Genomic DNA, 56161 nt, shown 5'->3' with positions numbered 1-56161 from the left:
CGATCCACACCATCGCGGTCGGGATCGCCATCGAGGCGCCGAGCGCGAGATAGTTCGGATGCACCGTGAGCGCGGAGGATCGGGTTCCGCTCGACAGCGCGTACGGCGACAGGTGGACGATGCCGAGCGTGTCGGTGACCCCGACGAAGGCGTTGACGACGGCGCCGGCCGTCCAAAGGTCCATGAGGCGACGGCAGCGGCGCGCTGTGGAACCCGCCGCGATGAGCACGAGTGGCACCACGATGAACGACAGCTCGAAGGTGATGAGCGCGAGCACGTCCGAGCGGTGCGTGAGGTACACGGGCGCGGTCAGCCGCGAGGAGAGCTGGATGTTCGCCTGGTCGTTCAGCCCCGAGCCGGCGGGAAAGATCATCGCGAGGAGCGCCGCGAGGAGAAACGCCAGGCCCGCGAGCATGAGCGCCGGCGGAGCCGACACGGGGCGCCGGGCCAGGACGGCGTGGGTGACCATGCCGCCGAACGCGAGCACCAGGAAGACGTTGCCGAACGCCCCACCGGCCACGCGGATCCCGTTCCACTGGATCGTGACGACGAGCAGGCACGCGGCCAGCCACGCGAGCCGCTCGGTCGACATCCCGAGCGCCGCCACGGCGCCGACGAGCACGATCCCCATCACCAGGACGACGCTGGGACCGAGGTCACCACCCGCGATCGCGGCGCCGGAGACGACGACGCTGAGCCCCAGCCCCAGTGCGAAGAGTGCCTTGCGCATCCGCCGGGAGGCTACAGGCCGGGCCGGGTCCCACGGGACGGTCGGGCGTCCGTCGGCCGCGCACGCGGCGCGGCTCGGATGGCTATCGTTCCCGCGGTCCGATGAGCACGCGCTTCTGGATCTGGGAACTCAACGCCGACGACCCGCGGGGGTTCCGTCCCGGGGCACCCGACGCGGACGGCGGCGACGCGGATCTGCGCTACTTCTTGGGCGTCGCCGAAGCGCTCGAGCCGCTGCTCGACGAGGACGTGCCCTGCGTCCTCATCACGTGGCACCTGGACCGCTTCGACGAGCGCTTCCGCGACGCGGTGGTCCTGCTCATCAACGACGAGCAGTACCAGCTCCCGTCGTTCGCGGGGCAGGTGCGCGCTGTGTTCAAGACCGGCGGCACCGCGCGCAACCCCTGGCGCGAGACCCTGGGGCTCCACCCCGCGATCGCCTCCCGGACCGTGCTGCGTGAGCTGCGGAACATCGGCCGCTCCGTGCGCCGCCGGGTGCAGACGACACAGACGCGCGGCGCACCCGTCTACGCGATACCCCTCGGGTTCTTCCGCCTCACCGATGTCCCGCTCGTTCCGTTCGCGGCGCGTGAGCACGACGTCTTCTTCGCGGGCTCGATCGAGAGCACCCGCGGGCTCACGCTCCGCCCGCGGCTCATCGCCCGCCGGCAGATGGCCGAGGCCCTGGCCCGGGCCCGCACCCAGCTGCCCGCGATGACCGTCGACTACAGCAACGGGGGCCCCATGGCGAACCCCGACGCCATGGTCGACGGCGATGTGTATTCGCAGCGCCTTTCGCAGGCGCGGATCGTCCTCTGCCCGCGGGGGAACTTCGACGAGACCTACCGCCTGATGGAGGCGGCCCGCAGCGGCTGCGTGGCGGTCACCGAGCGCCTGCCCTCCCGCTGGTACCACCGGGACGCCCCGGTCGTCGAGCTCGACCGCTGGGCCGCCCTGACGCCCGTCCTCGAGGAGCTGCTGGCGGACCCCGCGGCCCTCGCCGAGCGCGGTGACGCGATGCGGCGATGGTGGACCGAGACCCTGTCGGAAGAGGCCATCGCGCGGTACATCGCCGTGCGGTTGGGGTGCGCTACGGTGCCGGTCCCATGAGCCCCACGATCGAGCGCGACATCCCGGCCGACGAGCTCGACGACGTCCGCTCGGGCCGCCTTCCGGCCCGCTACGACCACCGGCTGCAGGACGTGTTCCTCGAGCAGGTCGACCGTCGCATGCGGCCCGGTGTGCGCATCCTCGACATCGGGTCAGGCCGCGCCCCGACGATCCCGCCGCACGACCGGCCGGCCGCGTGCCGGTACGTCGGCACGGACATCGACGCGGACGAGCTCGCTGCGGCACCGCCCGGGTCGTACGACCTCGAGCTCGCCGCCGACGCGACGCGTCCCCTCCCCGTCGACGAGCGGTTCGACCTCATCCTCTCGTGGCAGGTCCTCGAGCACGTCGAGTCGATGGCCGACACGCTGAACGCGTTCCGGGGCGCGCTGGACGAGGGCGGGACCCTGATCGCCCAGCTCTCCGGGTCGCGGGCCGCGTTCGCGCTGCTGGCCCGTGCCCTCCCCCATCGCCTGCGGGTCCTCGCCATGACGCGCCTGCTCGGCCACGTCGAGGAGGAGAAGTTCCCCACCCGCTACGACGCGTGCACCGACAAGGACCTGCGCGGGCTGCTGGTCGGGTGGTCGGAGGTCGAGATCATCCCGTTCTACCGCGGCGGCTCGTACTTCCTCTTCTCCGACCCGGTGCTCAAGGCCTACCTCGCCTACGAGAACCGCGTCGCCGCCCGGGACCTGCGCGGGCTCGCGACGCACTACCTCGTCGTCGCGACGCGCTGAGCGCCCGGCACGCGGGCGATCTGGCGCGGCGCGACGCTCGCGCCGGATAGGTTGGACGCCGATGAGGGGATTCCGAGCAGGGGGCTTGGGACTCGCGTGCGTGCTCGCGCTCGTGTCGTCCGCGATCGCGTCCGACGCCGCGACCGCCGCTCAGCCGAGCCGGCGCGCCGTGCAGCGGACGGCCGTCCGGCGCGCAACGTCCTTCCTGCAGCACGCCGGCTACACCCGCGTCGCGGTCGCGTGCGCGCCGCACCGCGGCCACTCGACGCGGTGCCCCTACACGGCGGTCAGGGGGATCGCGACGTGCTCCGGTGAGCTGGCGGCGCGGCGGCGACGCCGTGTCGGCAGCTTCGTGCGCAGTCTCCGCGAGACGTGCACCCCGGTCGGCGTCGGCTTCAACACGTACGCCAACGACATCACGATCCCCCTCGAGGTGCCGACCGGTGTCACGCTCCAGCGCGTCATCGTGCCCTGGTCCTCCGTCGAGCCGGCCCCGGGCGTCTGGAACTGGCAGGGGTACGACGACGAGTACAAGGCCGCGGTGAAGGCGGGGTTGCGGCCGATCATGATCGCCGTGTCGGCGCCCTGCTGGGCACGGGTGAAGGCGGGCTGCGTCGACTCGGTCGTGAGCGGGCCGCCCGACCGCGACTTCGAGCCAAGGTGGGCCGAGTACGTGCGGCGGATGGCGGTCCGCTTCCCGGACGCGGCCGCAATCGAGGTGTGGAACGAGCCGAACCTCACGCAGCTCTTCGAGCCGCGGCCCGACCCCATCCACTACACGCGGCTGCTCCACGAGGCCTACGACGCCGTGAAGGGCGCCGTCCCCGGCCTGCCGGTCATCAGCGGTGGCCTGCTCGCCAACGGCGTCTCGGGGTCGGGACCCGGCGGCATCGGCGACGTGACGTTCCTCACCGGGATGCTGCGGGCCGGCGCGGCCGCGTGGATGGACGGCATCGGCGTGCACCCGTACCCCCAGACGCCGGCGCAGGGCGGCCCCGGCTCGCACTGGGATCCGGCCGCGGCGGTCCGTACGCTCGACGGTCAGCGTGCCGTCGAGGCGGCGGCAGGCGTGACGGGGAAGCCGTTCTGGATCACGGAGGTCGGTGAGTCGACCTCGACGCAGGCGGGGTTCCCCGCGGCGGTGACGGCGGTGCAGCAGGCGACCGACCTGACCCGGTTGGTCCAGGGCAGCGTCGATGCTGGTGACGTCCGTGTCGTCATCGTCCACACCCTGGCCGACGAGCGGGCCGACGCGGGGCAGACCGCGGTGGCCAACATCCTCCAGCCGATCAGCGGGATCTCGCTCTTCTACAACGGCGTCGCGAGCGGGTTCGGCGTGTACGACTCCGACCTGCACCCGAAGCCGGCGGCGTGCGCGCTGAGCCGCCTCCTCGGCGGCATGCTCACCTGTTGAGCGAACCGCCGGCTCAACGGTCGCGGCGCGCGCCCCACGGCAGCGCGGGCCCGATGCCCTCGATCTGCCAGCCGCGCGGCCGCATCCGCGCGAGGGCGCGCTCCGGGTCACGAGTGGCAAGGTAGCTCGGCCCCGGCCACGCGGACATCTCGCCGCGCTCGGTCGGACCCTCGACCGTCACGCCGAACAGGTCGTTGCTGAGCGCGAAGAGCTGGTAGCCGGCCTCTTCGACAAGCCGGGTCGAGGCGTCCGGGTACGGGTCGTGGTCCTCGAAGACGAGGTCGCGGACGCGGCCGCTCTGCAGAAGTCCGACGGCGCCGCGCAGGACCTCCGGCTCGTGTCCCTCGACGTCGATCTTCAACAGTCCCACGGAGCGGTCCCCGATGACGTCGTCAAGGCGCTGCACCGTGACCGGGACGAGCTCGTCGTCGGCGCCGGCGGCTCCCGGCGCCGCCGAGAGGCTCGCGAGCCCCATGTTCTCGTGGAAGCGCGCCCCGGCGTTGAGCTCGGCCGTGCCCTCGTGATCGGAGAGCGCCACCTGGTGCGTCGTGACGCCGGCGACGCCCGCCGAGCCCCAGCGCGCGACGTTGGCCTGCAGGAGCGCGTAGACCCCCGGATGGGGCTCGAACGCGTGAACCTCCCCGGCAGAGCCGGCGCGGGCTGCCGCCAGGCTCGTGAGATAGCCGACGTTCGCGCCGACGTCGACGACCACGTCGCCGGGGTCGATCAGCCGGTGCAGCGTTTCGCTGACGCAGGGATCGAAGACTCCGGTGGTGAGGATCGTGTACCCGATCGCCTCGGTCGCGTGGACCTCGAGGTCGAGGCCCCAGGCGAGTGACGCCACTGCGTGCCGGCCGTCGTCGGACGGGCCGCCGTAACGCGCGCGCCGCAGGGCGCGGACCGGGTGGAACACGTAGTGCGGCTTGTCGTTCAGGCGGGCTGGCAGCAGCTTCATGGGCGCGCAGGCTACCGGTCCTGCAGGCGATGTCGGGGGACGCCGCCGGCGGCCGCCGTCAACCCCACATCCCGCCGTCCTCGACGACCTTCGCGCGCAGCGCCCGCGCCGCGCCCGGGAAGCGGCGCTTGAGCGCGTCGTATTCGTCGGGAAGCGCGCAACGGACGCCCTTGGCGATGTCGGACAGGACGAGCCGGGCGGCGAGCGGGCGTGCGCCGCGGCGCCAGGCGGCGTACGCGGCGGCCTCGGCGGCCCGGAACGGTGAGGGCAGGCTCCCGGGAGCCTCGAGCACCGTCGACCTGTACGCGTGCCGCATCCGCCGGCTGATGGGACGGCCCGTCGTGTCGGCGTTGTAGATGTAAGCGGGCTGCGGCCCGAGCCGGCTCTGCTTCTCGATCAGCGCCGCCGCATAGCGTCGCGCGATCTGGGCCACAGCCCCGTCGGCGGCGGGCTGCGAGCCTGCGGCCGGCGTGATCGTGCGGGCACGGCCATAGAGGTCGTCGGGACGCTGCGGGTCGAAGGCGTGGAAGTGCATGAGCCGCAACCGGTCGCCGCTCGTGGCGATGCGGTAGCCGTCGGCGCCGGCGACGATCGGCCGCTCGTGGAGGTTCGCCACGCTGACGTTGTACCCGTGGTGGCGGAGCGCGGAGGCGTCGAAGAGGACCGCGCCGACGTCGACCCACTTCTGGTCGGTGAAGAGCCCGTCGAGCGGGCCGTGCAGGCACTCGGACTGCAGATGGCCCCACCACCACTGCAGAAACGGCCCTGCGCGCCGGTCGACCGCGATGAAGCCGAGGTTGTAGACGCCGACGTGCAGGAGGTGGCCCTCGGAGAACCGCTGCTCGCCGGCGATCGGCTCGAGGTAGTGCGGGGTCAGCACGATGCCCGCGCTCGCATCGAGCGCGGGCCCGAGCTCGATCATCGGCGCCATGACGTACGTGTCGGGGTCCAGATAGGCGACCTGCTCGATTTCCTCCAGCAGCGCCTGCAGCACGAGCGGCTTCAAGGCGGTCGCGAACTCGACGAGGTCGTAGGACGCGGCGAGGTCCAGCAGCGCGGGCTCGGGGAGGTCGAGATCGGCGGGCCGCATCCAGCGGACGCCGTCGATCGACGGGAGCTCGGTGTCGCGCTCCGCGTCGATCAGGAAGACGATGAGCGGATGCTCGCTACCGTGCTCCCGCAGGCTGTCGGCCAGGAGGAGCGCCCGCGGAAGGTAGTTGCGGGCGAGAATCGTGCACGAGGCGAGTGACATCGCGCGGCACCCTACCTCGGGGCGCCCTGCGCCTGGCCTCCGGGCCCGACAGGAGCCGCGAGGTCAGGCACCCGGACCGGTCGCACCGACCGACGATGCCGTGTTCTCCCCGCGGCGGAAGAACTGCAGCCGCGCAGGGAGCTCGCGCACCGGTTCAGCGGGGTTGCCCCGATAGAAGGTCAGCTCCCTCGTCAGCTTCGTGTTGACCACCGAGCCGGCCGAGACGATGCAGCGGGCGGGCACACACGTCCCGCTGGCGATGATGCAGCCGGTCATGATCGCCGAGTGCTCGCCGATCACCACCGGTCCTGTCTCCTGCCGATCGCGGACGAGGTTGAGGCTGTGGGTAAGGACCTGGGACCGGACACCTGCAATGACGGCGTGCCGATGTAGGTGCACGCGATCGCAGCAATCGATCTCGTGCCCGACGGTGATCTCGGCGTGGTCGTCCAGTACGAGCGAGGGATCGCGGTTCGGCGAGTGGCGGAACACCGAGGTCCCGGGCGGCAGACCGGCGATCCGGTTCCGCGATGCGATCTGTGCCCCGGCGCCCAGACGCAATTCCTCGAGGTCGCGGATGAGGTTCCACGGACCGATGATCGCTCCCGGACCGAGCGTCACGCGCTGCGCGACGATGATGCTCCGGCCGATGTACGCCGTCGGGTGAACATCCCAGCCGAGCAGGCGCCGCGCGAAGGCGGGTCGCCACGCTGCAGGCAGCAGGATCATCAGTACGGCCCGCGCGTAGCGCATCGTTCCCCTCGGGTCGGCGGTCGAAGAGGCGCGATTCTAGACCGCGCACCCGACCATGCGCAGGCCTCCGGTCCAGCCGCTACCATGCGGCACTCGCGGCGCCCGACGGACCGGATCGACGGCTAGGGGAAGGGGACCATCATGGCGACGGAAAGTCCGGGCACCTACGTGCCCGCAGCGCACTACGACCGTGTGCACGGCGCTTGGCGCCTCATCATGGGCGAGGAATTTCACTACGGGTCCTTCGCCACGCCGCACACCTCTCTGCCCGAGGCGACGGCTGCCCTCACCTCTCGGATGCGGGAGGGCGCCGTCGTGGAGCCGGGAGATCGCGTGCTCGACGTCGGGTGCGGGACCGGGCACCAGGCGTGCGAGCTGGCCCAGCAGCTCGGCGCCCAGGTGCTCGGCATCACCACCAGCGGCCGCGGGGTGGCCGCGGCGACAGCGCTGGCCGCCGAGCGTGAAGTGCCGGGCGCACGGTTCGAACCGCGCGACGGCACCGACAACGGGCTCCCGGACGGGACCTTCGACGTCGGGTGGGTCCTCGAGTCATCGCACCTCATGCGCGATCGCCGGGCGCTCCTGCGTGAGACGCTTCGGGTCCTCAGGCCTGGCGGCCGGCTCGTGCTCTGTGACATCGTGCGTAAGCGTGCCATCCCGTTTTCGGAGGTGCGTGCGCGGCGAGGGGACTTCGCGACGCTGCGCGCGGCGTTCGGCGACGCCCACATGGAGCCGCTCGACCAGTACGCGGACATCCTCCGCTCGCTCGGTGCTGCGGTCACCACGTGCGAGGACCTCACGGCAGCCACCCTCCCCACCTTCGCGGCGTGGCGGGGAAACGTCGCCTCGCACCGCGAGGAGCTCGATTCGCTCATCGGCTCCGTCGCGGTCGACCAGTTCGTGGCCGCGTGCGACATCCTCGAGGCCTTCTGGATGGACGGGACGCTCGGATACGGGCTGCTCGCTGCCACGAAGACCGGCTGATCCAGCCCCGATCGGCTGCAACACCATCGAAAGGACCAGCGTGGCCCAAGATAAAAACACGACGCTCGCCGTCATCGAACAGTTCCTGAAGCTCGTGCAGAAGGAACCGGAGGCGCTCACCGACGACCTTCCGCTCTACGGCGAAGGGCTCGGTCTCGACTCCCTCGAGGCGGCCGAGCTGTCGGCCGTGCTCGAGGACAAGTTCGGCTCAGACCCATTCTCCGCCGGGGGCGACCTCCCGCAGACGGTCGGGGACATCCTCGGCTTCTACGAGGCTCCCGCCACCGCATGATCGGGCTGCTCGAACGCGCAGCCGCTGCGGAACCCGATCGGATCGCCGTCGTCACGCCGGAGGGAGCGGCAACGTACCCGGCCCTACTCGACGACGCCCGCCGCGTGGCCGGGACGCTCGTCGATCGGCGGACCACGAGCGCGGTGCTCGTGGAGCCGGACGTCTCCTGGGTGATCCGCGTGCTCGCCGGTGCCGCTCTCGTCGGCGTCGACATCTGTCAGTTCCAGGCGGACATCGACGGTTCCGCGTTCGCCGTGCAGTCCGAGGCGCTCGGGTACTTCCCGGTCCTGACGCGCCGGCCGGATCTCGCCCGAGCGGTGGACACCATCCCGACCTCCGCGCTGCGCGACGGCACGCCCGTCACGGACCGGCGCTCAGGGCCGCAGCCCGTCACGATCCGCACCACCGGGACGACCGGGACCCCGAAGGCAGCGCGTCACGACTGGTCCGTCCTCGCCCGCACAGTGGCCGCGGTCGAGCCGCGGCCACACCAGCGGTGGCTGATGGCCTACGGCCCGCACCAGTTCGCCGGGATCCAGGTGCTCCAGCACGTGATCGCGAGCCACGCGACCCTCATCGCGCCGTTTCCGCGGCAGCCGGCCGACGGTCTCGCCGCCCTCCTCGAGCACGAGGTGACGTGCGTGAGCGCGACTCCGACCTACTGGCGCTTTCTTCTAGCAGAGGCTAGAAGCCGAGGTGTCGCGCTCCCGCCGCTCGAGCAGGTGACGCTCGGGGGCGAGGCGGCTCCGGCGGAGCTACTCGCCTCGCTGCGATCGGCCTTTCCGGCTGCCCGCATCTCGCACATCTACGCGTCGACCGAGTTCGGATCGGTCGCGTCCGTCGCGGACGGGCGGCCCGGACTCCCGGTGAGCTCGCTGGCACGAGACGAGAACCCGACGGCCAACCTCCGGATCGTCGACGGCGAGCTTCAAGTCCGAGCCGCCGCCGGGATGCTCGGCTACGTCGGCAGCGCCGCGCCGGACGATGCGGAGCCGTCGTGGCGCCCCACCGGCGACCTTGTCACGGTCGTAGGCGACCGTGTCGTCTTCACCGGCCGGACGTCCGAAGTCATCAACGTCGGCGGCGTCAAGGTGCACCCGCTCCCGATCGAGGAGCGCATCGGGGCGCTGCCGCGGGTCGAGATGGCTCGGGTCTTCGGCCGTTCCAACCGGCTGACCGGCGCCATCGTCGCGGCTGAGGTCGTGCCCGTGCCGGGGCTCGACGACGGCGGACTCGATGATCTGCGACACGAGATCCGGAGCGCTGTCGCCGACCTGCCGCGAGCGTGGCACCCGCGGAGCGTCAACTTCGTCAACAGCATCGCCACGCGCGGTGCGAAGACCGTGAGAAGGATGGAACCATGAGCGCACCCGACGAGTCCCGCGTCGCCCTGGTGACGGGCGGCAGCAAAGGACTCGGTGCCGGTCTCGTGATCGCGTTCCTCGAAGCGGGCTACCGGGTCGCGACGTGTTCGCGGACGGCGACCGATGCAGTGCGAGGGTGGGAGGCCGACCCCCGGTGGGCGGACCGGTTCGCCTTCACCGCAGCCGACGTGTCCGATCGGAGCGACGCCGAACGATTCGTGAAGGACGCGGCAGGCCGATGGGGCCGCATCGACGTGCTCGTGAACAACGCCGGTGTCGCTCGCGAAGGGATGATCGGGCTGTTCGGTGACGACGCCCTGGACCAGGTCGTCGACCTCAACATCAAGGGCAGCGTGTACGTGACGCGCGCGGCCAGTCGTTCGATGCTCGCGCGGCGGTCCGGGGCCATCGTGAATATCTCCTCCATCGTCGGCCTCTCCGGATACCGCGGTCTGTCGGTGTACGCCGCGACGAAAGCGGCTCTCGATGGGTTCACGAGGAGTCTCGCGCGTGAGCTCGGGTCGCGAGGGATCACGGTCAACAGCGTGGCGCCGGGATATTTGCGGACCGAGATGAGCCACGGCCTCGACGGAGGCCAACTCGAGCAGATCACGCGGCGGACGCCGATGGGGCGTCTCGGCGAGCCGGACGACATCGCTCGGGCGATCCTGTTCCTCGTGGATCCGGCGAATCGATACATCACGGGCCACGTGCTCGTCGTCGACGGGGGCCTGACCTGCTGATCGAGGGCGGACCCAACGCGGCGCACACGTCCTCGAAGGCCTCGGCGGCGTCGTGAGATCGGGCATAATCACGTGCCCGTGAGGGAGCGGAAGCACGCAGCCGGGCGGCGCCTGGGCTTGATCACCGTCGACCAGGCCATCGCGGGCGCGTCCAACGTCCTCATCGCCGTGCTTGCAGCTCGGGTCCTCGGGGTCCGGTCGTTCGGGCTCTTCGGGATCCTGTTCCTCACGTACGTCCTCGCCCAGGGAATCAACCGAGCGCTTGTCTGTGACCCGCTGCTCGTCCATCCGCACGAGGCCGAGGGGCGGAAGGGCGAGGTCATCGGCACCAGTTGCGTCCTCGGGCTCGTCGTCGGGACGGTCGTGCTGGTCACGAGCGCCGTGGTTCAGCGCTGGAACCACGACCTCGGCAACGCGCTCCTCGTGTTCGGCGTGTGTCTGCCGCTCCTCGTCGTCCAGGATCTCGGTCGCTACATCGCGTTCGCAGATCAGGTGCCAGGAGCTGCGGTGCTCCTCGACGTCGCCTGGCTCGGGCTCCTCGTGGGCGCGGTCGGCGCGCTGGCCGTGACCGACACGCGGACGCTTCCCTGGTTCATCGGGGCCTGGGCCGGCAGCGGCGCAGCCGCGGGGCTGCTGGTCTTCTGGCAGAACGGGATCCGCGACCTCCGCCTCGACTTCGGCTGGCTTCGGTTCACGTGGCCGTTCTCGTGGCGCTACCTCATCTCGTACACCTCGTCGCAGGGGGCTGCGCTCTGCGCGGCGGCCGGCGTGGGGGCAATCGCCGGCGCGGACGCTTTGGGGGGCGTCCAAGGCGCCGCGTTGCTCGTCCGCCCGTTCGTCACCTTCCAGGTGGCGATCCTCGCCGCCGGCATCTCGGACGTCGCCCGCGGTCCTCGTGATGCGGCGTCGGTCGACCGCCGTGCGCTCGTCACCTCGGGCGCCACCACGCTCGTCGCCGTCGCCAACACCGTCGTCATGCTCGTCCTCCCGACGCGCCTCGGGGAGGCCGTCCTCGGCGACTCCTGGCACGCCGCGAAGCCGTTGCTGCTTGCCACCGGCATGCAGATCGTCGTCACGGCCACCGTCGCGGGTGCGCGCGCGGGGCTCCTCGGTCGCCGCGCGATCGCGACGGTGATGCGCATCGACCTCGCAACCGCCGGCGCGGTGCTCGCCGCGACGGTCGCGGGTGCGGCCGTCGGCGGCGTGGAGGGTGCGCTCTGGGCGGTCGCCTGCGCGCAGGCCGGACTCGCGGTCGTGTGGTGGGACGTGATCCGTCGCGTCGCTCCCCACTCCCCCGCTCCGGCCTCGGTCGCGGCCCCCGCCCCGGTCTCCGGGGCGAGTTCCGGGCCCCCCCCAGCCGCCGTGATCCCCCTCCCGCCCACGTGAACAGCAGGAGCCGTTCGATGATCAAGTACCTCCGCCTTATTCGTTACACCCTCCGGACCACGTCGCGCAGCCTCCGGGGCGCCGTGCTTGGCGCTGACAACGCCGAGATGATCCGCCTGCGCCGCAAAGGCCTCGTCATCACGGGACACGAGACCTACGGCATCCCGACGATCCTGACCTACGACGGCGGGACAGAGCGGCTTCTGACCGGGTCGTACTGCTCCCTGGGTGGGACCTTTCTCCTAGGCGGCAAACATGCGGTGGATGCCGTGACGACCTATCCGCACCGCATCAACTGGAAGCTGCCGGGCGCCTATCACGACGGCTTCCCGACTCCGACCGGCGACACCGTCCTTGGCTCGGACGTCTGGACCTGCGCCGGTTCGCTCATTCTCAGCGGCGTCCGGATCGGGGATGGCGCGATTGTCGGTGCGGGGGCGCTCGTCACGAAGGACGTACCGCCCTACGCGATCGTCGGCGGGAACCCGGCCAGGGTGCTCCGCTACCGTTACGACGAGGCGCAGCGCGAGGCACTCCTCGCCATCCGGTGGTGGGACTGGCCCATCGACGCGGTCCGCGAGGCGGTCCCACTCCTCGCCGGGAAGGACGTCGACGCCTTCATCGCATACGCACACGAGCGCATGCCGCAGCCCAACTTCGCGCGGTGATCCCCCGCCGGCGACTCCCCGGGTGGACAGTGGCCGCTGTCGCCGGGCTCCTCTCGTCCGGTTGCGGCGGCGGCCAAGCGCATCGGCCACCCACCCGCGCGCTCGCGGGCGGCCCGTCGCTCGGATCTCTCGCGCAGAGCGGCGCCGGTCGCCGCTTCTACGAGATCTACGAGCCGACCGGCCGGCCGCGAGGCACGGTGCTCGTCCTCCACGGTGGCGGCTGGCGCGCCGCACGTGCCGACGCGAGACGTCAGATGGCGGCGGTATCACTGTCGTTCCGTGACCTGGGATGGCGCGTCGTCGACGCGAACTACGCGGGCGGCCCGAGGCCCGACGGGAGCGTCGACCCTCGTCCGATGCTGCGGGACGTGGTCGCTTACTACGACGAGATCCACCGGGCGTTTCCGGGCCCGGTCTGCACGTACGGCGAATCGGCGGGGGGCCATCTCGCGGCGCTCCTCGCGATCGAGCGGCCGACGTTGACGTGTGCCGTGCTGGCGGCCGCACCGCTCGACCTGCCTTCTCTGCTGCCGACATCGACCCCCGCTGGGAGCGCCGCCATCCGCGCGGCGTTCGGGACGAGCCCGGCCACGCTCCGGGCCTGGTCTCCGACTCGCCTGTGGGGATCGGGCCGGCGGGTTCGAGTCTTCGCGACGGCTGCCTCGAACGATCCCGTCGTCGGGGCGGGCCAGCTGCGATCGTTCGCCCAGCGGGTACCGACCGCCGACGTGGCAGTCCTGCCCGGGGCACGCGCAGGTACGGCCGATGCCGTCCCGTGGATACACAGCCCAGTGCGTCGAGGGGCTCTTGACCGGCGCGTTGCCGATCTCCGTGCTTGGCTGACCCAGAGCGGCTCGGACCCGGCTGTCCCCGGGTCCGCCACCGACCCCGGGACGGACTGCGGTCCCGGCTCGACCGATGTGGGCGCGGCGCGCTGGCGCCTGCTCCGGGCGGGGGACGGTTGGAGCCCGACCTCGACGGCGACAGCGCCGATCGTGGCCACTCGTGGCTGCTCCGGGAGCGCCGTCTGGCAGGACGACGGGCTTTCGCTCTGGGCGTATCCAGGGCTGGCCGTGCTGCGTTCGGGCAGCGAGGCGGCGCTCACTCTGCGGCTGCCCCGAGGGACCAGATCCTTGACGGCGATGTTCCGCGGCTTCCTCGCCCGTCCGCGTGACTGGGCCGTCGGCCTCTATGGCTCGTCACGGACCCACGGCACGGTCACGGCTCCGATCGCCGATTGCATGGCGAGCAGCTGCCACGGTCTCAGGCTCGTGCGACGTCGCGGTGGCTCGCTCGTGGCCGCGCTCGCATCCACCGGCAACCCTGACGCGCGGTCGACGCCAACGCCCGAACGGTTCAGACTCCCGCCGGACACGCGGCGGGTCGCGTGGCGATTGCGATGCATCGCACCGGGCGGATGCTCGCTGCAGGGCGCCGTCGATGCCCGCGGGTTCTCGCTGCGGAGGCGCGACCCGCTCGGGCACCCTGCGATTCTCTCCATCTACCGGGTCGAGCTCATCGGCTGACCCGGATACCGCACCGGACCGTTGGCATCTCGGGCCGCAGCTGACCCGAACCCACCGGAGGCCTCTGCTAGCTTGCCCACCGCAGAGCGAGGTCAACAGGGCCGACGGGGGGTTGGATGTGCTGCGTACCGTGTTTGAGCGGCTGCCCGGAGTCGACGCGCAAGGGCATCACCCGCCAGCGCGCGATCGTCCGCGGGCTGGGCCAGATGAAGGCCAACCAGGCCCTGCTGGCCAAGCGAGTCGCCGACCTCGAGCTCGCGCTCGAGCCGGGGCCGTCCAGCCTCCCGGAAGTGGCTGCCGACGACCGGTTCCCTCCGGACGTGCGGTCACGGATCTGCACCCAGGCGCAGTTGCGGGAGCCCTGGTTCGCGGCGTGGTGCGCGCGCCTGGGCGAACCGCCCCTCGCGCACCGCAAGACCTGGGAGTTCGCCTACGTCGGGACGGTGCTCGAGGCACTCGGCATGCTGGAGCCCGGCCGCCGGGCGCTCGGCTTCGGGGTGGGGCGCGAGCCGCTCGTGTCCGGCTTCGCGGGCGCGGGGGTGGAGGTCGTCGCTACGGACCTCGCACCCGACGCCCGCGAGGCCCGGGGCTGGGTCCGCTCCGACCAGCACGCCGCCGGCGTCGAGGGCCTTCTGCGGCCTGCGGTGTGCGAGCGCACCACCTTCCGCGAGCTCGTCTCGTGGCGCCCTGTCGACATGCGGGCGATCCCCGGCGACCTCGAGGGCTTCGACTTCTGCTGGTCGATCTGCTCGCTCGAGCATCTGGGGTCTCTCGACGCGGGCATCGAGTTCATCGAGGCGTCGGTCGCGACGCTGAAGCCGGGCGGATACGCGGTCCACACGACCGAGTTCAACCTGCACTCCGACGGGGACACGGTCGAGTCGGGTCCCACGGTCATCTACCGCAGGCGCGACCTCCATGCCCTGAAGGATCGTCTCGAGCGGGCCGGGCACGAAGTCGCCGCGTTCGAGCTCGATCCCGGTGCGGGCCTGCTCGACCACTACGTCGACGTCCCTCCCTACGCCGACGAGCCGGTGCTGCGGTTCCTCTTCGCCTCCTACACCCTCACGTCGGTCGCGATCGTCGTGCGGGCCGCACCCGCCTGACCGCCTCGGCGAGCGTCTCGCGCGTCGCCTCGGCCGTACGCCGCCACGTGAAGTGCGCTGCTCGCTCACGCGCGGCGGCGAGGGCGGCATCGTCCGTTGCGCCCGCGGCAACGACCGCGTCTGCCAGCGCTCGGGTCGTCCAGTCGGCCGTCACGACCGCGTGGCCGTCCGTGACCTCGAGGAGCGCCGGCTCCGGCGTGATGACGAGCGGGATCCCGAGCCGCATCGCCTCCGCCGCCGGAAGGCCGAACCCCTCGAAGTCCGACGGAAAGACGATGAGGCCGGCCGAGGCGAAGCACGCGCGGAACTCCTGATCGGTGAGCCACGGCTGCAACCGGACGACGTCGTCGAGGCCGCGACGGGCGATGTCCGCGGCCAGCGCCTCGCGAGCCGTCGTGCCGAGCCCGACGACCGACAGCGGGCGCAACGGACCTCGCTCGCGCAACAGCTCCCAGGCGTCCACGACGAGTCCCACGTTCTTGTTGCTCCACTGGCCGAAGGTCAGCGCGTAGGGCGTCTCCGGCACCGTCCTCGGCCAGCTGTCGGCGTGGTCGCTGCCGAGCTGCGCCGCCCGCACGATGCGCCTGGCGAGCCATGGCCGGGAGCGCAGCAGGTCGTCACGCGTCCGCTCGGAGATCGTGATGATCGCGTCGGCCTGGCGGAACCCGATGTCGTAGCTCACCTTCCGCAGCCGCCTCGCCGCCGTCGAGAACTGGTCCGGGCGGAGCTCGTGCCGGAGGTCCCAGGCGATGACGGCGCGCGGACACGGCAGGCGGGTCACGGTGGTGCTCGGGATCGTGCCGAGCATGACGTCCGCGCCCACCGTGCGGCAGAGCCGGGGGACGACGGTGGCCTGCGCACGGAGGCGGCCGAGGTAGCGACGCCGGCCGAGGTCGATCGTCCGCGTCCCCACCCCGTCCGGGACCGTGAGGCCGGCGTCGGGGCCGATGAGCAGGTGCAGCTCATCGCCGGGATGAGCGTCCACCCAGGCACGGAGCAGATGCTCGATGACGATCTGGTTGCTGCCGGGGAGGATGGACAGCCCGTCGATGACGACGCGCACGTCAGCCGCTCCCCGTGGATGGCGACGCGGGCACACAAGCCGGCAGCGACGTCCGGCAGCGCCCGATGCGCGCCGCGATCTGCCCGAGCAGGCGGGTGACCCCTGCGCGTGAGCGCGCGTTCGCCACCTGCGCCCTGCCAATACCCGCCCCGTCACCCGCCGCCGTCGCCCGCAGTCCGCCCTTCACGCTGCGAAGCTCGTCGCGCAGCGCCCGGAGGATCCGGCGGTGCAGCGTGCGCAGGAAAGTCGGCGGGTGCAGCGCGGCGTAGCGCTTGACGGTCGCGGCGAGCCGGTCGCGCGTGTCCTGCGCCGAGACGGCGGGGACGGCCGCCGCGGTGTTGATCTGCCCGATCTGCTGCTCGTACTGCAGCGCGTCCTGCTGGGCCTGCTGCTCGCGCCCGATACCGCCACTGCCGCACCCCGCGGCCGCGAGCGCGGCGGCGAGGAGGACGAGGACCGCGACGAGACGCCGCGGCCGGGGTGCGCGGGCGGTCATCGGGCACTCGCCGCGAAGCCCGGGAGCGCCATCGCCTGCGCGGCGTGACGACCGAGCGGTTGCGGCGGGTCCGACGGTTGGTGCCAGGCCGCCTCGGACAGCTCGGCGCGGCTCAGCCGCAGCGGCGTCCCGTCGTACCGCGTCGCCAGGCATGTGAGGTGCGCCGTGGCATGCTGCCGGTCCTCGATGACGCCGATGCCCGCCCAACGTTCGAGCACGAGGCCCAGCTCCTCACGGGCCTCCCGGGTGGCAGCGGCCTCGGGGCTCTCCCCGCGATGGCGCCCGCCCCCCGGGAGCTCCCAGGTGCGCCGATTGCCGTAGGTGTGGCGGACGAAGAGGACCTCGTCGCCCGCCCAGACCACGAGCTTCACGCCGTGCGTGTGGGGCCGGACGACGAACCACCACACCCGCATGACCTGGAAGGCGGCGCGGTAGGCGAGGCGCTGCAGGCGGGTGATCACCGGACCGCCCCTGCCCCCACGCCGGACCGGCGGCGCCGGCGGCGCCGCCGGCCCGATGACGTGGCGTGCATGCGGTCCGGCGCCATCAGCAGGGCCCCCGCCGTGAGCGCGGGCAGCGTGACCGCCGCCTGCTGCCAGTCCCAGTCGAGTGCGGAATGCACGAGCCACACGACGACGATGCCGCCGGCCGCGGCTCCCTGGGACCGCGTGACCGTGCCGCGCCGCCGGAGGAGCGCCCGCATCCCGCTGAGGAGGCAGCCGATGAGCGTCAGCAGGATGCCGGCTCCGACGATGCCGAGCTCGGACAGCGTCTCGAGCTCGAGCGAATGCGCGTTGCGCAGGTCCTCGTAGCCGCGCCGTTCACGGAACCAGCGCACGCGGAAGCCGGCGGCGCCGTCCCCGGCGAGCGGATGGGCCCGGAACCCGTCGAGCGCGACGCGATAGGCGTCCGAGCGGCTGGACTGCACGCTGTCCAGGCGCGCCTGCCCGGCCGCCGGCGCCGCGATGGGGTTCATGAAGGACTCGTACTGCCGGTTCACGAACGACCGCACCCCGCCCGTGCTGTCGTTGGCGCGGCCCTCGACGCGGTCGCCGACGGCCGCGTAGGTCCCGACGAGGGTGAGCAGCACCGCGACCGCGACCGCGCCGCCGACCAGTGCGTGGGGGCCGACGCGCGGGGGCGCGTCGGCCGAGGTCGCGGGCCGGCGGAGTCGCAGGCGCCCGAGCGCGAGCTGGGTCGCGCCGGCCGCCGCCGCGATGAGGCAGATCCACAACAGGACCGTTCCGCCCTCGTGCCGGCGCGCCGCCGCCGTGCCGGGGGCGTCCACGAGGATCGGGTGGTGGCGCAGGATGAGGATGCCGGCCAGACCGCCGCCGAGGATGAGCACCGTCGCCAGGCCGAGGCGGCCGCGACGAGGCGACAGGCCCAGGACGACGAGGACGCCCGCAGCCAGGGCGAGGCCGGTGCCGCGCGAGAGCGTCAGGTAGAGCGTGCAGGTGGCGATCACGCCGCCGGCGGCGGCGAGGACACGGACCGCGGCCGCCTCCCGCGCGTCGCCGGCCAGGCCGATGGCCCCCATCACCGCCATCGCCGCGACGGCGCCGAGGCCGTTCCAGTAGGTGATGACGGAGCCGAGCCGCCCGGGCGCGGGTGAGGAGACGGCCGAGTCGGTGGCGAAGAGGTCGGCGCGCAGGCGCCCGAGCAGCGCGACGACCGCGATGCCGACGAGCGCGGCCACGAGCAGGCGGAGCACGAGTCTCGCGTGCCGCCCGTCGCCGACCGCCAGCACCGCGAGGCCGAAGGCGGCGACGTAGCCGAGGGTCCGGGCCATCGCCAGCCGCGCGCCCTCCGGGTCCGGCGACCAGCCCGCCGACAGCCCCGTCCACGCGGCGAGGGCCACGAGGGCCGCGAGGGTGACGAGGGCGAGCTGCGTCGGGCGCCATTGCGGGTCCGCGAGCGAGATCGCGACCGCGGACGCGCCGAAGGCCAGCGCCCCGACGAGGAGGTAGTCCTCGGCGAAGTACCCGCCCGAGCGTGAAGCCGCGAGCACGATGAGGGCAGCGGGCAGGACCGACAGGACCGGACCGCCGAGCTTTGCGCCGCGCGCGAGCCACGGCGTGAGCGCGGGGAGGCGGGTCCGCGCCAGCGTGGTCTCGGTCGTGCTCGGCACGGCAGGCAGCGTAAAGGAGGCGGGACCCGGAAGCCCCCGTTCCATTAGGCTGCGGGCCATCGCGGCTCTCGGCGTGACCCGTCTCCGGATTCCCCTGGCCCTGGCGTGCCTCGTGGCCGCCGTCTGGCTCGCGGGGAACTGGCGCGAGGCCCGTCACCTGCATCAGGCCCAGGACGCGGTCGCGAGCGGCCGCCTCGTCGATGCCGCGCGCCTCGCGGCGTCGGCCTCCGGGCCGATGGTGGACGTCGACGCCCGGCGCACGCAGGCCATCGTGGCGCTGCGCTCGGGCGACCTTGCGGGTGCGCAGCGCGACATCGAGACCGCGCTGCGGACGGCGCCGAACGACTGGGCGCTCCGTCGCGACGACGCGGTGCTGCTGCTCCGGCTCGGGGCCCGCAGCGCCGCGCGGGCGCAGATGCGGCGGGCCCTCGCCCTGAACCCGCGTATGCCGCTGCCCGGCGGATTCGTGACGCAGCGACCCTGACGGCGACGCGCGCGGGTCGTTCGCGCGCTCGCACCAAACCTGCAGACTTTGGCCCGCGTTTGTTCGACGCCCGGCGCCATAGGTACACTCCCGCCCGGGAACACACTCAGGGGGTACGTATGCGTAGGGTGAAGGTGCTGGTTGCGCTGGGCTTCAGTGGTCTGCTCGGAGGTGGCGTCGCGTTCGCGGCATCGACCCCGCGCGACGCGGCGAGCGACCAATACACGACGACCACCGTCGCGACGACGCCGACCGCCACCGTGACGGGCCAGGCGACGGTCACGACCCCGGTCGTGACGGTCCAGGGCACGGTCGGCGGGGCAGGGTCGCCGCCGACTCCGGCGACGACCGGTACCACCACGAAGACGACGAGTCCGTCCGCGGTGTCCCCCTCCTCGGGCTCGGGCTCGGGACTCCCCGGCGACAAGACCGGCTCGGGCTCCACGCCCACGGGCGGCGCCACCGGCACGTCGGGCGGCTCCGGGGCAGGCGGCGCGTCCGGCCCCCCGGCCAACCGCGTCGCGTTCCTGTCGTTCGGCAAGCCCGGCACGAAGCTCCACGCCGACGTGCAGTCGGCGATCGGGCAGGCGGGTCTCCTCGCGACGATCGATGAGGTCGTCACGAAGGCGCGCTTCGCGAGCTTTGTCGCGTCCCCGGTTCTCAAGCTCCTGTCCGCCGACGGGCTCGGCAAGCCCGCCGGGCAGAGCTTCGGCGCCCAGCTCGTCAACCCGACGAGCGCCGTCCAGCGGGCGTTCCCCGCGCTCCTCGGACCGGGCGTCACGCTCGTGCCGGTCCTGCGCGTGGTGCTCACCCGCACGGCCGGGCTCCCCAAGAGCGAGGTCACCTTCCTCAAGGGCCTCGCCTCGGGTCTGCAGTCGACGGGCATCCCGCTCGCCTACGTCGAGCGCAGCGACGTCAAGAAGTCCTTCGTCGACGCCTTCAAGAAGCTGCACGTCCTGACCGTCGGTGACGTGAACTCCCCGTCCGGGAAGCTGCGCCTCGAGCGCATCCTCCTCGGGCAGACGAAGACGCAGTCCGCCGTCGACGCCGTCACGTTCAAACCGGCCGCGTCGATCACGACGGACGGCGGCGGCTCGTCGGGTGCAACGCCGTGGGTCCTTCTCGCCGTCCTCCTCGGCGGGGTCGGGTTCATGGCCAGCGGCGTCGTCCGGCGCCGGACGGGACGCACCGCCCGCTAGCGAGTGCGGCCCGCGGGCCGAAGACGACAGATCTGGCCGAGAGCCCCGCGACCGCGGGGCTCTCGTCGTTTCGGGGCCGACGGACGTGGCGGGCGCGGGCTTGGCGCCTGCGGCGGCTGAAGACGGCGGACGCGAGTCGCCGCGGACCGACGGGCAGGAGCGCCCGACGAAGGGGTCGCTGAGCGACCCGTTCGTAAGGCCCCGCGAGGTGCATCCGCAAACGCGTGCTCAGCCCACCTCAGCGGTCACACCTCGCGCCCAGCCCGCGGGCGGCCTCGGGCCGGGTCCCGCCCCGACCCGGCGAACCCGGGGCGCTCAGCGCCTGAGCGTGCCCTTCACCTTCGCCGTCGAGACGCCGCCCTGGGGGCTGCTGGCGACGGCGTAGGCGACGACCTTGATGGTCCTGGCGGTGCGCAGCCAGCCCTTGGCCTTCTTCGACAACCTCACGCTCGCGGTCAGCGTGCCCGCCGCGGTGATCGAGAACCGCTTGGAGGCGAGTTGTTGCTCCTTGCGCAGCGCCTTCACCTTCGACCTGCGGTTCGGAACGGTGAAGACCGTCACCGTGCCCTTGCACGCCCCGCCCGCTTCGGGGCAGCGGACGTCGAAGCGCAGCGTCCGCCGCCTGCGGTTGAAGGTGAGCCTGCTGAGCGTGATCGGGGCGTCGACGGCCGGCGCGGTCGTCGGGAGCGGGGTGCCGGTCCCGGGCTTCGCACCCGCCAGGATGCCGCCGGGGAGCGGGGTCGTCGTCAGGGCCACGTCGTCGTTGCGGATCGTGATCGTCGCCGTGTCGCCGCCGGGGGCGATCGCGGCGTTCACGGGGTCCTTGATTCTCACCGTGATCGTCTCGCCCGGCTCGACATCGGCGTCGCCGGTGATCGTCACCGGGATCGCGACCGTGCGGGAGCCGGCGGGCACGGTCGCGGTGCCAACGGCGGCGGTGTAGTCCGAGCCGGCTGTCGCGGTCCCATCCGCGGTCGTGTAGGAGACGGACACGGGCTTCGCGCTCGTTGTGGAGAGGTTGACGATCGCATTCGTCGTCGTGGTGGTGCCCGCGCCACCCTCGAGGATCGCGGCGCCGCTGAGCGTGATCGTGGCGGTGTCGTCGTCGGTGATCGCGCCCTTCGCGGTCGTGGTGCCGGCAGTCGCGTTCGTGGGCGTGCCGAGCGTGAGGTTGACGTCCTCGTCGTCCTCGTCGACCGCGTCGGCCGCGACCGGGACGGTGATCGTGCCGGTCATGCGGCCGGCGGGGATGGTGAGCGTGCCCGAGGTGGCCGTGTAGTCCACGCCCGCCGCCGCCGAGCCGTCGGAGGTCGCGTACGGGACCGAGATCGCCTTACCTGAGGGACCGCTGAGGGTGACCGGGAACACGAGCCCCGGCCCGGCGGTGCCCGTGCCCTCGATGACGGCGGGGGCGTCCCCCACCGAGATCGCCGGCGGAGCGTCGTCGTCGGTGATCGTGATGGTGCGGCTGTCGAACACGGTCGCCGGGTTGGCCGAGTCGACGAGCTTCACCGTGAAGGTCTCGTCGGGCTCGTCGAGCGTGTCGCCCGTGATCTTCGTTGTCGCCGACGCCGAGCCACCCCCGAGCCCGGCCACGCACGAGAACGCGCTCGTCTGCGCGCCGTCGGACGTGTAGTCGGTGTTCGGCGTCGCCGTTCCGGCCGTCAGCACCACGTCGACCGAGGGGTTGCTGAACTCGGCCAGACCGCAGGCCACCGTGTAGGGGAGGCTCACGGCGACCTGACCCGAGTTGCCCTCGCCGTAAGTGGTGGTGACGGTCCCGCCGCCGAAGGCCACCGTCGCCGCCGAAGCAGCCGCGGGCACCGCGAGCATCGCCACACAGGCGACCACGGCCCCCAGCACGCCCCGCATCCCCCGGCCCCCGCCGCGTCGGGCCATCCCGGCCCGGTCCTGACTCTGCATCCGCATGACGGTATCGATGAACGCTCCGCCGCGCCCAGCCGGAGCGACACCCGTCCGGTCCGCCCGTGAACGACCGACGCCGCCCCGTGGGGCGGCGTCGTGTGCATCAGGCTCCGGGGGTGGGATTCGAACCCACAACCGCTCGATTAACAGTCGAGAGCTCTGCCGTTGAGCTACCCCGGATCGGCTTCGGCGCCACAAACCGTCAGGCGCCGGTGAAGGGTACCTCACGGGCACCCGCTTCGACCTCCGCGTGGCAGTTCGCGCAAAGGAGGATGCACTTGGCCGCCTCGGCGCGGGACGCGGCGAGCGAGCGGGTGATGCCGGCGCCGGCCACGGCGAACAACTTCGTCGCGGGATCGAGGTGGTGGAAGTGAAGGGCGGCGATGCAGCGGTCGTAGCCACAGGCGACGCAGCGGCCGCCGGCCTCCTCGACGAGTCGGCGCTTCAGGTCACGGCGGCGCTTCGTCACCGCTTCGGAGCGGCATTGCTCGCACCGGAACCCTGTGTCCCGCCGGACGAAGCGGACCTCGCCGTGACGCGGGCAGACGCCACGGCGCGTGGAGGCGACCTCTTGGCGCGCCGCGTGGCTGGCCCGCCAGAGGGAGCCGCGCGGCGTCACGAGCCCGTGTTTCGCCATCCAGTACCGGACCGAGGCGTGGGTGCGACCGAGGCGGTCGCCGATCTCGCGGACGCTCAGCCCCTCGGCGATCAGATCTTCGAGCACCCGACGCTCCATTCATACGAACACTAGTTCGTATACCGGACGGAATCACCCGCCCACCTCGTCCTACGCGTCGCTCTCCATGTGCTTCGCCATCGCCGCGTGGTAGGCCTGCTGGAGGGTCTGTCGCTCGCGAGCGAGGGCCGGCACCTCGGAGGAGCCGTTCGCCCGGGCCTGCTTCATCTGGCGCTCGACCATCGCGAGGCGCAGCTTGAGGACCTCGGCCTCGAGGGTAACGGCGTCGGACACCTGCTCGCCGGCGCGGACGACGAGGCCGGCCATGAGCGAGGCGAGCTCCGGGTCGTCGGCGGGCAGATGCGCCGACGGCGGGCCGTCGTGGGACAGCAGGAGCGTGACGACCCGGCGGTGCAGGTCCGATGTGAACGCGTCCGCACCGCCGATCTCACGCAGCGCCGCGCGTCCGATGTCCGGCCGGGCGACAACCTGGATGAGGAGCGCGCGCTCGGTGCGGGCATGCGGACCCGACGGCGCGGGGGCCGGCGGAGGAGGCGCGGGCGGCGCAGCGGCCGGCGGTGCCGGACTCGCGGGGCCCCCCGGAGCCCCCGCGCCCGTCGACCCGGACGACGAGGGCAGCACGGCCGGCGCTGCCGGCCCGAACGGCCCCTCCCCCGTCCCCGGGTCGAGCGTGTCGGGGTCGGGCTCGAGCAGGTCCATCCCCTCCCAGCCCTCCCCGTCGGCCGGCGGCGGCGTGGTGCGCGCCGGTGCGACCGTCCGAGCGGGGGCGGCCGGCGCCTGGGCGGCCGGGGCGGCCCGCGGAGGGGCCGGGGCGGCGCCCGGCGGCGCCACCACGGGCGTGGCCCGCCGCTGCGGCAGCACGGGCGCCGCCCGTCGCTCCCCGCCGCCCGGCGCGGGCGCCCGCCGCGCCGGCCCCGCGAGCCACGAGGCGACGAGCGTCGGCTGCAGGTCGGTCCGGTCGGCCACGAGGCGCGCCAGCTCCTCGCGCAGCGCGCTCGGCGGGATGTCCGCGAAGACCGGCCGCAGCTCGTCGATGGCCGCGTCCTTGCCCTCGGCGGTCGTCAGGTCGGCCGTGTCGAGCACCCGGCGCACGCGGAAGCTCACGAACGGGAGGCTCGCGGCGGCGAGCTCGCGCATCTTCTCCGGCCCCTGTGCCTGGACGAGGTCGGCCGGGTCCATCCCCGTCGGCAACGGGATCACGCGGAGCGACAGCTTGCGCCCCGCCGCCACGCGCGCCGCGCGGAGCATCGCCTCCTGACCGGCGCTGTCCGCGTCGAGCGCGAGCAGGACGGTCGGCGCGAGCCGCGCGAGCTCCATGACCTGGTCGGTCGTCAGCGACGTGCCCATCAGGCCGACGGTGTTCCGTAGCCCGGCCTGGTGCAGGGCGATGACGTCGGTGTAGCCCTCGGCGAGGATGACCGTGCCCGCCTTCGTCGCGTGCACGCGGGCGATGTCCGAGGCGTAGACGTTCTTCCCCTTCGAGAAGACCGGCCCGTCGTTCGAGTTGAGGTACTTCGGGCCCTTGTCGTCGTCGGCCAGCCGCCGCGCGCCGAAGCCCATGACGTGCCCGCGGCGGTCGCAGAGCGGGAAGGTGATGCGTGCGCGGAAGCGGTCGTAGGGCCGCCCGCCCTGCTGCGAGCGGATGACGAGGCCGGCGTCGAGCAGCTCCTGCTCGGAGTAGCCCGCCTTGCGCGACGGGATGAGGACGGCGTCCCACTTGCGCGGCGCGTAGCCGACGCGGAACTCGCGCAGCAGTTGCTCGTCGAGCCCCCGCTCGGCGAGGTAGGCCCGCGCATGTGCTGCCTCGCGCGACTCCCACAGGTTGCGGACGTAGAAGTCGGCGGTCCGGCGCAGCAGCTCGGTCAGGCGCGCCTGCTGCATGCGCCGGCGGGCCGCGACGGGGTCCTCGTCCTCGAGCTCGAGCTCGACGCCGAAGCGCTCGGCGAGGTACTCGAGCGCCCCGATGAAGTCCAGGCCCTCCTTCTTCTGGACGAAGCTCAGCGCGTCCCCGCCCTCGCCACAGCCGAAGCACTTGAAGAACCTCTCGTCGACGTTGACGTTGAACGACGGCGTGCGCTCGTCGTGGAACGGGCACAGGCCCTTGTAGTTCACCGGGCCGGCCTTGCGCAGGTCCGAGTACTGCCCGACGAGCGCGAGCATGTCGACGGCGTCCTTGACCTTCTCCTTGCTGTCGGCGGTGTAGCGGGCCATCGGCGGTCCAGAGTACCCCGCGGTCAGCCGACGAACCCGTCGGGTACGGCGAGTGACTCGAACGTCCGGATGCAGTAGCGGTCGGTCATCCCGGCGAGGTAGTCGGTGATGCGCTGGGCGTCGTCCGCGCCGGGCGCCCCGCCGCCGTCCGGCGGCCCGTCCGGCAGCGACGCGTAGTGGTCGAAGAGGGTGCGGATGACCGCGCGGATCTTCTCGTGCTCGCGCACGGCCGTGTTCCCCAGGTAGACCCGGTCGAACATGAACGTCCGCAGGGCGTCCATCGCGCCGCCGGCCTCGGCGCCTTGGAGGATGTCGCCCGCCACCGACGAGGCCTCCACGAGGTCGTGGACGAGCCGGTCGATCCGGGTCGACCCGGTCTCGCCGAGGATCCGCAGCGGTTCGGCCGGGAGGTCGGACTCGGCGAGGACGCCGGCGCGGATCGCGTCGTCGATGTCGTGGTTGATGTACGCGACGCGGTCGACGATGCGCACGATCCGGCCCTCGAGCGTCCGCGGCTGGGGAGCGCGCCCCGAGTGGCAGAGGATGCCGTCACGGACGTCGTCGGTGAGGTTGAGTCCCTGCCCCTCGCGCTCGAGGACGTCCACGACCCGCAGGGAGTGCTCGTAGTGGCGGAAGGACCGCCCGAAGCGCTCCCGCAGCGCCTCGTCGAGGAACTCCTCGCCGATGTGGCCGAACGGCGCGTGCCCGAGGTCGTGACCGAGCCCGATCGCCTCGACGAGGTCCTCGTTGAGGTCCAGCGCCCGCGCGACGGTCCGCGAGATCTGCGTCACCTCGATCGTGTGGGTCAGGCGCGTGCGGTAGTGGTCCCCCTCGGGCGCCACGAAGACCTGCGTCTTGTGCTTCAGCCGCCGGAACGCCTTGCTGTGGACGATCCGGTCGCGGTCACGCTGCAGCGGCGTGCGCAGGCCGCAGTCGTCCTCGGGGAGCGCGCGGCGCGCCGGATAGGACCGGGCCGCGAGCGTCGAGAGGTGCGTCTCCTCCCACGCCTGGCGCCGCGCCGCGTAGGCGACGGCCACGGGGCCGGGGTGGGCGTGCGGGTCCATGCCTCCATCATGCCTCAAGGGCGGCAGGTGTCTCATGCCGCGGCGCTACGGTGACCCGATGCGCGCCCTGACCGTCACCGCCGACGCCCCGCACATCGCCCTCACCGAGGTGCCGGACCCGCGGCCCCTCCCGTCCCAGGCGCTCGTCCGGACGACCGCCTTCTCCCTCAACCGCGGCGAGATCAAGCGCCTGCCCACGATGGCGCCGGGCAGCCAGAACGGCTGGGACGTCGTCGGAGTGGTCGAGACGGCCGCCGCGGACGGCAGCGGGCCTCCGGAGGGCACGCGCGTCGTCGGGCTCGTCTCGAACACCGCCTGGGCCGAGCGTGTCGCCGTGCCGACCGAGATCCTCGCCCCGATCCCCGACGGCGTCACCGACGCCCAGGCCGCCGCGCTCCCCGTCGCCGGCCTCACGGCCCTCCACGCCCTCAAGGTCTCCGGGCTCGTCCTCGGCCGGCGCGTCCTCGTCACCGCGGCGACCGGCGGCGTCGGGCGGATCGCGATCCAGCTCGCGCACCGGTCCGGCGCCCACGTGACCGCCCTCGTGCGCGACATCGCGGTCGCCGGCGAGCTCGAGGCCCTCGGCGCCGACGACGTCGTCACCGCGATCGAGCGCGAGTACGACGTCATCACCGACGGCGTCGGCGGCCCGACGCTCGGCGCCGCCCTCGAGCACGTCGCGCCGTACGGGACGGTCGTCTCCTTCGCCAACACCGTGGCCGAGCCGGTGCAGTACGAGACGCGCGCGCTCTTCGGCCGCGCCCCCGGCGCCCGCCTCTACGGCTTCATGGTCTTCAACGAGCTCGCGCGGGAGCGTTCGGGGACGCGCGATCTCGGCGTCCTCCTCGACCTCGTCGCGGCGGGGCACCTGGATCCGCAGATCACCCACGAGGGATCCTGGAGCGACGCGGGGGCCGCGCTCACCGGCATCATGGACCGCACGATCACGGGCAAGGCCGTCCTGCACGTCGACTGACCCGCGTGCGGGGCGGACGCGCCCGTGACGGGTGGCTCCGTTCCGCGCGTCGCGCCGCGACGGCGCCCCGGACGGATCTCGTATCCAGAAGGCACATGACCGGGCGATCACCGGGACACCCCTGCGGAGCACGTGCGCTCGCCGCGGTGTCCTCCCATGCTCCGCTCCGTCGCCCTGCTGCTCACCACCCTCTCCGTCACCGGCCTGCTCGCGCCGCCCGCGGATGCGAAGCGGCCGCGGACGGCTCGACACCACACCCGGACACACCATGCGGTCAGGTCGCGCGTGAGGCCGCACACCCACGGCGTGAGGCCGCACTCCCCCATCACGCTCGCCCGCCCCAAGGGGGCGACGCCCACGACGGCACGGCCCGCGCCGTCCACCCTGTCCACAGCCACCGCCCCCACCTCGGACCTCGCCCGGACGCCCGCCGCCGAGCCGAGCGGGGTCCGCCAGCCGCCCGCCCCGCAGTGCACGGACCTCGCCAAGGGCGACGGGACGAGCTGGCGCTGCTCGTTCGACGAGGAGTTCGACGGCACGACGCTCGACCCGTCCCGCTGGATCGCGCAGCAGACCGCGACCAGCGGATACACGAGCGGGCTCACGGCGTGCTTCGTCGACAGCCCGGACAACGTCGCGGTCGGCGGAGGGGTCCTGAGCCTGACCGCCCGCCGGGAACCGGCCCCCTTCACCTGCCAGGACCCGAACGGCGCGTTCACGACGTCCTACACGAGCGGCATGGTCTCGACCTGGGACCGGTTCGCGCAGGCCTACGGGCGCTTCGAGGTCCGCGCCCGCGTCAGCGCCGCCACGGCAGCCGGGCTGCAGAGCGCGCTCTGGCTCTACCCGTCCGATCCGGCCCGCTACGGGGCGTGGCCGCTCTCCGGCGAGATCGACATCGCCGAGATGTTCAGCCGCTACCCCGACCGCGCCGTGCCGTACATCCACTACGCACCCGCGTCGCCGGATCCGAACGTCACGAACACCGCCTGCCTGATCACCGACCTCGCGGCCTTCCACACCTACGCGGTCGAGTGGACGCCGACGTCGATCCGGATCGTCTACGACGGCACGACGTGCCTCGTCGACTCCTGGCACCCGGCGGCGCCGCTCACCGGCGCCCAGCCGTTCGATCAGCCGTTCATGATCGTGCTGACGCAGGCCCTCGGCATCGGAGGCAACGCGTTCGACCCGGCGACCACGCCGCTCCCGGCGACCACCCAGGTCGACTACGTGCGCGCCTGGCGCTGACCCGCCCGCCTCACTGACACGCGGCGCGGAAGGTGTCCAGCCGGCCGCGGTGGTCGAGCAGGGCCGAGCGGTCGATCGCGTAGAACTTCCCGACCGCGGCGCCGAGCTTCCTGGGGTCCCCGCCGATGAGCTTCACGACGGCGGCGGCCTGTCGCTGCAGCCGCGCGGCCGTCAGCAGGACCGCCTGGCGTAGCCGCAGCGCACGCCGGCAGTCGGGGTCCGTCACCGTCGTCTTGAGGACGCGGTTGAAGCGGCGCGAGGCGTTCATCTGGAGGCCGAGATCGGCCGCGTACCGGGTCAGGCGGGCGCGGCAGCGGTCGGCGCTGCGGCACGTCGGCAGCACGAGGCCGGCGGTGTAGGCGTCGCCCTCGGTCCGGCAGAGCGCGCGGTACGCCGTGATGAAGGTGTCCCCGACCGGCAGCCTGCGGCAGGCGCCGGCGTAGCGGGCGAGCTTCGCGCGGAGGGGCTTCGTGGCGTCGAGGACCTGGGCGTAGTCGATGACCGGGCCCACCGCCGCGGCGCGCGCCGCAGACAGCGGCAGGGCCGGGGCCGGGGCCGTGGTCTGGGCGGCGGCGAGGGAGACCATCCCCGCCGCGAGCCCGAACGTCATCAGCAGCATCGCCAGCCCCGAACGCATGGGGCTCATCAGATCACACCGGGCGGCGGGAGGGCGCCGCCACCGGAGCGTCTAGAACCGCCGGTCCGCGATCGCCGCCTGCGCCGCGGCCAGGCGGGCGACCGGCACGCGCGGCGGGGAGCAGGAGACGTAGTCGATCCCGGAGTCGTGGAAGAACGCGATCGAGTCGGGGTCTCCCCCGTGCTCGCCGCAGACGCCGAGCTTCAGGTCGACCTTCGTCTTGCGCCCGAGCCACGCGCCCATCCGGACCATCTGCGCGACGCCCGGCGTGTCGATCGTCTCGAACGGCGAGCGGTCGAGGATCTTCACGTCGATGTAGCGCTCGAGGATCCGCGCCTCGATGTCCTCGCGGCTGAAGCCCAGGCCGGTCTGCGTCAGGTCGTTCGTCCCGAAGGAGAAGAAGTCGGCGTGGCGGGCGATGCGGTCGGCGAGGAAGCACGCCCGCGGGAGCTCGATCATCGACCCGAACTTGTAATCCCGGCCGCGGACGACGCCCTCCTCGTCGGCGACGCGCGCGACGAGGTCCTCCATGAAGTCGAGCTCGAGCTCGTAGTCGACGAGCGGGATCATGACCTCGACGTCCGCGCCGGGCACGCGCGCGGCGGCCCGGAAGAGCGCCCGGACCTGCATCTCGTAGAGCTCGGGCTGGAGGATGCCCAGGCGCACGCCGCGGGTGCCGAGCATCGGGTTCTCCTCCTGGAGCGACTCGACGCGGGCGCGCTCGGGCGAGCCCTCCGGCAGCTCGTGCGGCTCCGGGAGGAACTCGTTCAGCGGCGGATCGAGCAGCCGGACGCAGAGCGGCCGCCCGTCGAGCGCGACGAGGATCCGCTCGTAGTCGTCCTCCTGCAGCGGGCGCAGGCGCTCGATGGCGGCGGTCCGCTCCTGCTCGCCGTCGGCGAGGATGACCGCGGCCATGAGCGGCTGGCGCTCGCCGAGGAACATGTGCTCGCTGCGGCAGAGGCCGATGCCCTGGGCGCCGAGCTCGACCGCCCGCGCCGCGTCGTCCGGGGTGTCGGCGTTCGCGCGGACCCCGAGCCGGCGGATGCCGTCCGCCCAGCCCAGGACGGTCTCGAGCTCGTCGGACACGCCGGGCGCCGTGACGGGCACGTCGTCGAGCGTGATCTCGCCGGTCGTCCCGTTGATGGCGATGAAGCCGCCTTCCGCCACGGTGCTCCCGTCGGGGAGGCGCAGGACGCGGGCGCGCACGTCGATCTTCAGCGCCGAGGCGCCGGTCACCGCCGGCCGCCCCATGCCGCGCGCGACGAGCGCCGCGTGGGACGCCTTGCCGCCGGTCGACGTGAGGATGCCGCGCGCGGCCGCGAAGCCCGCGACGTCGCCGGCGTCGGTGAACGGCCGCACGAGGATCGTGTCGCGCTTCTCCGCCCGGGCGGCCACCGCTGCGGCCGCGCTGAAGACGACCTCGCCCTTGGCGCCGCCGGGTGAGGCGCCGATGCCGGTCGCCACGACGGCGTAGTCGACGGACGGGTCGAACTGCGGCGAGAGGAGCGTCTCGACCGACGCGGCGTCGATCGTCATGAGCGCCTCGGCCTCGGTGAGCAGGCCCTCGGCCACCGCGTCGACCGCGAAGCGCACCGCCGCCTGCGCCGGGCGTTTGGCCGAGCGCGTCTGCAGCATGTAGAGGCGCCCCTCCTCGACGGTGAACTCCGTGTCCTGCATGTCCTTGTAGTGCGCCTCGAGCGTGCGCAGGATCTCCATGAGCTGCGCGTGCGCCTCGGGCATGACCGTGCGCAGGTCCCTGATGTCCTGCGTGTTGCGGACCCCGCTGACGACGTCCTCGCCCTGGGCGTTGACGAGGAAGTCGCCGGACGGCTCGGCCTCGCCGGTCACCTCGTCGCGGCTGAAGGCGACGCCCGAGCCGGAGGTGTCGCCCTTGTTCCCGAAGACCATCTGCTGGACGTTCACCGCGGTGCCCCAGTCGTCGGGGATGCGGTGCAGGCGGCGGTAGGTGACGGCGCGGTCGCCCATCCAGGAGTCGAAGACCGCCCGGATCGCCCCGTCGAGCTGCGCGTGCGGGTCCTGCGGGAAGGCGTAGAAGGTCTGGAAGGTGCGCGTGAGCTCCTCGAGGGCGGCCGCGTCGAGGTCGGTGTCGAGCTCCACCCCGCGTGCGGCCTTGACCGCCGCGATCGCCTCCTCGAAGCGGTCTGAGTCGATGCCGAGGACGACGTTGCCGTACATCTGCACGAACCGCCGGTAGGAGTCCCAGGCGAACCGCGCGTTGCCGGTCCGCTCGGCGAGGCCGCCGACCGAGGCGTCGTTGAGGCCGAGGTTGAGGACCGTGTCCATCATCCCCGGCATCGACTCGCGGGCGCCGGACCGGACCGACACCAGGAGCGGATCCGCGGCGTCCCCCAGCCGCTTGCCGGCGTGGGCCTCCAGGCGGGCGAGCGCCTCGGCGACCTCCGCGTCCATCCCCTCGGGGGCCGTCGAGCCGCCCTCCATGTAGGCGACGCACGCCGCGGTCGTGATCGTGAAGCCCGCCGGGACCCGGTCGGCCCCGAGGATGCGGGTCATCTCGGCGACGTTCGCCCCCTTGCCGCCGAGGAGGTCCCGCTGCTCGCGCGAGCCCTCGGAGAAGTCCTGGACCCAACGGCGCGAGGTGCTCATCGAGCCACCTTACCCGGCGGTCGCGCGCCGCAGATGCGTGCCGACGTGGTGCTCGACCGTCTCGGTGATCGCGCGCTCGGCCTGCCGTAGCGCGCGCACGTCGATGCCGGTCGGGACCTCGGCGAGGGGCCGCCCGAGCGCGTCCTGGAGGAAGGCGTGCGCCCCCGCGTCCAGGCGGAAGGCCCCGCTCTCGCAGGCCGTGCAGACGACGCCGCCGGCGGCGCCCGAGAAGCCGACGAGGTGGTCGACCTCCCCGCACGAGGCGCACGAGGAGAGCTGCGGCGCGAGGCCCGCGACGAGCAGGAGCTTCAGGCGGAAGGCGAGCTGGTTCTCGTGGGTCGCCTGGGACGTCACGCCCGGGGCGCCGCCGGCCCCGGCGTCGAGCAGCTGCAGCTCGTTCGCGAGCAGGTGGAAGACGGGCGGGCTCGGCTCCGTCGTGTCGAAGAGGCGGGCGACGGCGTCGCAGGCCCGGGCGGCGCTGTCGAGCGCCGGCCCGTCCACCCGCAGGTGCGAGTACGCGCTGACGGTTTCCGCGCTCGTCACCGTCATGAGGTCCGACCGGCCCTGGTGGAGGACGAGGTTCAGGCGGAAGAACGGCTCCAGGCGGCCGCCGAACCGGCTGCGCGTCTTGCGCACGCCCTTCGCGATCGCGCCGATGCGCCCGCGCCCCGGCGTGTAGCAGTGCAGGATGCGGTCGGCCTCGCCGTAACGGAGCGAACGGAGCACGATCGCCTCGGTCTTCACGGGGCCGGGCATCCCTCAGGGGGTCGCTATCATTTGTGAAGTAATGGCAGAGGTCATCGTCTACACCACCGAACCGTGCTCGTACTGCAGCCGGGTCAAGATGCTGCTGTCCAAGCGCGGCATCGCCTACAAGGAGATCAATCTGGCACGCGATGCGGACGGTCGCAGCGCGCTCGCCGAGAAGACCGGGATGCTCAGTTTCCCCCAGGTCGTCATCGACGGTGAGCTCATCGGCGGCTTCGACCAGACGGTCGCCGCCGACCGCGCCGGGCGCCTCGCCGCCCTCGCGGCCTAGTCAGACCGGCGCGGGGCGTCCGCGCCGCCGCCCGCGCGGCACCGGCTGGCAGCGGCGGCAGACGTACGTCCCGCGTCCCGCCGCGACGAACTTCACGATCACGGTCCCGCACTCGCCGCAGGCCTCGCCCTCGCGGCGGTGGACGAGGAACTCGTGCTGGAAGCCGCCGTACACCCCGTCCGGGTGGCGGAAGTCGTCGATCGTCGCGCCGCCCGCGTCCAGGCCGGCGGTCAGCGCGTCCCGCACCGCGGCCGCCAGCGCGTCGTACTGCGGGCCGGTGAGCGACCCCGCCTCGCGCAGCGGGTGGATCCGCGCCCGGAAGAGCGCCTCATCCGCGTAGATGTTCCCGACGCCGGCGACGCGGCGCTGGTCGAGCAGGAAGGCCTTGATCGGCGCGCGGCGGCCGCGGGCGAGCGCCTTCAGCGCCGGCCCGGTGAGCGCCCCGTCGAGCGGCTCGATCCCGAGACGCGTCGCGAAGAAGGCGTCGACGGCGGGCTGCCCGAGCAGCAGCTCCCCCGTGCCGAAGCGCCGCGGGTCGCAGAAGGCGAGCTCGTGACCGTCGTCGAAGGTGAACGTCACCCGGCGGTGGGGCTGTGCCGGGTCGGTGTCGTACAGGAGCGTCCCCGTCATGCGCAGGTGCATGAGCAGGTGGACGTCGTCCTCCACCACGAGGTCGAGGTACTTGCCGCGGCGGCGGAGCGCCTCGATCCGGCGACCGGCCACGGCGTCCTCGACGACGCGCGGATCCAGCGGCATGGTCCAGCGGGCGTCGTGCACGGTGAGGGCGACGAGCGTCCGCCCGACCACGAGGTGCTCGAGGCCGCGCCTGATCGTCTCGACCTCGGGGAGCTCCGGCATGTCCCGGCCCAGTCTAGGAGCAGAACGAGGTGCCCGGCAGTCCCTCGGCGGGGCCCCCGCGGAGCCAGGCGTGGACGCTCGCGCCGACGTCGGCCATCGGCCCGTCGTGGCGGCGCCCGGCGTCCCCCGCGAAGCGCGCGAGGAGGAACGCGTGCTCGCGGGTGTGGTCGAAGTGCGCGGTCTCGGGGTCGACGCCGTGGTCGGCGGTGAGGACGAGCAGGTCGCCCTCGCGCAGGAGCGTGAGCCACTCGGCGACCGCGACGTCGACGCGGCCGAGCGCGTCCGCGAAGCCGATCGTGTCCTTGCGATGGCCGTAGAGCTGGTCGGTCTCGATGAGGTTCGTGAAGACGAGGCCGCGATCGAGCTCGCGCATGAGCCGGGTCGTGTGCTCGATCGCGGGCGCGTTGGCGCCGGCCGCGTGCTTCTCGCTGATGCCGTGGTGCGCGAAGAGGTCGTCGACCTTGCCGACGGCGTGGACGGGGACCCCCGCGTCGTGGAGCGCGTCGAGGTAGGACGGCGCCGGCGGGTCGACGGCGAAGTCGCGGCGGCCGGTGGTCCGGGTGAAGGCGCCGGGCGAGCCGACGAACGGCCGGGCGATGACCCGTCCGACGGCGTGCTCGCCGGTCATGACGCCGCGGAGCGTGCGGCACAGGTCGTGGAGCGCCGCCTCCCCGAGCACCTCGCCGTGCGCCGCGATCTGCATGACCGAGTCCTGCGAGGTGTAGAGGATGAGCTCGCCGGTCTCGAGGTGGTGCGCCCCGTAGTCGTCGATGACGGCGGTGCCGCTGTAGGGCCGGTTGCAGCAGAACGTCCGCCCCGTCGCCGCCTCGGCCCGCGCGACGACGTCGGGCGGGAAGCCCTCCGGATAGACCGGGAGCGGCGCGGGCGGCACGACCCCCATGAGCTCCCAGTGGCCGGTCGTCGAGTCCTTGCCGGGGCCGACGGGGTGCACGCGGCCGTGGAGCCCGGGCGCGGGCGGGTCGGGCGCGACGCCGAGGATCGGGCGCACCATGCCGAGGCCGAGCGACTCGAGCGCCGGCAGATCGAGCCCGCCGACCGCGCGCGCGACGTGGACGAGGGTGTCGGCGCCCGCGTCCCCGTAGTCGGCGGAGTCGGGGAGCTCCCCCGCGCCGCAGGCGTCGAGGACGACGACGAACGCCCGCCGCCCGCTCACCCGGCGGCCTTCGCGGCGCCGGTGCCCGTGCCGGTGGCCGGGGTCGTACCGGTCCCGGTCGTCCCCTGGCCGCTCGTCGTCGTCGCCGCGGGCTTCGGCGTCGCCGGGCGGCGGAGCCTGACCCCGGCGAGCAGCGGCATGAAGACCTGCTTGTCGACCCGGCGGAAGTCCTTCTCGGGCGCGTAGGCGTCGATGACGAGCTCGGCGCCGAACGCGTAGACGTGCGTCGTGCGGACCGTCCGGGGCTGGCCGTCGATCGTCTCCGTCCCGCGGATCTGCACGGCGGGCCGTCCGTCGACCTTCAGCCGGGCGCGCTTGATCTCGGTGAACGTCGGGTCGCGCGCCTTCGCCGCGGCGACGAGCGCGGTCGCGGCGGCGTCGAGCTGCGCCTTCGTCCGCGGCAGCGGCTCGGTGCGGGGGTAGCGGAAGATCCCGATGGTGGCCTCGCCGGTCGCGATCGTGGCGACCGCCGGGGGGACGCCGGCGGATCGGGCCCAGCCGGCGGGTGCGCGCAGGAGCGTCAGGCCGGCCGAGGCATACGGCACGCGCTCGCTGCCGAAGGCCGGGCCGGGCGTGCGGACGTCCGGGCTCGCCTGCTTCGCGTTGCCGCAGCCGGCGAGGGCGGCGAGGGACGCCGTCGCGACGAGCGCTGCGGCGGTGAGGGGACGGGCGGGACGGCGTACGGCGGGCATCGGGCGCGATCGTGGCACAGACGGCCGTGCGGCGACGCCGCCAGACCGCGCCCTGCCGTCAGGCGTCCTTCGCCGCGCGCGGGTGCGCCCTGAAGTAGACGTCCTTCAGGCGCTCGGCGCTCAGGTGCGTGTAGATCTGGGTCGTCGCGATGTCGGCGTGGCCGAGCATCTCCTGGAGGGAGCGCAGGTCGCAGCCGCCCGCGAGCAGATGCGTCGCGAACGTGTGGCGCAGCGTGTGGGGCGACATCGCGTCCCGCAGCCCGACCGACTCGGCGTGGCGCTGGACGATCTTGTACAGCCCCTGGCGGGTGAGGCCGCCGCCGCGCTGGTTGACGAACAGGTGGCGCTCCTCGCGGGCGCCGACGAGCAGCGGGCGGCCGCGCCTGAGGTAGATCGCGACGGCGGTGATCGCCTCGCGGCCGACGGGGACCATGCGCTCCTTGGAGCCCTTGCCGCGGGCCCGGAGAACGCCGGCCTGCAGGTCGAGGTCGCCGACGTGCAGCTCGATGGCCTCGCTCGCGCGGAGGCCGCAGGCGTACATGAGCTCGAGGAGCGCCCGGTCGCGCAGGGCGGGCGGGGTCGTCCCGGTCGGGGCGGACAGGAGCGCCGCGACCTGGTCGCGGCTGAGGACCTTGGGGAGCTTCTGCTGCTTGCGCGGGGCGCGCAGGTCGGCGGTGGGGTCGCCCTCGACGAGGTTCTCGCGGCGCAGGTAGCGGTAGAAGGAGCGCAGGCAGGCGGTCTTGCGCTGCAGCGTCGCGGCGGCGACGGGCGGCCGCGTCTCGCTCCCCTGCGCGAGCCCGGCCATGAAGGCGGCGAGGTCGGCGTGGGCCGCGTTGAGGACGTCGACGTGGTGGGCCTCGAGGTAGGTGCGGAACTGGAGCAGGTCGGACCGGTAGGCCTCGAGGGTGTTGCGCGAGAGGCCGCGCTCGAACTCGAGGTAGGCGAGGAAATCGAGGACGTGGTGCTCGAACGTGGACTGGCGGGTGGGTTCACCCGTCGCGATGGCCATGGCGGGTTCTTCCACCCCGCCACGCGGCTCCCTCGTCGTGCAACCGGCCTGTCACGGGGTGTCCGCCTGCTGACGGGGCGACGCGCGGGATCAGGCGCGTAGCCGCTCGCGCAGCAGCATGAGCCCGATGATCGTCTTCGCGTCCTTCGTCGCGTCGATCGCCCCGTCGAGGTCCGCGAGCGGCCAGGCCACGATCTCGATCCGCTCGTGCTCGCCCGAGTCGGCGTGACGCTCGCTGAGGCCGGTGGCGCGGTACACATGGACGGTCTCGCGATTGCAGCCGACGGACGGGTAGAACGTCCGCAGATGCTCCCACTCGCTCGCGGCGAGGCCGATCTCCTCGGCGAGCTCGCGCTGGGCGGCCGGCAGCGCGTCCTCCCCCGGCTTGTCCAGACGCCCCGCCGGGATCTCGAGCAGGTCCGGCTCCCCCACGGCCTCGCGCGGCTGACGGATGAGGTAGACGTGCCCCTCGTCGTGGGCGACGACGCCGACGGCCCCCGGATGGGTGACGATCTCGCGGCTGACCTCCTCGCCGTCGGGGTACCGGAAGCGCTCCTCGCGCACCCCGATGATGCGTCCCTGCCAGATCTGGTCGCCGCCGAGAGCGGTGAAGTCGCGTTCGGACATGGGCGTCAGTCTGCCGCGAGCGGCGTGCCGAGGTGCAGCCCGCACGCGAGCGCGGCGCGGAAGAACGCCTCGTCGTCGGCCGCGTCCCGGCCCATCGTGCGGGCGGGCAGCCCGCTCGCGACGTAGCCGTCCAGGTCGGTGGCGAGGGCCGGCCAGGCGTGGAAGCCGTGGTCGTCGGGCGGGACGAAGCCCGCGGGCACGGCGACCGTCACCGGCTGGAGGAGGAGCCCGAGGACGGTCGCGCTGTGATGGCTCAGGCCGCGGTGGCGCTCGCGGGGGTCCCCGGCGGACATCCGGGCGCAGAGCACGGTGTCGTGGCCGAGGGCGAGCGCGGCGTGCGCGGTGTCGAGCGCGGCCATGCCGCCGTGGCCGAGGCGCGAGCCGGAGCCCAGGATCCCCGGGCCGGGGCCGCAGAGCACGATGTCCCACCCGAGGACGGCGATGGCGTGGTCGATCGCGCCGATCGTCGTGATCGCCTCGCCGTCGCGGCCGCCGTAGGTGGGCCCGGCCGTGAGGTGGCCGGTGAGCAGGCCGCGGTCGAGGAGCTCGGTGACGACGCGGGAGTGCCCGCCGGGCAGCGCGCCGCCGGCGGTCTGGACGTAGCCGGCTCGCGCCGCGCCGGCGCCCGCCGCGGCGGCGGCGGCCTGCGCGATGGCCCAGGCGATCGGCGCAAGCTGCCCGTGGAGGCCGAAGACGCCGACGCGCCCGGGGACCTCCTCGCGCGCCGCGGGGGCCGGATCGTCGAGCTCCTGCTCGACCGGCAGCACGGCGTGCTGGAGCGAGCTGTAGTTGAGCTTCATGACGTGGGCACCGGGGACGCCGCTGCCGCCGAGCCCGCGGGTGAGGTTCACGTGGACGATGTCGAAGCCGCCCGAGCCGAGCCGCAGGTCGACGGCCTGGGCGTTGACGACGACGTCGTCCCCCGCCTGGCTCGGCCCGACCGCGCCGACGTCGGCGACGGCGGCCCGCTCGGCGCCGTCGATCGCCACGACGAGCCGCTGCTCGCCGGCGGGCGGCGGGGTGTCGGCGGAGACGACGGTGCCGCGCCGGAGGACGAGCCTCACGCGGTGTCCCCGGCCGGGACGGCGGGCTCCTCGGCGGGCCCGAGGACGTCGATGAGCGCGTAGGTCACGTCGAGCATCCTCTCGAGCGCGGCGACGGTGACCCGCTCGCCCGGCTCGTGGTTGCGCTCGGTCCCGTTGGCGAGGTTCGTGCACTCGAAGCCCTGCGCGGCGAACGCGTTCGCGTCCGAGCCACCGCCGGTGACGATCCGCGTGGGCGTGTAGCCGCAGGCCCGCAGCGCGGCCTCGGCGGCGCGGACGGACGGGGCGCTCCCGGTGTGGCGGAAGCCGCTGAACAGGCGCTGGACGTCGATGTCGACGTCGCAGGCGCAGCGGGGGTCGTTCGCCGCGTCGTGGCAGGCGTCGACGATCCGCGCGACGACCGCCTCGACCTTCGCGTCGTCGAGCGAGCGCGCCTCGGCGAGGACGGTGCAGTGCTCGGCGACGACGTTCGTGCCGCCGACGCCGCCGTGGACCGAGCCGACGTTGGCGGTCGTCTCGGCGTCGATGCGGCCGAAGGGCATCGCGGACACCGCAAGGGCGGCGGCGAGCACCGCCGAGCGGCCGTCCTCCGGCCGGATGCCGGCGTGCGCCGGGCGGCCGTGGAAGCGCGCCTCGATGCGGTGGTAGGTCGGGGAGGCTATGACGACCTCGCCGATGGGCGTCGCGTGGTCGTAGACGTACCCGAAGCTCGCCCGCAGCCGCTCGCAGTCGAAGGCCTTCGCGCCGGCGAGGGCGACCTCCTCGGCGGCGGTGAACAGCAGCTCGAGTCCGACGGGCGGGACCTCGGCCCCGGGCGCGTACCGGCGCGCGAGCGCGAGGAGGATCGCGACCGCCGCCTTGTTGTCGGCGCCGAGGATCGTGTCCCCCGCGCTGACCCACGCGCCGTCGTCGAGGACGGGCTCGACGTCGCGCTCGTGCGGGACGGTGTCCAGGTGGGCGCAGAGCAGGACGTAGCGCGGCCCGGAGCCGGGGATGCGGACGAGGAGGTTGCCCGAGCCCGCGCCCGTCACGGCCTGCGAGTCGTCCTCGTCGACCTCGTGCCCGAGCGCGGTGAGCAGCTCGGTCACGTGATCGGCGATCGCGCGCTCCTCACCCGAGACCGACCGGATGCGGCAGAGCGCGGCGAACTCCTCGCTCAGCCGCGCGCGCTCGAGGGCGGTCGCGCGTGGCACGCCCCGCCCGCCGTCCGCGGACACCGCTGCCCCGGCCCGCCCGCCGCCGCTCAGGAGGCGGCGCGGGAGGCGCGGATCTCGCCGTCGCCGACGCCCTCCGGCGAGCGCTCGCGGGCCCGCACGAGGGCGGCGGCCACGAACTCGCGGAAGAGCGGCGCGGGGCGCTCCGGGCGGGACTTGAACTCCGGGTGGAACTGCGCGGCGACGAAGAACGGGTGGTCGCGCAGCTCGATGATCTCGACGAGCCGCTCGTCCGGCGAGGTTCCGGAGACGACGAGGCCGGCGGCCTCCAGGCGCTTGCGCAGGGAGATCGAGACCTCGTAGCGGTGCCGGTGGCGCTCGTAGATGACGGCCTCGCCGTAGATCTCGCGGGCGCGGGTGTCCGCGTGGAGCTTCACCGGGTCGGCGCCGAGGCGCATCGTGCCGCCGAGATCCGAGACCTCCTTCTGCTCGGGCAGGAGGTCGATGACCGGCCACTCCGTCTCGATGTCGAACTCGGTCGAGTTCGCGCCCGGCATGCCGGCGACGTGGCGGGCGAACTCGCAGACGGCGATCTGCATGCCGAGGCACACGCCGAGGTACGGGATCTCCTGCTCACGGGCGACCTTCGCCGCGCGGATCTTGCCCTCGATGCCACGGCCGCCGAAGCCGCCGGGGATGAGGATGCCGTCGGCACCGCCGAGCCGCTCCAGGGCGGTGGCGTCGTCGACGAGGAGCTCGGAGTCGACCCAGTCGATCTCGACCTTGCCGCGGTCCAGCCAGCCGGAGTGGCGCAGCGCCTCGGCGACGGAGAGGTAGGCGTCCTCGAGCTGGACGTACTTGCCGACGAGCGCGATGCGGACGGGCTCGACGGCGGCGCGGGCGCGCTCGCACAGCTCGGCCCAGCTGCGGGTGTCGGCCGGCTCGGCCTCCAGGCCGAGCTCCTCGAGGATGAAGTCGTCGAGGCCCTGCTCGGCGTACCAGAGCGGCACGTCGTAGATGTTGTCGACGTCCTTGGCGGAGATGACCGCCTCGGGCGGGAGCGAGGCGAACAGCGCGATCTTCTTGCGGATGTCCATGCCGAGCTCGCTCTCGGAGCGGCAGAGGAGCATGTCCGGCTGGATGCCGATGCGGCGCAGCTCGTTGACCGAGTGCTGCGTGGGCTTCGTCTTCAGCTCGCCGGCGTGCCCGATGTACGGCACGAGCGTCAGGTGCACGAAGAGGCAGTTGCGGCGGCCGACGTCGACCGGGAACTGGCGGATCGCCTCGAGGAACGGCAGCGACTCGATGTCGCCGACGGTGCCGCCGATCTCGGTGATGACGACGTCGACGTCGCTCGTCTCCGCGATGAGCTTGATGCGGTTCTTGATCTCGTCCGTGATGTGCGGGACGACCTGCACGGTGCCGCCGAGGTAGTCGCCGCGGCGCTCGCGGCGGATGACGGAGTTGTAGATCCCGCCCGCGGTGACGTTCGACGCGCGCGAGGTGTTCGAGTCCGTGTACCGCTCGTAGTGGCCGAGGTCGAGGTCGGTCTCCGCGCCGTCCTCGGTCACGAAGACCTCGCCGTGCTGGTACGGCGACATCGTGCCGGGGTCGACATTGATGTACGGATCGAACTTCTGGAGGCCCACCGAAAGCCCGCGGGAGACGAGCAGCCGCCCGATCGAAGCGGCCGCGATGCCCTTCCCGAGGGACGAGACGACCCCGCCGGTGACGAAGATGTAGCGGGTCTTGGGTCGTACGTCGGTCACGCTGAAGCGTCCTTCCGGGGGTTATGGATCCTGCCGATCGAGTCTAGATGGCAGAATCCGGGAGTGCGTTCCACGAAGGCGGAAATAGAGCGAAATTCCCCGTAGGCGGTGATGCCGAGGAGGGCGGCGGCGCAGAGGGCGAGGCCCAGGGTGCTCGAGATCGTCGTGACGAGCATGAGGCCGGCGACGGCCCCGAGCAGGTTCGCGCCGGTGTCCCCGAGGATTCCGCGCTCACGCAGATCGTAGACGGCGACGACGGCGACGGCCCCGAGGTAGGTGCCGAAGCCGTCGACGATCTCGCTGCCCTGCGCGATGACGCAGCCGATCGTCACGAGGGCGAGGCCCTTGACGGCGCGGCCGGGCCGCAGGTCGACGATGTTGAAGAGGTTCGTCGCGAGGACGAGGACGAGCACGGTGAGGAGGTACGGGAGGACGTCGGGGCCGAGGTGGGGCGTCTGGTCGCCGTACCCGCGGAGCACGTAGGACGTCCCGGCGGCCGATTCGCCGACCCCGGCGGCGACGTACGCCGCGAGCCCCAGGGTGCCGACCGCCTTCACGAGCCCGGTCGGGAACTCCCCGCGGCGGACGGCCGCGCCGTGCCCCCGCCAGCCGCGCGACGCGCCGCTGTAGCCGTCGTCGAAGAGGCCGAGCGCCGCGACGCCGAGGACGAAGACCGGGCCGACCGCGAGGAACGGGGCGTCGTGGATCCGCAGGACGTAGAGGGCCTCGAGCCCACCGAGCGCGAGCGCCACGCCGACGACGAGCACGATCCCCAGAGGGCAGGCGAGCTGTGCCCCGCGGTAGTTCTTCACCGTGTGCCCGCCGTCGACGAGGCCCTGCCGGAGCCCCGGCGCGACCGCTCCGGCGGCCACGGCACTGAGGGCGATGGGCAGGACTTGCACCGCGGCACCGTACCCCGGCCCGCGGACGACCCCGACCCCCCGCCCCACCCCAAACCGGCAGGCCGTCCATTTCCCCCCACTCCACTCGGGGGAAATGGACGGCCCCCCGGCCCTATCGCGGGCGCCGTCCATTTCTCCCCACCCTGATCGGGGGAAATGGACGGCCCCCAGCCCTATCGCGGGCGCCGTCCATTTCTCCCCACCCTGATCGGGGGAAATGGACGGGCCCCCCTGCGCGGGGGTCAGTCGTCGCGCAGGTCGTAGACCATGCGGCGGAGGACCGAGGCGGCCTCGAGCTCCTCCTCGCGACGGTCGGCGATCATGCCGGCGACCTGGTTCGGGCGGTGGTGCGTCGAGTCGTAGACGACGACGACCGCCTCGTCGCGGCCCATGAGGTAGGTGCGGGCGCCGAACGGCTCGTAGCGGGTCGCGCCGATGCCGACGAGCGCGCGCTCGGGGTTCCCGGCGGCGCGCAGGAGGGCGCCGACGTCCTCCAGCGGCGTGTCCTCGGCGCCCTTCTGGTGGTTCAGGCGGTCGACGAGCCAGTCGAGCAGCTGCTGCCCGTAGTACGAGTAGCCGGGCAGCGGGCTGTCGGTGCCGTAGCCGCGGGTGACGTTGCCGCGGCGCAGGAAGCTCGCGAGGCGGAAGTCCTTCGTCGGCCCGTCGGGCGAGAGATCGGTGACCTCGAAGGCGAGGGGCGCCACGCCCTTGGAGTCCGCGCCCCAGTTCTTCTTGTGGCTGATCTTCGGGGCGCCCGGCCGCCGGACGGAGCAGTCGTCGAACGCCGCGATGGCCTGGGGCTGCAGCGCCGCGACGGACCCGTCGCCGGCGTAGGCGATCCCGCAGAGGAGCCCGACCTCCGGCTCGATCTGGAGGTTCACCGGGTCGGGCTCGCGCGGCTTGGCGGCGACGTCGAAGGCGAGCGGGAACGTCCCCAGGAACGAGTCGTGGCCCGGGACGTACCAGGGGAAGATGCCCTTCGGCGCCTCGTCGGAGGGTGCCTGGACCGACGCGAAGTCGCCGGCCTCCCCGGCCTGCTCGAGGTGCCCGGCGAAGTTGCCGGCCACCCCGAAGCCGAAGATCCCGCGGAGGTCGTCGAGTTCGAGTTGCTGCATCGCGCCAGAGCTTACGTTCGTTCGCGAATCGCAAGCCCTGCGCCCCTATGGTTGACCCATGGCCGACACGACAGACACGATCCAGAAGACCGACGAGCAGTGGCGCGCGGAGCTGAGCCCCGAGGCGTACGCGATCCTCCGCCAGGGCGCCACCGAGCGGCCCTTCACCGGCGAGTACAACGCGACGAAGACCCCCGGCATGTTCCGCTGCGGCGGCTGCGGCCAGGAGCTCTTCTCCTCCGACACGAAGTTCGACTCCGGCTCCGGCTGGCCGAGCTTCACCGACCCGGTCAACCGGGAGCACGTGACGCTCATCGAGGACCGCTCGCACGGGATGGTCCGCGTCGAGGTCCGCTGCGCCCGCTGCGACGGCCACCTCGGCCACGTCTTCGACGACGGCCCGCGCGACGAGGGCGGCGCCCGCTACTGCATCAACAGCGCGGCGCTGCAGCTCGACCCCGAGGCGTGAGCGCCCCCCAGGCCCCCGCGCCCGCCGGCCCGGTGCTCGTCACCGGCGCGACGGGCGGGCAGGGCGGCGCGGTGGTCACCGCGCTGCTCGCGGCCGGTGCCCCGGTGCGGGCGCTCGTCCGCGACCCGGCGGGCGACCGCGCGCAGGCCCTCGCCGCCCGCGGCGTCGAGCTCGTCCGGGGCGACCTGCTCGACGAGGCGTCCCTCCGCGCCGCGCTCGCGGGCGCCCGCGCCGCCTTCGGGCTCACGACGCCCTTCGGCGGGGAGCCGGGCGGCCACGGCCGCCCGGCTCCCGCACCTCGTCCTCGCCTCGGTCGCCGGCGCGCGCGGGCGGACCGGCATCCCCCCCTTCGAGGCGAAGGCCGCGGTCGAGGACCTCCTCACCGCCTCGGGCCTCCCCCACACGATCACCGCGCCGAGCTACTTCTTCGAGAACGTCCGCAGCGCCGTCGCGTCCGGCGCGGACGTCCTGCCGATCCCGCTCAGCGGCGACCGGCCGCTGCAGCAGATCGCCCTCGCCGACCTCGGCCAGGTCATCGCGACCGTCCTGCTCGAGCCGGCGCGGTACGCGGGCGAGCGCATCGAGCTCGCCGGCGACACGATCACGCCGGACGCGATGGCGGCCGTGATCGCCGAGGTCCTCGGCCACCCCGTGCGTCACGTGCGGACGCCGCTCGACGAGGTCCGCAGCCCGGACGTCCGCGCGATGTACGACCACCTCGAGCGCGTCGGCTACGACGTCGACGTCGCGGCCGTGCGGGCCCGCTTCCCGCACGTCCGCTGGCAGACCTTCGGCGAGTGGCTCAGGGCGTCGCGCTGACGGGGTCCGGGAGGAGCGAGTCCGCTCCGTCCCGCCGGCCGTAGGCGCCCTGCTTGCCCTGCAGCGTGAAGACGAGGCTCGCGTGGCCCGCGGTCTCGTCGATGTCGTCGACCGACGAGATCGAGCGGTCCTTGTACCAGCCGATGTGCGACGGGTCGGTGTTCTGCTCCTCCACGCCGACGACGGGGACGCGCGACTTGCGCAGCCCCTCGACGAAGCCCTGGTCCCACTGCTCGCGGGCGTCCTGCGCACCGCCCTTCGGCTCGCCGACGGGCGGTGCGTAGACGACGATGACCGCGTCGAGCCGGCGCACGTCGCCGTTGAACGTGTCGAAGATCGTGTCCTTCTCGGCGCCGAAGAGCTTGCCGGGGTTCACGTACTGCGCGCCCATGCGGAAGCCGAAGGCCCGGACGAGCTTCAGGTCCGGCTCGGGGACGGCGGCGAGGTCGGCGTACCGCGTCCCCGCGGCGGCCTTGCCGGCGTCGGCGAGCTTCGTGCCGGTGCTCGTGCCGGTGGTGGCGACGGAGCGCAGCTCGCCGCCGGTGTCGCGCAGGGCGTCGCGCACGTCGCCGGTGATGTCCTTCGCCGGGTCCCCGAGGAACACGAGGCCGATGGACAGCCCGCTGAGCTGGTTGGCCACGAGCAGCGGGTAGACGTCGCGCTGGAAGCGGTCGGCGTCCGCGAGCTGGGCCTGCGCCTTCTGCTCGCGGCGCTTGGCGGCGTTCACGTCGCGGTGCAGCGACGCCCGCAGCTTGCGGTCCGCCGACGAGACGAGCCCCGAGTCCCCGATGGCCACGCCGAGCAGGAGGCCGACCGCGAGCGCGATGAACACGGCGGTCAGCGAGAGGGCGTGGTAGCGGAAGTCGAACATCGGTGCGGGACGGGAGGCGGACGGGCCTACGTGCTGCGCATCGTCACAGATCCCCGCCCATGAGGATGCGCAGCTTCAGCCAGAGGAGGTCGGCGACGCCCCGCAGCCCCGGGGTCGCGAGGACGATGAGGACGAACGTCAGCAGGCCGACGAAGGCGAGCGCCCCGACCGGCTTGTAGCCCGGACGCGGCTGGTAGAGGCGGCTCACGCCCTTCGCGTCGACGAGGATCTCGCCGATCCGCAGCCGGGTGAGGAAGGTCGACGACATGCCCTTGCGGGCCTTGTCCATGAACTCGACGAGGTTCGACTGCGAGCCGACCGACACGATGAGGTTGGCGCCCTTCTCGGCGGCGATGAGCATCGCGATGTCCTGGCTCGTGCCCGGCGCGGGCACGACCTTGTGGTCGAGCCCGAGCTTGTCGAGGAAGTCGCGGCCCGGCGCCCGGCCGTCCGGGTAGGCGTGGACGACGAGCTCGGCCCCGGAGCGGAGCGTCGACTCCTGCGCGGAGTCCATGTCGCCGACGATCATGTCGGGCTGCCAGCCGGCCTCGATGATCGCGTTCGCCCCCCCATCGACGCCGACGAGCACGGGCTTCGTGTCACGGATGTAGGGGCGCAGGATCTCGAGGTCCTGCTGGTGGTCCACGCCGCGCACGACGACGAGCGCCGGCCGGTCGCGGAAGTCGGTGTCGAACTTCGGGAGCTCGAGCTTGCCGCTCAGCAGCTCCTTCTCCTCGAGCATGTGCTCGAGCGTGTTCTTGGCGAACGCCTCGAGCGCCTCGCCGATGTCGTCGCGCCGCTTCTGCGTCGCGGCGAGCACGGCCTCCGGCTCGAGGACCGTGCCGGTGGCGAGCGTCTGGCCCCGGCGGCGCACCTCCCCGCCGTGCACCTCGATCGCATCCCCGTCGTCGAGCAGCTCGAAGAGCCGGTCGTCGGGCATGTCGACGAGGTGGATGCCCGCCTGCACGAGCAGCAGCGGCCCCATGTTCGGGTAGGACTCGGCGGCGCTGCGGCGGCAGTTCAGGACACCGACGACACCCGCCGCGATGAGGTCCTCCGCGGAGACCCGGTCGAGGTCGCGGTGATCGATGATCGCGACGTCCCCGGGGACGAGCCGCTTGACGAGGTGCTTCGTCTTGCGCCCGGGCCGCGCCGGGCCGCTGATGTCACGAATCTGCGGCAAGAGCGCCGAGTCTAGGCGCCCGGCCGGTGGCGAGCGCTCAGGCCGCCTTCAGCAGCTCCTTCGCGTGACGGCGGGCCGCCACGTCGTCGGACTCGGCGCCGAGCATCCGGACGAGCTCGGGCACGAGATCCTTGGCGCCGAGCGTCCGGACCGTCGTCCGCGCCGGGCTCGTGGACGTGTCCTTCTCGATCGAGAAGTGCCGCGCCGCGAGCGAGGCGATCTGCGGGAGGTGGGTGATGCAGACGACCTGCCGGCCCACCGCGAGGTCGCGAAGCTGCTCGCCGACCGCGCGCGCCGTCTGGCCGCCGATGCCGGCGTCGACCTCGTCGAACACGAGCGTCGCGGAAGAGCCGTCGTTCGCGACGCCCATCAGCGCGAGCATCACCCGCGAGAGCTCACCGCCGGACGCGATGTCGCGCAGCGGGCCCGCCGGCACCCCCGGGTTGGACGCGATGAGGAACTCGACCGTGTCGGCCCCGCCGGCCCCGGGCTCCTTCGGCTGCACGTCGATCTCGAAGACGGCGGCCTCCATGGCGAGCTTCGCCAGACGCTCGCGGACCGCGGCGGCGAGCACCGGCGCGGCCGCGACCCGGGCGGCGCGCAGCTCCTCCGCGGCGGCAGCGCGGCGCTCGACGGTCGCGGCGAGCCGGGCCTGCGCCTCCTCGAGGGCCACCTCGGCGCCCGAGAGCTCCTCCCAGCGCGCCTGGCAGGTGTCCGCGTGCGCGAGCACCGCGGCGATCGACCCGCCGTGCTTGCGCGCGAGGCGGTCGTACGCGGCGAGGCGCTCCTCGACGGCGTCGAGCTCCTCCGGCGAGCTCTCCAGCCCCTCGGCGTAGGCGCGCAGCTCGGTCGCGAGGTCCTGCGCCTCGAAGGCGAGGGCGTTCCAGCGGACGGTGAGCGCGTCGAGGGACGGATCGACGCCCTCGGCCGCCTCGAGGCCGCCACCGCCGAAGGCGAGCAGCCCCGTGACGCCCATGCCCTCCTCGGGCGTGAGCGCCTCCGCCGCGCCCCACGCGCCGGAGCGCAAGGTCTCCACGTGGCGCAGCCGGTCGCGCGTCGCGCGCAGCTCGCCCTCCTCGGCCTCGGTCGGGGCGAGCTCGCGGATCTCGTTCAGCTCGAACTCGAGGAGGTCGAGCTCGCGGTCCCGGGCGCCGGCGGCCTCGCGCAGGCCGTCGAGCGACCCCTCCAGCGCCCGGACCTCGTCGTGGAGCGCCGCGTACCGTGCCTTCGCCTCGCCGTGGCCCGGCCCGCAGGCGCCGTCGAGCAGCTCGAGCTGGGCGGAGGCGAGCGTCAGGCGGCGGTGCTCGTGCTGCCCGTAGAAGGCGATGAGGCCGGCCGCGACGTCGCGCAGGTCGGACACCGAGCAGGAGCGGCCGTTGAGGGACGCGCGGGTGCGGCCGTCCTCTCGCACGCGGCGGGCGAGGACGAGCTCGTCGGCGTCCGGGGCGAGCTGATCGGCGGCGACGAGCGCCTCGCGGAGCCCGTCCGGCAGCTCGAAGACGCCCTCGACGTAGGCCTCGGCGGCCCCGGGGCGGACGATGCCGCTCTTCGCGCGGCCCCCGAGCAGCAGGTCCAGCGCGTGGGCGAGCACGGTCTTGCCCGCGCCGGTCTCGCCCGTGAGGACGTTCAGGCCCGGGGTCAGGTCCAGCGAGGCTCGCTCGATGAGCAGGAGGTTCTCGACATGCAGCTGCGACAGCACCGCTCCGTTGTACCGGCCGTGACGGATGGACCGGGCCGCGTCGTGCGCGTTCCGGCGCACTTCCGGCACGAATCGCGCGGCTTACGACGCGAGGCGCCCGAACTTCTCGCGGATGCGCCGGTAGAACGAGGATCCGGGCACCTGGGCGAGGTCCGCGGCCTCGCGCACGAAGCGGGCGGCGATGTGCTCCCCGGGGCCGAGCTCGGCGACCGGCCGGCCGTCGACCGAGACGTCGACGGTGTCGCGCCCGCGGTTGTGGATGACGAGCTCGTCGTCCGGGGCGACGACGAGGGCGCGCGCCGTCAGCGAGTGCGGCGCGATGAACGAGACGACGTACCCCTCCACGCCCCAGGCCAGGACCGGCCCGCCGTTGGCGAGGTTGTAGCCCGTCGAGCCGGCCGGGGTGGAGATGACGAGCCCGTCGCAGCGGACGCTCCCGACCTCCTCGCCGTCGACGCCGTAGGCCAGCCGCGCGACGCGCTCGCCGACCTTGCGGTGGATCGACACGTCGTTGATCGCCGCCTGGACGCCGCCCGGCAGCTCGAGGGCGATCGCGGGGAGCGTCAGAACCTCGAAATCGCCCGAGAACGCGCGCGTGAAGCCGTCGAGGACCTCGTCCGGGTCGATCGTCGCGAGGAACCCGACCTCGCCGAAGTTCACCGCGAAGACCGGCACGCTCGTCCCGGCGTAGCGGCGCAGGGCGCGCAGGATGGTGCCGTCGCCGCCGAGGACGACGCACAGCTCGACGTCGTCGCTGAGGGGCGCGTCGGGGGTCAGCACCGCGTCGGCGACGAGGTGGTGCTTCGCGGTCTCCTCGACGTCGAAGCGGAGCGTGACGCCCGCGGCCTCGGCCGCCGCGCGGAGCGTCCCGAGCGCCGCCTCGGTCTGCCCGGGGCGCTGATGGGTGAGGACGGAAACCGTCCGCGCGGGGGCCCGGGAGTGCGGCGGGGTGCGGTGTTGGGACATCAGATGCCGTCCACCGCGGCAAGCGCGGCCGGGACGTCGTCCCACGCCCCCGCGCGTCCCGCCTCGGCGAGCCACAGGAAGGTCTCGTGGTTGCCCTTGGGCCCCGGCAGGCCCGACGGCGCGGCCCCGCAGACGGCGGCGCCGGCGGCGATGGCGCTCGCCGCAACGGACGCGACGGCCTCGCGGCGGAGCTCCGGGTCACGGACGACGCCGCCCTTGCCGACCCGGTCCCGTCCGACCTCGAACTGCGGCTTGACCATGACGAGCGCGTCGTACTCGGGCGCGGCGCAGGCGAGCACCGCCGGCAGGACCTTGGCCAGCGAGATGAAGGAGACGTCGGCGACCACGAGATCCGGAGCGTACGGGAGCATCGCGGGCTCCACGGCACGGGCGTTGCAGCGTTCCATCACCGTCACGCGATCGTCGGAGCGCAGCTTCCAGCTCAGCTCGCCGTAGGCGACGTCGAGCGCGATGACGTGGACGGCGCCCTCCTGGAGCAGATGATCGGTGAAGCCACCGGTCGAGGCGCCGACGTCGAGGGCACGACGGCCGGTCACCGGCACGCCCAGCGCGTCGAGGGCGTTCGCGAGCTTCGTCCCCCCGCGGGAGACGTGACGCGGCGCGGCGTCGACGGAGACGACGGCGTCCTCGGCGACCATCTGGCCGGGCTTCTGCGCCCGCTCGCCGCCGGTCCCCAGCCGGACCTCGCCCGCCATGACCGACGCGGCCGCGCGCGTCCGCGACTCGAAGAGCCCGCGCTGGGCCAGCAGGGTGTCCAGGCGGACCTTGGGCATCGCGGCGTGACCATAGCGGCCGCCTGCCCCGTGTGATGGACGTCACACCTCATTGCGCGCGCAACCACCACACTCCATAGCCCGATGACCGCGCTCCGCCTCATCCCCTTTCCCGTCCACGCCGCCCTCCGTCTCATCACCGGGCTGCTGACGATGGTCGTCCCGTTCCTCGCGGGCTTCGAGGCGCCCGCCACCGTCATGGCGATCGTCCTCGGCGCCGTCACCGTCGGCGTCGCGCTCGTCGAGCAGCCCGACGAGCGTGGCCTCCTCCCGGTCCCGGTCTCCGCGCTTCACGCCGCGGACTGGGCGACCGTCCTCGCCGTCACCTTCACCGCGGCGCTCGTCGCCGGCGACGGTGACCGCCAGGCCGGCCTCGTGCTCGCCGCGATCGGGCTCCTGCAGCTCGCCGGCAACCTCACGACGCGCTACAGCCTGCGCGCCTAGCCGGACCCGAACTTCCCTCAGTGCTCCATATGACGTACCCCGAATAGCAGTACCTCTCCTCCCCCGAAACGGCCCGCCTTCCCCGGCGGGCCGTTTCATTTGCGCGACCCGCCCGGCCCGGCCCGGCGCACCGCCCACGGCGCCGCGGCCCCGCGGCCCCGCGGCCCCCGGTCCGCGTCAGCGCCCGAGCGCCGCCGCGGCGTACTGACCCATCGCCGCGAGCGTCTCGCCGGCGGCGTCCACCGCGCCCGCCCAGCGCAGGAAGCCGTGCGGGTGCCCGTCGACGTCGCGGACGACGACGGGGATCCCGGCGGCCCGCAGGCGCTCGGCGTAGCGCGTCCCGTCGTCGCGCAGGACGTCGTGCGACGCCACGACGACGAGCGCCGGCGGCAGGCCGTCCTGGTCCTCGGCGAGGCCGGGCGACAGATCAGGGTCGGCCGGGTCGTGGCCCGCCGCGTAGTCGGCCCAGCAGTCGCGCATGACCTGCGCCGTCAGCATGGGGCTGCCGTCCAGGCGCGTGTAGGAGTCGGCCGACAGCGTCGCGTCGAGCGCCGGGTAGGCGAGCACCTGCGCGCGCAGCGCCGGCCCGCGCCGATGCCGGGCGGCGACGGCGGCGAGCTGGCCCCCGGCGCTGTCGCCGCAGAGGACGACGCGGCCCGGGTCCCACCCGTACGCGGCGGCGCCCGCCGACGTCGCCCAGTCGACCGCGCCGAGGACGTCGTCGCGGGCCGCCGGGAAGGGGTGCTCGGGCGCGAGGCGGTACCCCACGCTCGCGACGTGGTGACCGGAGGCGGCGCAGAGCGCCCGGCCGATCCGGTCGAAGTCATCCAGGTCGCCGAGCCGCCAGCCGCCGCCGTGGACGTAGACGATGATGCCGGCGGAGCCGTCCGCCTCGGGGTCGGGCCGGTAGACGCGCACGTCCGCCTCCCCGACGCGCTCGTCGATCGCCTCCCTGACGTGGGCCGGTACCCCGCCGAGGCGCTCCGCGATCGCCTTGTAGGCGCCCCGCATCGCGACGAGCTCGGTCGGCTCGGCCTCCCCCGGGTCCTCCTCGAGGAGGGCCAGGATCTGCGGGTGCAGCGGGCCTACGAGGAGAGCTCGGCGGCGAGGACGTCGGACAGGTCCACGCGGAGGACCTCGGCGACGCGGCGCGCGACGGCCCGGCCGGTGAACCCGACCTCCTCGTGCAGCAACGCGGGCTTGCCGTGCGTGACGTACCGGTCCGGCATCCCGACGCGCAGCAGCCGTGCCGTGGCGGGGCCGCCGGAGGCGCCGTCGAGGCCGGCCTCGTTGAGCGCCTCCCACACGGCGGAGCCGAAGCCGCCCTGCAGCACGCCCTCCTCGAGGGTCACGACGAGCTCGTGGTCGGCGCTGAGGCGGGCCATGAGGTCCACGTCGATCGGCTTCGCGAAGCGGGCATCGGCGACGGTCGCGACGATCCCGGCGCCGGCGAGCAGCGCCGCGGCCTCCAGGGCCTTATGGACGCCGGAGCCGTAGCCGACGAGCGCGACGCGGCCGTCGCCCTCGGCGAGCACCTCGCCCTGCCCGATCTCCACCGGCGTGATCGCGTCCGGCGTCAGCAGCGGGGAGCCGGGACCTTCACCGCGCGGGTACCGCAGCGCGAACGGGGCCTCGTCCTGCAGCAGCGCCGTGCGGAGCATCCGCTGGAGCATCGGCTCGTCGCGCGGGGCCGCGCAGACGATGTGCGGCAGCGACCGCAGGTAGGCGATGTCGAAGACGCCGTGGTGCGTCGGGCCGTCGTCGCCGACGAGGCCGGCGCGGTCCATCGCGAACACGACGTTGAGCTTCTGCAGGCAGACGTCGTGGACGATCTGGTCGTACGCGCGCTGCAGGAACGTCGAGTAGATCGCGGCGACCGGCTTGCGGCCCTCGAGCGCGAGGCCGGCGGCGAAGAGGATCCCCTGCTGCTCGGCGATGCCGACGTCGAAGTAGTGCTCGGGCTCGGCCTTCTGGAGGATGTTCAGCCCGGTGCCGGAGTTCATCGCGGCGGTGATGCCCGCGACGCGACGGTCGCGGCGGACCTCGGCGACGAGCGCGTCCCCGAAGACCTTCGTGTACTGCGGGGCTGCGGGCGCGGCGCCGGCGGGCGCCGGGACGGCCTTGACGGGGACGCCGCCCGAGATCGACTTCGGCTTGGCGGCGTGCCAGGTCTCCTGACCCTCCAGCCCGCCGTCCTCGGCGGGCGCGAAGCCCTTGCCCTTGACCGTCGCGACGTGGACGACGACGGGACGCTCGGCCTTGAAGGCCTGGCGCAGCGCGGCGCGGAGCGCGTGGACGTCGTGGCCGTCGACGACGCCCATGTACGCCCAGTCGAGCTCCTCCCACCACAGGCCGGGGGCCCAGAAGGACTTGATCGACTCCTTCAGCTGCGGACCGAGCCGCTCGACCGCCTTGCCGATCCGCGGCAGCTCGACGAGGCGGTGCTCGACGGTGTCGCGGGCGTGCCAGAGCTTCGGGTTCAGCCGGACGCGGTTGAAGTAGCCGCTGAGCGCCCCCACGTTCGGGGAGATCGACATCCCGTTGTCGTTGAGGATGACGACGATCGGCGTGCCCATCCCGCCGGCCTGGGAGATCGCCTCGAAGGCGACGCCGCCGGTCATCGAGCCGTCGCCGATGACCGCCACGACCTGGCCCTCGTCGATGTCGCCCTTCAGCCGCATCCCCTCCTTGAGGCCGACGGCGTAGCCGATCGACGTCGAGGCATGGCCCGCGCCCATGATGTCGTGCTCGGACTCGGTGATCGCGCAGAACGGCGCGAGGCCCTCGTACTTGCGGATCGTCGCGAGCTGGTCGCGGCGGCCGGTGAGGACCTTGTGCGGGTACGCCTGGTGCCCGACGTCCCAGAGGATCTTGTCCCGCGGCGAGTCGAGCAGCGAGTGCAGCGCGACGGCGATCTCGCACGTGCCGAGGTTCGCGCCAAAGTGGCCGCCGATCTCGCCGACCGTGTCGATGATGTGCTCGCGGACCTCCTGGGAGACCTGGACGAGCTCCTCGTCGGTGAGGCCGTGGAGGTCCTGGGGGCGGTCGATGCGGTCGAGGATGCGTGTCATGAGGTGCTCGTCGGGCGGGAGGTCGTGGTCATCGTCCTAGGACGTCCGCGTGAAGATGAAGTCGGTGATCTGCTCGAGCTCGGCGAGGTGGGCGGCGCGCTCGGGGCCGGTGGCGGCGAGGGCCGCGTGCGCCCGGCCGTGGCACTCGGCGGCGAGCCGCTGGGCCCCCTCCAGACCGTACTCGCTGACGTAGGTCCGCTTGCCCTGCCGCTCGTCGCTGCCCTGGGGCTTGCCCATGGCGTCCGCGGTCGACGTGACGTCGAGGATGTCGTCGACGATCTGGAAGAGGATGCCGAGTTCGTCCGCGAAGCTGCGGAAGGCGGTGATGGAAGGGCCGGTCATGCCGTCGAGGAGTAATACGCAGGCGATCGACGCCCCGATCAGGCGACCCGTCTTCAGGGCGTGCACGGTCCGCAGCCCACCCGCGTCGTCGGGCGCGACGCCCGCGACGTCGAGATACTGCCCGCCGACCATGCCGTCGACGCCGGTCGCGGCCGTCAGCTCGCGCGCGGCGGCGAGGATCCCGGCGGGCGGGCCGGCCTGCGCGGTGAGCAGGAGGCGCAGCGCCTCGGCGTAGAGCGCGTCGCCCGCGAGGATCGCGACGTCCTCCCCGAACTTCACGTGGCAGGTCGGGCGGCCGCGGCGCAGGTCGTCGTCGTCCATCGCCGGCAGGTCGTCGTGGATGAGCGAGTACGTGTGGATGAGCTCGATCGCCGCGGCGAGCGGGAGCACCGTCTCCGGGTCGCCGCCGATCGCCTGCTGGGTCGCGAGGGCGAGGACGGGCCGGATCCGCTTGCCGCCCGCGAGCAGGCTGTAGCGCATCGCCTCCTCGAGCCCGGCCGTCTCGGGCGCGACCGACGGGAAGCGGAGCTCGGCGAGGTAGGCGTCGACCCGCTCGCGGAGCGCCTCGGGGTACACGCCCGTCACCGCACGGCCGGCGGTGCTCACAGCAGCTGGTCCTGGCCGGGGAGCGGCTCGGAGGCGGCGACGCGGGCGAGCCGCTCGAGCTCCGCGCTCGCGTTGGAGGCGACCTGCGCGCAGTCGTCGACGAGCTTCGCGGCGGCCTCCGGCTCGAGGTCGCCGGCGCGCAGGCGGGCGGCGACGTCCTCCAGATGTGCGACGAGGCGCTCGAGGGCGGCCGTGTCGCGCTGATCGGCGGGCGGCAGCGGGGCGTCGCTCACGGCGCCTCCGGGCCGCGCGACGGAGCCGCGGGCGAGTTCGCGCCGAGGACATCCGGGCCTCCGGGCGCGGATGTCCCCTGCCCCCGACCGCGGAGCACCGCGGCGAGGATGCCGTTGACGAAGCCGGGCGCCTCGCTGCCGCAGAACTCCTTGGCGGTCTCGACGGCCTCGTCGATCGCGCCCTCGGCGGGGATCGGCGCGTCGGCCGGGGCCGCGTCGGGGTGCAGCATCTCGAGCAGCGCGACGCGCATGATCGCCTTCTCGAGCGGGGCGATGCGGTCGAGCGTCCAGCCCTTGGCGTAGCGCTCGATGAGCGCGTCGAGATCCTCGGCGTAGTCCTGGGTGGCGTAGGCCAGGGCGCGGGTGAACGTCGACGCGGACGGCTCGAAGAGGTCGTCGAGCTCGCGCTTCGTGAGGTCGTGCTGGTAGAGCGCGAAGACGGCGGCGCGGCGCTGGTCGCTGCGGCGGGGCAAGAGGTGGTGCTCAGACCCTCGACATGTACTGGCCGGTCTCCGTCTGGACCTTCACGCGGTCCCCGACGTTGACGAACAGCGGCACCTGGATCTCCGCACCGGTCTCGAGGGTGGCGGGCTTGTTGCCACCCCCCGAGGCGGTGTCGCCGCGGACCCCGGGCTCGGTGTGGGTGATCTCGAGCTCGACCGAAGAGGCGAGCTGGATGTCGGCGGGCTCCCCGTCGATGAACAGCAGGTCGACGGTCTCGTTCGGCTTCGTCCACCGGAGCTTGTCGGCGAGCGCGGTCTCGGGGATCGCGGTCTGCTCGAACGTCTCGGCGTCCATGAAGTGCGCGTCGGTGCCGTCGCCGTAGAGGAAGGTCATCTTGCGGGCCTCGGTGCGGACCGAGCGGAACTTCTCCCCCGCGCGGAAGGTCTTGTCGATGACGTTGCCGTCCTTCGTGCGCCGCAGCTTCGTCCGCACGAAGGCCGGGCCCTTGCCGGGCTTGACGTGCTGGAACTCGACGACCTTGAAGATCGTCCCGTCAACCTCGATGTGGTTGCCGTTCTTGAGCTGGTTCGTGCTGATCATGGCTGCGAGGGAGTCTAGAGCGCCGGTCGCCGCCGGGCCGCCCGGCGCGCCGCGCGCCGGCCCCCCGGGCGGTCCCGGCGTGGGCGTTGGCCCACACCTGCCGCAGGCGCCCCCGCGGACGGCGTACGCGGCGGTGCCGCCCCCGGTGGTCGCGAACATCGTCGTACGGGCGCCGACGGCGCCCGACGGCGCATCGGACGTCCGCGGTGTTTCGCGCGCCGGCCAAGGTGGACGACCGCCGCTGCAGGTCTCCGCCGGGCGGCCGATGACCCGGAGCAGTGCGGCGGCTTCGCGACTACCAGGCGGTGAACCTCTACCTGCTCGGCCCGGCCGGGCAGCGCACGCGGCGCATCGCCGCGACGGTCGGCGTCGTCGAGCGCGGCGTCGCCCTGCTCACCCCGGACGACCCCGGCGTGCTCGATCGCGTCCGCCTGCCGACCCGCAGCACCCTCTCCTTCG

General features: G+C 73.3%; 56 protein-coding genes, 1 tRNA gene and 1 pseudogene (2 of these 58 only partly in view). 21 read left to right on the top strand and 37 right to left on the bottom strand.

What is annotated here, in order from left to right; genetic code table 11:
• Positions 1–730, bottom strand: the 5' end (the start) of a protein-coding gene (locus tag NBH00_RS14745; RefSeq protein WP_254569353.1) for an O-antigen ligase family protein. 731 nt of this gene lie to the left of the window's left edge; 730 of the gene's 1461 nt are visible here — the first part of the coding sequence; its start codon is at positions 728–730; its stop codon lies beyond the left edge, outside the window.
• A gap of 101 nt (positions 731–831) precedes the next feature.
• Here NBH00_RS14745 and NBH00_RS14740 point away from each other — a divergent pair, with 101 nt between their 5' ends.
• From NBH00_RS14740 to NBH00_RS14730, 3 genes are all read left to right on the top strand, one after another.
• Positions 832–1839, top strand: a complete 1008-nt coding sequence (locus NBH00_RS14740) for a glycosyltransferase family 47 protein (protein WP_254569352.1) — start codon at positions 832–834, stop codon at positions 1837–1839.
• The gene (locus NBH00_RS14735) at positions 1836–2576 is read left to right on the top strand and encodes a class I SAM-dependent methyltransferase (RefSeq protein ID WP_254569351.1); all 741 of its coding nucleotides are present in this window, start codon (positions 1836–1838) and stop codon (positions 2574–2576) included. Before NBH00_RS14740 ends, NBH00_RS14735 begins: the two co-directional genes overlap by 4 nt.
• 100 nt (positions 2577–2676) lie before the next feature.
• On the top strand, positions 2677–3990 hold the full coding sequence (locus NBH00_RS14730; RefSeq protein WP_254569350.1) for a glycoside hydrolase 5 family protein: 1314 nt from the start codon (positions 2677–2679) through the stop codon (positions 3988–3990).
• A gap of 13 nt (positions 3991–4003) precedes the next feature.
• Here NBH00_RS14730 and NBH00_RS14725 read toward each other — a convergent pair whose 3' ends face one another.
• The 3 genes from NBH00_RS14725 to NBH00_RS14715 all read right to left on the bottom strand — a co-directional run bounded on the left by NBH00_RS14725 (position 4004) and on the right by NBH00_RS14715 (position 6950).
• Positions 4004–4945, bottom strand: a complete 942-nt coding sequence (locus tag NBH00_RS14725) for an FkbM family methyltransferase (protein ID WP_254569349.1) — start codon at positions 4943–4945, stop codon at positions 4004–4006.
• A gap of 58 nt (positions 4946–5003) precedes the next feature.
• Entirely contained in the window at positions 5004–6197 is a 1194-nt protein-coding gene (locus tag NBH00_RS14720; protein WP_254569348.1) for a hypothetical protein, read from the bottom strand.
• Between the two features lie 63 nt (positions 6198–6260).
• Positions 6261–6950, bottom strand: a complete 690-nt coding sequence (locus tag NBH00_RS14715) for an LbetaH domain-containing protein (protein WP_254569347.1) — start codon at positions 6948–6950, stop codon at positions 6261–6263.
• 141 nt (positions 6951–7091) lie between these two features.
• Here NBH00_RS14715 and NBH00_RS14710 point away from each other — a divergent pair, with 141 nt between their 5' ends.
• The 8 genes from NBH00_RS14710 to NBH00_RS14675 all read left to right on the top strand — a co-directional run bounded on the left by NBH00_RS14710 (position 7092) and on the right by NBH00_RS14675 (position 15019).
• Positions 7092–7934, top strand: a complete 843-nt coding sequence (locus tag NBH00_RS14710) for an SAM-dependent methyltransferase (protein WP_254569346.1) — start codon at positions 7092–7094, stop codon at positions 7932–7934.
• Between the two features lie 40 nt (positions 7935–7974).
• The gene (locus NBH00_RS14705) at positions 7975–8226 is read left to right on the top strand and encodes a phosphopantetheine-binding protein (RefSeq protein ID WP_254569345.1); all 252 of its coding nucleotides are present in this window, start codon (positions 7975–7977) and stop codon (positions 8224–8226) included.
• A complete protein-coding gene (locus NBH00_RS14700; protein WP_254569344.1) occupies positions 8223–9590 on the top strand; it encodes an AMP-binding protein in 1368 nt (455 codons plus the stop codon). Before NBH00_RS14705 ends, NBH00_RS14700 begins: the two co-directional genes overlap by 4 nt.
• Entirely contained in the window at positions 9587–10333 is a 747-nt protein-coding gene (locus NBH00_RS14695; protein WP_254569343.1) for an SDR family NAD(P)-dependent oxidoreductase, read from the top strand. Before NBH00_RS14700 ends, NBH00_RS14695 begins: the two co-directional genes overlap by 4 nt.
• A 78-nt stretch (positions 10334–10411) precedes the next feature.
• Entirely contained in the window at positions 10412–11719 is a 1308-nt protein-coding gene (locus tag NBH00_RS14690; protein ID WP_254569342.1) for an MATE family efflux transporter, read from the top strand.
• A gap of 17 nt (positions 11720–11736) precedes the next feature.
• Positions 11737–12387: a CatB-related O-acetyltransferase gene (locus NBH00_RS25275; RefSeq protein WP_302182637.1), complete on the top strand. Its 651-nt coding sequence runs from the start codon at positions 11737–11739 to the stop codon at positions 12385–12387.
• Between the two features lie 29 nt (positions 12388–12416).
• Complete coding sequence (locus NBH00_RS14680; protein WP_254569341.1) at positions 12417–13913, top strand: alpha/beta hydrolase; 1497 nt, start codon at positions 12417–12419, stop codon at positions 13911–13913.
• 134 nt (positions 13914–14047) lie between these two features.
• Complete coding sequence (locus tag NBH00_RS14675) at positions 14048–15019, top strand: class I SAM-dependent methyltransferase (RefSeq protein ID WP_254569340.1); 972 nt, start codon at positions 14048–14050, stop codon at positions 15017–15019.
• Here NBH00_RS14675 and NBH00_RS14670 read toward each other — a convergent pair.
• The 4 genes from NBH00_RS14670 to NBH00_RS14655 are packed head-to-tail and all read right to left on the bottom strand — an operon-like array spanning position 14979 to position 18709.
• Positions 14979–16082 carry a glycosyltransferase gene (locus NBH00_RS14670; protein WP_254569339.1) on the bottom strand — a complete coding sequence of 368 codons (1104 nt, stop codon included), beginning with the start codon at positions 16080–16082 and terminating at the stop codon, positions 14979–14981. The genes NBH00_RS14675 and NBH00_RS14670 overlap by 41 nt on opposite strands.
• Before the next feature lies 1 nt (position 16083).
• The gene (locus tag NBH00_RS14665; RefSeq protein WP_254569338.1) at positions 16084–16578 is read right to left on the bottom strand and encodes a hypothetical protein; all 495 of its coding nucleotides are present in this window, start codon (positions 16576–16578) and stop codon (positions 16084–16086) included.
• Positions 16575–17039, bottom strand: coding sequence for an NUDIX hydrolase (locus tag NBH00_RS14660; protein WP_302182636.1), 465 nt, complete (start codon positions 17037–17039; stop codon positions 16575–16577). Before NBH00_RS14660 ends, NBH00_RS14665 begins: the two co-directional genes overlap by 4 nt.
• Positions 17036–18709 (bottom strand): O-antigen ligase family protein, encoded by a 1674-nt coding sequence (locus tag NBH00_RS14655; RefSeq protein WP_254569337.1) that lies wholly within the window; start codon positions 18707–18709, stop codon positions 17036–17038. Before NBH00_RS14655 ends, NBH00_RS14660 begins: the two co-directional genes overlap by 4 nt.
• Before the next feature lie 112 nt (positions 18710–18821).
• Between NBH00_RS14655 and NBH00_RS14650 the strand changes: the two genes are divergently transcribed.
• Together NBH00_RS14650 and NBH00_RS14645 are read left to right on the top strand one after the other, a co-directional pair.
• Positions 18822–19193 carry a SirB1 family protein gene (locus tag NBH00_RS14650; protein WP_254569336.1) on the top strand — a complete coding sequence of 124 codons (372 nt, stop codon included), beginning with the start codon at positions 18822–18824 and terminating at the stop codon, positions 19191–19193.
• A 128-nt stretch (positions 19194–19321) separates the two neighbouring features.
• Positions 19322–20392 (top strand): hypothetical protein, encoded by a 1071-nt coding sequence (locus tag NBH00_RS14645; protein ID WP_254569335.1) that lies wholly within the window; start codon positions 19322–19324, stop codon positions 20390–20392.
• Positions 20393–20707: 315 nt separating this feature from the next.
• On the opposite strand, the gene NBH00_RS14640 is transcribed toward NBH00_RS14645, so the two are convergent.
• The 5 genes from NBH00_RS14640 to NBH00_RS14620 form a co-directional block, all read right to left on the bottom strand.
• A complete protein-coding gene (locus NBH00_RS14640) occupies positions 20708–22315 on the bottom strand; it encodes a Calx-beta domain-containing protein (RefSeq protein WP_254569334.1) in 1608 nt (535 codons plus the stop codon).
• Between the two features lie 111 nt (positions 22316–22426).
• A tRNA-Asn gene (locus NBH00_RS14635) sits at positions 22427–22498 on the bottom strand.
• Between the two features lie 22 nt (positions 22499–22520).
• A complete protein-coding gene (locus NBH00_RS14630; protein WP_254569333.1) occupies positions 22521–23042 on the bottom strand; it encodes a helix-turn-helix domain-containing protein in 522 nt (173 codons plus the stop codon).
• Positions 23043–23105: 63 nt separating this feature from the next.
• On the bottom strand, positions 23106–25226 hold the full coding sequence (dnaG, locus tag NBH00_RS14625) for a DNA primase (protein WP_254569332.1): 2121 nt from the start codon (positions 25224–25226) through the stop codon (positions 23106–23108).
• Between the two features lie 23 nt (positions 25227–25249).
• On the bottom strand, positions 25250–26290 hold the full coding sequence (locus NBH00_RS14620) for a deoxyguanosinetriphosphate triphosphohydrolase (RefSeq protein ID WP_254569331.1): 1041 nt from the start codon (positions 26288–26290) through the stop codon (positions 25250–25252).
• A 58-nt stretch (positions 26291–26348) separates the two neighbouring features.
• On the opposite strand from NBH00_RS14620, the gene NBH00_RS14615 reads away from it, so the two are divergent.
• On the top strand, positions 26349–27266 hold the full coding sequence (locus tag NBH00_RS14615; RefSeq protein ID WP_254569330.1) for a zinc-binding dehydrogenase: 918 nt from the start codon (positions 26349–26351) through the stop codon (positions 27264–27266).
• 285 nt (positions 27267–27551) lie between these two features.
• Positions 27552–28517, top strand: coding sequence for a glycoside hydrolase family 16 protein (locus NBH00_RS14610; protein ID WP_254569329.1), 966 nt, complete (start codon positions 27552–27554; stop codon positions 28515–28517).
• 10 nt (positions 28518–28527) lie between these two features.
• Here NBH00_RS14610 and NBH00_RS14605 read toward each other — a convergent pair whose 3' ends face one another.
• From NBH00_RS14605 to recO, 3 genes are read right to left on the bottom strand one after another with little or no spacing between them, the layout of a single operon-like run.
• Complete coding sequence (locus tag NBH00_RS14605) at positions 28528–29163, bottom strand: hypothetical protein (protein WP_254569328.1); 636 nt, start codon at positions 29161–29163, stop codon at positions 28528–28530.
• Positions 29164–29205: 42 nt separating this feature from the next.
• A complete protein-coding gene (gene ppdK, locus NBH00_RS14600; protein ID WP_254569327.1) occupies positions 29206–31779 on the bottom strand; it encodes a pyruvate, phosphate dikinase in 2574 nt (857 codons plus the stop codon).
• 9 nt (positions 31780–31788) lie between these two features.
• On the bottom strand, positions 31789–32535 hold the full coding sequence (gene recO / locus NBH00_RS14595) for a DNA repair protein RecO (protein WP_254569326.1): 747 nt from the start codon (positions 32533–32535) through the stop codon (positions 31789–31791).
• Positions 32536–32566: 31 nt separating this feature from the next.
• Here recO and NBH00_RS14590 point away from each other — a divergent pair, with 31 nt between their 5' ends.
• The gene (locus NBH00_RS14590) at positions 32567–32818 is read left to right on the top strand and encodes a glutaredoxin family protein (RefSeq protein WP_254569325.1); all 252 of its coding nucleotides are present in this window, start codon (positions 32567–32569) and stop codon (positions 32816–32818) included.
• On the opposite strand, the gene mutM is transcribed toward NBH00_RS14590, so the two are convergent.
• The 10 genes from mutM to NBH00_RS14540 form a co-directional block, all read right to left on the bottom strand.
• Positions 32819–33676, bottom strand: coding sequence for a bifunctional DNA-formamidopyrimidine glycosylase/DNA-(apurinic or apyrimidinic site) lyase (gene mutM, locus NBH00_RS14585; RefSeq protein ID WP_254569324.1), 858 nt, complete (start codon positions 33674–33676; stop codon positions 32819–32821).
• 13 nt (positions 33677–33689) lie between these two features.
• Positions 33690–34850, bottom strand: a complete 1161-nt coding sequence (locus NBH00_RS14580) for a phosphopentomutase (RefSeq protein WP_254569323.1) — start codon at positions 34848–34850, stop codon at positions 33690–33692.
• Positions 34847–35542: a hypothetical protein gene (locus NBH00_RS14575; protein ID WP_254569322.1), complete on the bottom strand. Its 696-nt coding sequence runs from the start codon at positions 35540–35542 to the stop codon at positions 34847–34849. Before NBH00_RS14575 ends, NBH00_RS14580 begins: the two co-directional genes overlap by 4 nt.
• A 58-nt stretch (positions 35543–35600) precedes the next feature.
• The gene (gene xerD / locus NBH00_RS14570; protein ID WP_254569321.1) at positions 35601–36551 is read right to left on the bottom strand and encodes a site-specific tyrosine recombinase XerD; all 951 of its coding nucleotides are present in this window, start codon (positions 36549–36551) and stop codon (positions 35601–35603) included.
• 90 nt (positions 36552–36641) lie between these two features.
• Positions 36642–37178, bottom strand: coding sequence for an NUDIX domain-containing protein (locus NBH00_RS14565; RefSeq protein WP_254569320.1), 537 nt, complete (start codon positions 37176–37178; stop codon positions 36642–36644).
• A gap of 5 nt (positions 37179–37183) precedes the next feature.
• Positions 37184–38242: a DUF3866 family protein gene (locus NBH00_RS14560; protein ID WP_254569319.1), complete on the bottom strand. Its 1059-nt coding sequence runs from the start codon at positions 38240–38242 to the stop codon at positions 37184–37186.
• Positions 38239–39414, bottom strand: coding sequence for a M20/M25/M40 family metallo-hydrolase (locus NBH00_RS14555; protein ID WP_254569318.1), 1176 nt, complete (start codon positions 39412–39414; stop codon positions 38239–38241). Before NBH00_RS14555 ends, NBH00_RS14560 begins: the two co-directional genes overlap by 4 nt.
• A gap of 50 nt (positions 39415–39464) precedes the next feature.
• The gene (pyrG, locus tag NBH00_RS14550; protein ID WP_254569317.1) at positions 39465–41144 is read right to left on the bottom strand and encodes a CTP synthase; all 1680 of its coding nucleotides are present in this window, start codon (positions 41142–41144) and stop codon (positions 39465–39467) included.
• A complete protein-coding gene (locus tag NBH00_RS14545; RefSeq protein ID WP_254569316.1) occupies positions 41141–42046 on the bottom strand; it encodes a hypothetical protein in 906 nt (301 codons plus the stop codon). Before NBH00_RS14545 ends, pyrG begins: the two co-directional genes overlap by 4 nt.
• Positions 42047–42288: 242 nt before the next feature.
• Positions 42289–43161 (bottom strand): DUF5718 family protein, encoded by an 873-nt coding sequence (locus NBH00_RS14540; protein ID WP_254569315.1) that lies wholly within the window; start codon positions 43159–43161, stop codon positions 42289–42291.
• A 58-nt stretch (positions 43162–43219) separates the two neighbouring features.
• Between NBH00_RS14540 and msrB the strand changes: the two genes are divergently transcribed.
• The 3 genes and pseudogenes from msrB (at position 43220) to NBH00_RS14530 (ending at position 44449) form a co-directional block, all read left to right on the top strand.
• Complete coding sequence (gene msrB / locus NBH00_RS14535) at positions 43220–43630, top strand: peptide-methionine (R)-S-oxide reductase MsrB (protein ID WP_254569314.1); 411 nt, start codon at positions 43220–43222, stop codon at positions 43628–43630.
• A pseudogene (locus NBH00_RS25530) lies at positions 43627–43821 on the top strand (NmrA family NAD(P)-binding protein); the annotation flags it as partial. The gene msrB and the pseudogene NBH00_RS25530, both read left to right, overlap by 4 nt.
• Positions 43727–44449 carry an NmrA family NAD(P)-binding protein gene (locus tag NBH00_RS14530; RefSeq protein ID WP_254569313.1) on the top strand — a complete coding sequence of 241 codons (723 nt, stop codon included), beginning with the start codon at positions 43727–43729 and terminating at the stop codon, positions 44447–44449. The pseudogene NBH00_RS25530 and the gene NBH00_RS14530, both read left to right, overlap by 95 nt.
• Here the strand turns inward: NBH00_RS14530 and NBH00_RS14525 are convergent.
• The 5 genes from NBH00_RS14525 to NBH00_RS14505 all read right to left on the bottom strand — a co-directional run bounded on the left by NBH00_RS14525 (position 44433) and on the right by NBH00_RS14505 (position 49962).
• Positions 44433–45320 (bottom strand): copper transporter, encoded by an 888-nt coding sequence (locus tag NBH00_RS14525; protein WP_254569312.1) that lies wholly within the window; start codon positions 45318–45320, stop codon positions 44433–44435. The two genes, NBH00_RS14530 and NBH00_RS14525, sit on opposite strands and share 17 nt — an antisense overlap.
• 43 nt (positions 45321–45363) lie before the next feature.
• Positions 45364–46503: a putative cytokinetic ring protein SteA gene (gene steA, locus NBH00_RS14520; RefSeq protein ID WP_254569311.1), complete on the bottom strand. Its 1140-nt coding sequence runs from the start codon at positions 46501–46503 to the stop codon at positions 45364–45366.
• Positions 46504–46540: 37 nt separating this feature from the next.
• Complete coding sequence (gene recN, locus NBH00_RS14515) at positions 46541–48202, bottom strand: DNA repair protein RecN (protein ID WP_254569310.1); 1662 nt, start codon at positions 48200–48202, stop codon at positions 46541–46543.
• A gap of 81 nt (positions 48203–48283) precedes the next feature.
• Entirely contained in the window at positions 48284–49168 is an 885-nt protein-coding gene (locus NBH00_RS14510) for an NAD(+)/NADH kinase (protein ID WP_254569309.1), read from the bottom strand.
• Positions 49168–49962, bottom strand: coding sequence for a TlyA family RNA methyltransferase (locus NBH00_RS14505; protein WP_254569308.1), 795 nt, complete (start codon positions 49960–49962; stop codon positions 49168–49170). Before NBH00_RS14505 ends, NBH00_RS14510 begins: the two co-directional genes overlap by 1 nt.
• A gap of 84 nt (positions 49963–50046) precedes the next feature.
• Between NBH00_RS14505 and NBH00_RS14500 the strand changes: the two genes are divergently transcribed.
• The gene (locus tag NBH00_RS14500) at positions 50047–50406 is read left to right on the top strand and encodes a hypothetical protein (RefSeq protein ID WP_254569307.1); all 360 of its coding nucleotides are present in this window, start codon (positions 50047–50049) and stop codon (positions 50404–50406) included.
• 177 nt (positions 50407–50583) lie between these two features.
• Here NBH00_RS14500 and NBH00_RS14495 read toward each other — a convergent pair whose 3' ends face one another.
• The 6 genes from NBH00_RS14495 to efp all read right to left on the bottom strand — a co-directional run bounded on the left by NBH00_RS14495 (position 50584) and on the right by efp (position 55702).
• The gene (locus NBH00_RS14495; protein ID WP_254569306.1) at positions 50584–51417 is read right to left on the bottom strand and encodes an alpha/beta hydrolase; all 834 of its coding nucleotides are present in this window, start codon (positions 51415–51417) and stop codon (positions 50584–50586) included.
• Positions 51418–51491: 74 nt separating this feature from the next.
• Positions 51492–53477, bottom strand: a complete 1986-nt coding sequence (dxs, locus tag NBH00_RS14490) for a 1-deoxy-D-xylulose-5-phosphate synthase (protein WP_254569305.1) — start codon at positions 53475–53477, stop codon at positions 51492–51494.
• Between the two features lie 36 nt (positions 53478–53513).
• A complete protein-coding gene (locus NBH00_RS14485; RefSeq protein ID WP_254569304.1) occupies positions 53514–54425 on the bottom strand; it encodes a polyprenyl synthetase family protein in 912 nt (303 codons plus the stop codon).
• Positions 54422–54658: a hypothetical protein gene (locus NBH00_RS14480; protein ID WP_254569303.1), complete on the bottom strand. Its 237-nt coding sequence runs from the start codon at positions 54656–54658 to the stop codon at positions 54422–54424. Before NBH00_RS14480 ends, NBH00_RS14485 begins: the two co-directional genes overlap by 4 nt.
• Positions 54655–55131, bottom strand: a complete 477-nt coding sequence (locus tag NBH00_RS14475; protein WP_254569302.1) for a transcription antitermination protein NusB — start codon at positions 55129–55131, stop codon at positions 54655–54657. The genes NBH00_RS14480 and NBH00_RS14475 overlap by 4 nt, the downstream gene beginning before the upstream one ends.
• Before the next feature lie 10 nt (positions 55132–55141).
• Positions 55142–55702 (bottom strand): elongation factor P, encoded by a 561-nt coding sequence (gene efp / locus NBH00_RS14470; protein WP_254569301.1) that lies wholly within the window; start codon positions 55700–55702, stop codon positions 55142–55144.
• A gap of 278 nt (positions 55703–55980) precedes the next feature.
• Between efp and NBH00_RS14465 the strand changes: the two genes are divergently transcribed.
• Positions 55981–56161, top strand: the 5' end (the start) of a protein-coding gene (locus NBH00_RS14465) for a PilZ domain-containing protein (protein WP_254569300.1). Its footprint extends 440 nt past the window's final position; 181 of the gene's 621 nt are visible here — the first part of the coding sequence; the start codon lies at positions 55981–55983; its stop codon lies beyond the right edge, outside the window.

Origin of the sequence: Paraconexibacter antarcticus, assembly GCF_024220175.1 — a bacterium.
Classification (GTDB): domain Bacteria; phylum Actinomycetota; class Thermoleophilia; order Solirubrobacterales; family Solirubrobacteraceae; genus Paraconexibacter; species Paraconexibacter antarcticus.
The sequence above is the reverse complement of the archived record's forward strand: the minus strand, read 5'-3'. Positions and strand labels throughout refer to the sequence as shown.

Bases quoted from the DNA above. Each gene is read 5' to 3' on its own strand.
- NBH00_RS14740 (WP_254569352.1), top strand. From the start codon at position 832: ATGAGCACGCGCTTCTGGATCTGGGAACTCAACGCCGACGACCCGCGG.
- NBH00_RS14735 (WP_254569351.1), top strand. From the start codon at position 1,836: ATGAGCCCCACGATCGAGCGCGACATCCCGGCCGACGAGCTCGACGAC.
- NBH00_RS14725 (WP_254569349.1), bottom strand. From the start codon at position 4,945: ATGAAGCTGCTGCCAGCCCGCCTGAACGACAAGCCGCACTACGTGTTC.
- NBH00_RS14720 (WP_254569348.1), bottom strand. From the start codon at position 6,197: ATGTCACTCGCCTCGTGCACGATTCTCGCCCGCAACTACCTTCCGCGG.
- NBH00_RS14715 (WP_254569347.1), bottom strand. From the start codon at position 6,950: ATGCGCTACGCGCGGGCCGTACTGATGATCCTGCTGCCTGCAGCGTGG.
- NBH00_RS14710 (WP_254569346.1), top strand. From the start codon at position 7,092: ATGGCGACGGAAAGTCCGGGCACCTACGTGCCCGCAGCGCACTACGAC.
- NBH00_RS14700 (WP_254569344.1), top strand. From the start codon at position 8,223: ATGATCGGGCTGCTCGAACGCGCAGCCGCTGCGGAACCCGATCGGATC.
- NBH00_RS14695 (WP_254569343.1), top strand. From the start codon at position 9,587: ATGAGCGCACCCGACGAGTCCCGCGTCGCCCTGGTGACGGGCGGCAGC.
- NBH00_RS25275 (WP_302182637.1), top strand. From the start codon at position 11,737: ATGATCAAGTACCTCCGCCTTATTCGTTACACCCTCCGGACCACGTCG.
- NBH00_RS14665 (WP_254569338.1), bottom strand. From the start codon at position 16,578: ATGACCGCCCGCGCACCCCGGCCGCGGCGTCTCGTCGCGGTCCTCGTC.
- NBH00_RS14640 (WP_254569334.1), bottom strand. From the start codon at position 22,315: ATGCAGAGTCAGGACCGGGCCGGGATGGCCCGACGCGGCGGGGGCCGG.
- dnaG (WP_254569332.1), bottom strand. From the start codon at position 25,226: ATGGCCCGCTACACCGCCGACAGCAAGGAGAAGGTCAAGGACGCCGTC.
- NBH00_RS14620 (WP_254569331.1), bottom strand. From the start codon at position 26,290: ATGGACCCGCACGCCCACCCCGGCCCCGTGGCCGTCGCCTACGCGGCG.
- NBH00_RS14615 (WP_254569330.1), top strand. From the start codon at position 26,349: ATGCGCGCCCTGACCGTCACCGCCGACGCCCCGCACATCGCCCTCACC.
- NBH00_RS14605 (WP_254569328.1), bottom strand. From the start codon at position 29,163: ATGAGCCCCATGCGTTCGGGGCTGGCGATGCTGCTGATGACGTTCGGG.
- ppdK (WP_254569327.1), bottom strand. From the start codon at position 31,779: ATGAGCACCTCGCGCCGTTGGGTCCAGGACTTCTCCGAGGGCTCGCGC.
- recO (WP_254569326.1), bottom strand. From the start codon at position 32,535: ATGCCCGGCCCCGTGAAGACCGAGGCGATCGTGCTCCGTTCGCTCCGT.
- NBH00_RS14590 (WP_254569325.1), top strand. From the start codon at position 32,567: ATGGCAGAGGTCATCGTCTACACCACCGAACCGTGCTCGTACTGCAGC.
- mutM (WP_254569324.1), bottom strand. From the start codon at position 33,676: ATGCCGGAGCTCCCCGAGGTCGAGACGATCAGGCGCGGCCTCGAGCAC.
- NBH00_RS14575 (WP_254569322.1), bottom strand. From the start codon at position 35,542: ATGCCCGCCGTACGCCGTCCCGCCCGTCCCCTCACCGCCGCAGCGCTC.
- xerD (WP_254569321.1), bottom strand. From the start codon at position 36,551: ATGGCCATCGCGACGGGTGAACCCACCCGCCAGTCCACGTTCGAGCAC.
- NBH00_RS14565 (WP_254569320.1), bottom strand. From the start codon at position 37,178: ATGTCCGAACGCGACTTCACCGCTCTCGGCGGCGACCAGATCTGGCAG.
- NBH00_RS14540 (WP_254569315.1), bottom strand. From the start codon at position 43,161: ATGCAGCAACTCGAACTCGACGACCTCCGCGGGATCTTCGGCTTCGGG.
- msrB (WP_254569314.1), top strand. From the start codon at position 43,220: ATGGCCGACACGACAGACACGATCCAGAAGACCGACGAGCAGTGGCGC.
- NBH00_RS14525 (WP_254569312.1), bottom strand. From the start codon at position 45,320: ATGTTCGACTTCCGCTACCACGCCCTCTCGCTGACCGCCGTGTTCATC.
- NBH00_RS14510 (WP_254569309.1), bottom strand. From the start codon at position 49,168: ATGTCCCAACACCGCACCCCGCCGCACTCCCGGGCCCCCGCGCGGACG.
- NBH00_RS14505 (WP_254569308.1), bottom strand. From the start codon at position 49,962: ATGCCCAAGGTCCGCCTGGACACCCTGCTGGCCCAGCGCGGGCTCTTC.
- NBH00_RS14500 (WP_254569307.1), top strand. From the start codon at position 50,047: ATGACCGCGCTCCGCCTCATCCCCTTTCCCGTCCACGCCGCCCTCCGT.
- NBH00_RS14495 (WP_254569306.1), bottom strand. From the start codon at position 51,417: ATGCGGGGCGCCTACAAGGCGATCGCGGAGCGCCTCGGCGGGGTACCG.
- dxs (WP_254569305.1), bottom strand. From the start codon at position 53,477: ATGACACGCATCCTCGACCGCATCGACCGCCCCCAGGACCTCCACGGC.
- efp (WP_254569301.1), bottom strand. From the start codon at position 55,702: ATGATCAGCACGAACCAGCTCAAGAACGGCAACCACATCGAGGTTGAC.